We start from the raw sequence: 57,671 nt of genomic DNA on the forward strand, positions 1-57,671 counted from the left end.
ACGATGTATTGAATTCAGGAACCACATTGATCTATGCCGTACGACACTTTATAGACGTTCCTTTGAAAAAATTTAAAACCGCTGTTCTAGTAGACAGGAATCACAAAAAATACCCTGTAAAAGCAGATTTCAAAGGAATTTCTCTCTCAACCTCATTATTGGAGCACGTTCAAGTAGTTTTTGATGAAGACAATGATAATTACGCTTATTTAAGCTAAAAAGCCCATAATATCGGCCACTGTCTGATCAATTGTTTTACCATCAACCACCAGCTTATATTTTGCTTGATTGTAATAAAAACTTCGCTCAAAAAGGTGGATTGCAATAAACTCTTTCATTTCGCCCTCACTTTTATCAGCAATTAGAGGGCGTTTGCTTTTATTAACTACCAATCTTTGAAACAAAGTTTCAATGGAAGCTTTCAGATAAATAGAAACAACACCTTCCCCTTTTAGCAATTCATGATTATTGGCATAACATGGCGTTCCTCCCCCTAAACCAATAATTAACTCATCGGGAGAATGCAACAATTCCAAAAAAACTTCGTGTTCTAATTTTCTGAAATAAATTTCTCCATGCTTTTCAAAAATAGCATTTATCGATAAATTCGTTTTCTCTTCTATCTTTTTATCCAAATCTACAAAAGGGATTTTGATATTTTTTGATAGACTGTTGGCAATTGTAGACTTACCAGACCCCATGTAACCTAATAATATAATTTTTCTCATAGAATAAAACCTTATAAATTAAGGCGTTAAGATTTATTGTTTAAAAAAGACAAATTTATAATAAAATTGCTTGGAAATCTCCAAAATAAGTCCTTATATTTGCACCCGCATTCAAGGAAAGAATATGACTCGATAGCTCAGTTGGTAGAGCACATCACTTTTAATGATGGGGTCCTGGGTTCGAGCCCCAGTCGGGTCACAATTTTAGTGATCAACACATAATTTCCTTGAAAGCATTGACTCGATAGCTCAGTTGGTAGAGCACATCACTTTTAATGATGGGGTCCTGGGTTCGAGCCCCAGTCGGGTCACAAAAGGTCGAGTAATTTATTACTTGGCCTTTTATTTTTTTAGGCCACGTGGAGAAACGGTAGACTTGCCAGCTTGAGGGGCTGGTGCTCGCAAGGGCGTGTGGGTTCAAATCCCACCGTGGTCACGAATAAATAGAAATGCTCATAAAGTAATCAAGCTTGCTTGAAATTATTTTATGAGCATTTCTATTTTCAAAGCGGAGCTTTGTGGGAAAGACGTAGTCAATCCCAATTGTGTTTCTTGAATAAAGTAAACCGCAAAAAATAATCAAGCTTGCTTGAAATTATTTTATGAGCATTTTTATTTTCAAAGCGGAGCTTTGTGGGAAAGATGCATTCAATCCCAAAACACTATTCTTAAAGCCACGTAATCTACAAAATAGTTATAAACCTGAAATAAATAAAAAACCAGTTTCAAAGAAACTGGCTTTTATACTCATCCACTATTATTTCCAACCGCCTCCAAGATCACGATACACATGAACTACAGCATTAAGCTGGGCTTTTTTAGTTTCAATCAATTCGAGTTTCGACTCTAATGCGTCGCGCTGGGTCATTAAAACCTCAAAATAATCTACTCTTGCGGATTTAAACAAATCGCCTGCCACATCAATCGAACGGTTTAACGCAGCCACTTGTTGTGACTTTAGATCATAGCTCTTTTCTAAATTATTAATTTTAGAAAGTTGGCTAGAAACTTCTAAATACGCATTCAAGATGGTGCGTTCATAATTGTATAAGGCTTGGATTTGTCTAGCATTGGCTGAACTATATTCCGCCTTAAGCGCATTCCTGTTAATCAATGGCGCTACGAGATCTCCAGCTAACGAATACAACATGGATTCCGGCATTCTAAACAAATAATTAGGTTTGAACGCATTTATTCCTACTGCTGCTGTAATAGCTAACGAGGGATAAAACTCAGCGCGAGCTGTTTTTACATCAAGTTTAGCGGCCTCTAATTCTAATTCAGCTTGTTTGATGTCAGGACGATTGGCCAATAGTTGTGCGGGAACTCCAGATTGAACTATTGCTGGCAACAAAGCATCAAAAACAACACTGTCTCGCTTGATTTCTTGCGGATATTGTCCTAGCAAAAAGTTTATGGCATTCTCTGTTTCTTTAATACTTTGGAGAATCGCAAATTCCATACTTTTTGAGGCCATGACCTCGGCTTGGAACTTTTGAACTGCTAACTCTGTGCTTCGAGCTGCTTGTTTCTGAAATTTTACAATTTCTAACGCATTCGATTGTAAAGCAATCGTCTGTTTTACAATAGCCAATTGATTGTCTAACGCAACTAATTCATAATAGGAATCAGCTACCTCAGCAATTAAGCTAGTGATTACAAAATTTTTACCTTCAACAGTAGCTAAATAGCGACTTACGGCTGCTTTTCTTGAATTACGCAGTTTCTTCCAAATATCAACTTCCCAATGCGCATAACCTGCTATTTTTAAATCACCAAGCGGATCAGGCATTTCCTTTCCAGGACTAATTTCAGTAGAAGCATCGCCGGCACCTTGACTGGTGTACCTTCCTACTTTTTCAATTCCTGCTCCCACGCCCACGCCCACTTGTGGCAGCAAGGCTCCTTTGCGAACCCGAATATCATTTTTGGCAATTTCAATTTCTTGCAAGGTGATCTGCAACTCCTGATTATTTTTCAGGGCAATATCAATCAAATTGATCAAATTCGGATCTTTGAAATACGTGCGCCATGGTGTAAGAGCGATGGTATTGGTATCGCTACTTTTTTCAAATGATTCTGGAACGACTTTGGTCGCTGCTAATGGCGCCAGCTTGGGCGTACAACTTGCCACCGCCAAGCATATGCTTAGCGGGATAAGAAATTTATAAGGCTTACTTTTTAGCATGATTATCATCAATTTCTTCAGTTAATGGATTTTCTTTTTCGTTTTTTACTAGTTTGTACTTTTCGGCAATTAGACCAAAAACATAGTATAATCCTGGAATAATAAACACCCCACATATTGTTCCTAACAGCATTCCTCCTGCTGCAGCTGTTCCAATAGTTCGGTTACCAATTTTTCCTGGGCCACTTGCAAAAACAAGCGGAAGCAATCCTGCAATAAAGGCAAAAGACGTCATCAAAATAGGTCGGAATCTTGCTTTTGCACCTTCCATTGCCGATTCCAGTACTGTTTTACCAGCGGCGTGCCTTTGTATCGCAAATTCAACAATCAAAACCGCATTTTTACCCAGCAAACCAATCAGCATTACCATGGCTACTTGCGCATAAATGTTGTTCTCTAAACCCGTAAATTTGAGTAAAAGAAATGCCCCAAAAATACCTGCTGGCAATGATAAAATTACTGACAGCGGCAAAATGAAACTTTCGTATTGCGCTGCCAAGACCAAATACACAAAACCCAAACAAATTAGGAAAACCCAAATGGCTTGATTGCCCTGCGCTACCTCATCGGCAGAGATACCCGCCCAATCAATACCAAAACCGCGAGGTAATTTGGTTTCTGCCACTTCCTGAATTGCTTTAATAGCAGCACCACTACTATAGCCTGGCGCTGCTGATCCGCTAATTTCAGAAGAGTTATACATATTATGTCTTGTGATTTCGGAAAGCCCATACACCTTCTCTAATTTCATAAAAGCAGAATAGGGCACCATTTCGTCCTTATTGTTTTTGACATATAATTTCAGAATATCCTCTGGTAAAGCACGGTATTCCGGAGCGGCTTGCACAATTACTTTATAATTGAAACCGTATTTGATAAAACTGATTTCGTAATTACTTCCTACCAATGTAGATAATGTATTCATAGCATTTTCGATAGAAACTCCTTTTTGTTGCGCCAAATCATTATCGACTTTCAACATAAACTGCGGAAAACTAGCACTATAAAAACTAAACACAGAGGCTAATTCGGGACGTTTGTTCAACTCCTTTACGAAATCATTATTGACCTTTTCCATTTTTTTATAATCGCCTGAACCTGCTTTGTCTAGTAAGCGAAGTTCAAAACCGCCCGCAGCTCCATAACCAGGTACTGCCGGTGGTTGAAAAAATTCAATATTAGCTCCAGGAATGTCTTTCGTTTTTTCCTCTAATTCGGTCATGATCTCTTGCACAGAATGTTTTCGCTCACTCCAGTCCTTTAAATTTATCAAACAGGTTCCTGCATTAGCACCGGTTCCTTCGGTTAGAATTTCATATCCTGCCAAAGCAGATACGGATTGCACTCCTTCAACCGTTTCAGCAATTTTCTGAAGCTTTTCGGCAACATTATCCGTTCTTTCTAGCGATGAACCCGGAGGTGTTTGGATAATGGCATAGAACATCCCCTGATCCTCATTTGGAATAAAACCAGAAGGAACAGTGCTACTGACTAACCACGTTCCTAAACAAAAACCAATAAGTGCCATAAAAGTGATCACTCTCCTATTTACAATGCGGTTTAAAATCTTTTGATACTTCTCAGCTGTATTGTTAAACGTAGCGTTAAAGCCATCTAGAAAGCGGTTTATGGGCGTTCTCTTTTTAGCTTTTCCATGATTATTTTTTAACATAATAGCACAAAGTGCCGGTGTCAATGTTAAAGCCACAATTCCTGAAAGTATAATTGCAGTAGCCATCGTGATCGAAAACTGACGGTAAAAAATACCAACCGGTCCTGACATGAAAGCCACTGGGATAAATACCGCTGCCATCAAAAACGTGATGGCGATAATGGCTCCTGCAATCTCATGCATGGCTTTTTTGGTGGCCTTTAACGGCGAAAGATGTTCTTCTTCCATTTTGGCGTGTACGGCTTCGATGACGACAATGGCATCATCGACGACGACTCCAATAGCTAATACCAAAGCAAAAAGAGTAATTAAGTTTAAGGTAATCCCAAACAACTGCATAAACATAAAAGTCCCAATAAGCGAAACTGGCACAGCAATGGCTGGAATGATCGTAGATCTCCAATCCCCAAGAAAAAGGAATACGACCAATCCTACTAGAATAAAGGCTTCGACTAGCGTATGAATTACTTTTTCTATCGAGGCATCTAAGAATTTAGAAACGTCATAACTGATTTCGTACTCCATTCCTTTTGGAAAAGAATTTTTCTTTATCTCAGCTAATTTCAATTTCACATCTTTAATTACCTGGCTGGCGTTACTTCCGTAAGACTGTTTCAAAACGATAGCCGCAGAAGGCTTACCATTCAAATTAGAATAAATATCATACATGGAACTACCAAATTCTACAGTTGCCACATCTTTCAATCGTAAAATTTCGCCGTCAGAATTGGATCTTAAAATGACATTTCCATACTGCTCTTTGGTGGTAAATCGTCCTGAATATTTTAGTACATATTCAAAAGCTTGAGATCTTTTACCAGAGCTTTCTCCTGTTTTACCTGGTGAAGCTTCCAAACTTTGACTCGCCAAGGCTTCCATAATTTCATCTGTCGAAATTTTATACGCTAGCATTCTGTCGGGTTTCAGCCAAATTCGCATCGCATATTCACGAGTTCCTAAAACATCAGCAAATCCTACTCCATTTACCCTTTTCAACTCGGATAAAATATTAATTTCAGCGAAGTTGTATAAGAATTTTTGATCTGTATTTTTATCGGTGCTGTACAGGTTCACATACATCAACATACTAGATTCCTCACGAGTAATCTTCACTCCTTCTCGAACTACTAAGGGTGGTAATTTATTAACTACAGAGGCCACTCTATTCTGAACATTTATGGCTGCCTGATTGGGATCAGTACCTAAATTAAATACGACTTGAATACTCGCTTCCCCATCATTTCCAGCATCTGAAGTCATGTATTTCATTCCGGGAACACCATTCAAAGCTTTCTCTAATGGAATAATTACTGATTTGATCATTAGTTCCCCATTTGAACCTGGAAAATCAGCGGTAACATTTACCCTTGGTGGTGAAATAGAGGGAAATTGAGTCACGGGCAAATTAGTTAAAGCCAATACTCCCAAAAAGACAATTATGAGCGATATCACTATCGACAACACGGGTCTTTGAATAAATTTATTAAACATTATCGGTATATTTTAATGATGAAACAATATTGAAAATTGTTCTGAATCAGTTCGTATTTTAAGTTCATTATCAGCTAAGTACTGACGCAAAACTGTACTTATATTGAAACGAAACATCTGAACTTATTCTGCTTTTAAGCGCAAATGACTAATAACTTCTTTAGGCGATATATAGTCAAAATTGATCTTTTCATCGTCTTTTACCTTCTGAACACCTTCTAATAAAATTTTATCATTTTCAGTAATACCACTCGCAATCACATATAAATCTGGAATTTCTCCCGTAACTGTAATTTCTTTAGATTCTAATACATTCTTTTTATTGACCACAAAAACATATTTTTTATCTTGAATTTCATACGTTGCTTTTTGCGGAATAACGATTGCATTTTTAAGAGGAACTAGCATTTGTACGGAACCTGTTTCACCGTGTCTAAGTAATTTATTAGGATTTGGAAATCGCGCCCTGAAAGCAATATTACCCGTTTCATTGTTAAACTCACTTTCAATAAGCTCCACATTTCCTTTAGATTGGTACAACTCATTATTGGCTAAAAGCAATCTCACATTAGTATTTGCACGATCTTTTACATTCGTTTGATAGTCTAAATATTCTGGTTCAGACACGTTAAAATAGGCAAACATTTGACTGTTGTCTGAAAGGCTGGTTAACAATTCTCCTTCTTCAATCAAACTACCTAATTTTTTAGGAATACGATCAATTGTTCTGTCAAACGGCGCTCGGATTTCAGTAAATGATAAATGAAGTTGCGCCAATGCTACTTCTGCTCTGGCTTGTTCTAATTTGGCTTGCGCCAAAGCTTGTTCGTTTTTTGAAACGATATTCTTATCCGCTAACATTTTAGCGTTTTGCAGCTCAATTTCAGCGCCTTTTGCCTCGGCTTTTGCTTTGAGCAATTCCGCTTGATACATACCGGGCATAATTTTAAACAAAAGTTGCCCTTTCTTCACAAACTGCCCTTCATCTACGTAGATATTTTGTAGAAAACCTTTTTCTTGCGCTCGGATTTCAATGTTCCGCACAGATCGAATCTGAGAAACATATTGTTTGGTAAACGAAGTATCAATTTTTATTGGATTGGTAACAATAAAAGTATCGGCTTCTTCTTTTTCTTCTTTTTTAGAGATACAGCTGGTAAGGCATATAACGGCAATTAAGCCCGTAAGTACGAGTAATTTATTCATGATGTAAGTTGGTAATTGAGCGATTAAATACTTGGAATCAAAAATTCCTAGGGACGTAAAAAGTCATCCGTTTCCACAATATTTTATATAGAATACTATCAATAAAAGCTTTACGCTTTTACAAAAGTGAAATTCATCAAAAAATGGTAACGAACTATCGTATGAATCAAATTCTCAATACCTGTTGAACAATATAAATAGGATTGGACTGGCCACAAGATGGCGCGAAGATTTTAAAATTCTTAGAATAATGGTTTAATATAGATTGGCAGGAAAAAGTGAGATACCAAGCTTGTGACAAATGGTGTTTCCCTGTAGCAATGGTAGCAGTTGTCTTTTTGAAACTCTCGCTGCTTGATCCTTCTTCTTCAAGATCAAATTCAGCTGTAGTTATCGATAGGCTTCCCGGAACGCTCTGTACTAATTTAACTTGATCCCTATTTAAAACAAAAGATTTTGGTGCACTAGTAGTACCGTTGTCATGCGAAGCCGCGTGAACAACATTTCCTCCGCCAAGCAGCTGGAAAAACAGATACAGAAAAAAAATAGTTACTCTCATTTCGAGACCAAAAGTAATCAAAGTAGCTAGAGAAAAAAACAATTTAAATTTTGTTTAACAAGTATAAAGTATCGAAATCGTTTGCAAAGTTGTAACAAGGAAAATGAATTTCAAATTTTACCCGCTTTAAGACAATCCATTGCAGTGCGAATTTTTTTCTATTTAAAAATAGTTCATTGAGGAGTTATTACGTTGGATTTTTTTTAAAACAATCATAATCAATGGATTTGTAAAAATAGGAAAGCGAAAATAAAAATGCTATCAAAGCAACCAAATCACTTTTTTTAACCAATACTTTGCAGAAGTAAACAACTTATGAGATGAAATTGAGTTGAAAGAATCCTCAAAATAGTGTTTATATTATTTGAAAAGATTTTTCAAGTATATTTGAAAGTAACAAAAATATCAAAACCCCAATAGAAACCGTTATCACCACCAATACAAAAGTGCCAATATATAAAAATGTTTTGTTGGTTCTCTCTGCAAATGGTTTGAAATTTTCTCCTTCTTGCGCTATATTTTTCATCTTTGCATTTGTATTAAAATGACGAATATTAAAATCTTATTTTTAGCAAAATTACAAGTATAAATAAGCTTCCACAATACCAACTTTTAGTGATTTTTACTATTTGGACCACCTAATTTAAAATAAATTCTATTTCTGTTCGTTAACTAACTAGCTAAAAAAAAGATTGTACCTATATTTAATAGATTCTGGTAAAAAAATAAAAAAATTACCCCAATATCAAACCTTAAATTTTTATGAAGAAATTAGTCCTACTCGCATTATTATTAAGTTCCTTGGCAGGATGGAGTCAAGATCCAATTGCTTATGATCTATTTGACAAAGCAATAAAAAAAGCAGAAGGCGGCAACACCAAAGGCGCTATCGACGACTACAGCAAAGCGATTAGGATTGATCCTTTATTTGCCTCAGCTTATTTAAACAGAGCACTTTTGAAACAAAAATTAGGTGATATTAAAGGCGCTTTAAACGACGTTAACACCACAATAAAAATAGAACCTAAAAGAAGTGATGCCTACACCACAAGAGCTGATTTGAACTATAAAGCTAAGGACTACAAGAGCACTATTGAAGATTGCACCATGTCTATTAGTTTAAACGAAAAGGATTATATTGCGTATAACCTGAGAGGTCTTTCTAATTTTCATGCACAAAACAAGAAAAATGCTTGTGCCGATTTTACAAAAGCAATTCAGTTGGGAAGTCAAAGTGCAGTTAAAAACAAAAAAATGTTTTGTAAATAATTTATTTAAAAATTATCCTACAAAAAAGCGTCTTGAACTTAATCAAGACGCTTTTTTTTGAATTAATAATTTACTTACTCATTAATTTCTGCAGCGGTTTCAGTTGTTCCAAATCAATATTTGATTGCTGTAATACGCTCATCATGGTCATCACACTGGTGGGATTCATATCTTTTCCTAAAATGCGGACTACTGCAAAACCATTTTCTTTTTTATTGGCAAAAAAAACAAATTCCTCGATGTGTTCATCCGTTCCTACAAAGCTTACCGAAGCACCTTCCTTTCCAGAGCCAAATTTCATCAATTGCTGGTATTTTTTGTCCTTCAAAATCAAATCAACTTTGGCACGTTCCGTTTCAAACTCCGCTTTGTTTTTATCATTTAATTTGAAAGCTAAAACATTCATCTTGTCAAAAGATTTTAAAGCATCATTTTGAGCTACAGATAATTTTGTTTTATCCACATTCAAAATATCGGGAGAAACATCCAAAGCAATAAAATTTTTATTTTCGGTGTTTTCTACAAAATACTTTTGTAATGTGGGTTCTGAGTTGCAACTGATCAAGAATAAACTGAACAACAGCGCCATTCCATACATAGCTTTCATCTTATCTTTTTGCTTTAGTTGCTTTTTTCAAATCATCGCCTCCAGGAATTCTCATCTTATCAGTAAGAATCGAAATTTCATTTAAATCAAAGTTACCAGTCAATGACATTAAAACGGTATCCTCATTTTTAGCACCTTCAATAAACATCAACAACTCTCTGATTTGAGAATCTGAAGCACCTGATTTTACCAATATTTTAATATTTCTGCCATTTTCATTTACGCGCATCAACTCTTCTAATCCGGCTGATTTGATGTACTTCTCAGCCACTACTTTCATTTCACCTTCTACACGAGTACTTTTTGTGGTGAATACTTTTAAATTATCCAGCTTTTTAATCAACGCTAAATATTGTTGGGTTTCTTTATCGGAGGCGTCCACTTTTACTTTACTCATTAAGTCAAACATTTTTTTGTTGACAATAATAGAGGTAACATCATCTTGTCCGTCAAATTTATCAAATGCCGCTTGCGCAAAAATTGGACTCGCAATAAAAACTAACAGTACGGTGATTAAAAACTTTTTAGCAGTACTTAAACGGCTGTTTTTTTGAATCTGATTTGCTGTTGTGCAAAAACTTGGATTGGGATTGATTGATTTCATTTTTTTAAATTTATTTAGCATTATTTTAATTGATTGTAGCGTTTACGCCGTGATTATTGTTTTCTAAAAGCAATTAAATACCTCTAGATTTATTTTTGGTTTTTCGGAATACTTTATTTTTTGCTATTTGATATTCTTCAACATACTTTACACTTTCTATGCCAACATTTACATTTTTTGACAATAGTGAAAGCGCTTTTTGAGTTTCTTTAAAAGCTACTTCGGGATCATCATACGTTCCTAAATCATTACTGTTATTTACAGGTTCCGAATAATAGATAACATACGTACCTATTCCCATCAAAACAACAACCGAAGCTGCGATGGACATCCATCCTAAAAGCCGTTTTTTATTCCTGCTTTCCACCTTTTGAATTTCAAACAACGGAATTTCTTGTTCAAACTGTTGTTCTTTTGCAACAGCAAAATGGTTAAATAATGCGGTATACTTTTCTAAGTGTGGCGCAACGTGCTGCGTCGCAAAATAATCCTGTAATTCTTTCTCTTCCGCAATAGAAGTTTCACCCTCAAAGTATTTTTCAAGTACCGTTTCTACTTTATATAATTCCATAATTATGTGTTTTTGTCATGTGTTCTCGTATCGTTTTTCGTGCTCTGGAAAGGGCTACTCTAATAGCACTCTCGGTCATATCAAGCATTTTGGCCATTTCTTCAAACTCATATTCTTCAATATCACGAAGCTGAATGATGATTCGCTGTTGTTCTGGCAATAGACTGATACTCCTTTCAACCCAATTCAAACTATCGCAATCTTCGAGTTTTTTATCCAATGGGGGCGCTGAATCTGTATAATTGGTATGAGCAATTTTAAGATTCCCTGATCTTTTGGATTTCAATTGGTCTAAACAATAATTTTTTGTCATCGTCATCGCAAAAGCTTCAATGCTACTATAGCCCGCCAATGCAGCATTTTTGCTCCACAATTTAACCAAAACTTCCTGCGTGGCGTCTTCGGCTTCCTCCGTACTGACTAGCAATCGCTTTGCTAATCTAAAGACTTTGTCTTTGAATGGAGTTACCATTAACACAAACTCATTTTGGTTCATAACAACTTCGATATTAAACGGGTTATACAATTAAGACGATTCAAAATTATTTTTGCTACAATAAACTTAAAATAAAACTAAAGTTAGTATTTTTACGTTAATATAGTATTAAACCAAATTTATGAGAACCTACTTCAAACTTACGCTTTTATTGTTCATTACGGCTTTTACTTTTCAAAGTTGCCAGGACAACGATGACATTCCGCCTCCCCCTAGTTTAGAAATCCAAGATTTTATATGGAAAGGAATGAATCAATATTATTTATGGCAAGCAGACGTGCCTAATTTAGCAGATGACCGTTTTGCTGACCAAACCGCATTAAATACTTTCCTAAGTGGCTACCCAGTTCCAGAAGATTTATTTGGAGCATTAAGAGTAAGTCCCTCAATAGATAAATTCAGTTGGATTGTAGATGATTATTTAGAACTAGAAGGTAGTCTTCAAGGTACTACTAAAAACAACGGTGTCGATTTTGGTTTAAGTTACAAACCAGGAAGTTCAACTGAACTATTTGGTTATGTACGTTATATTATTGCCAATTCAGATGCATCGACTAAATACATTAAACGTGGGGATTTCTTTACAGCCGTAAATGGGACACCACTTACCCTCAGCAATTATCAATCGTTGTTATTTGGTTCCAATGAAAATTACACCCTAAATCTTGCAGATTACAACGGAACTACTATTGTTGGGAATGGCAAATCAGTAGACTTAGCAAAAACAGTCTTAACTGAAAATCCAATCTTGATTAATAAAGTAATCACCTCTGGTTCTCATAAAATTGGGTATTTAATGTACAATGGTTTTTATGCCAATTTTGACACTCAGTTAAACGAGGCTTTTGCGTCTCTAAAATCTCAGGGAGCTACCGAACTAGTTTTGGACTTACGGTATAATGGAGGAGGTTCCGTTCAAACTGCCACTCGATTGGCCAGCATGATTACTGGACAGTTTACCGGAAAAGTATTTGCTAAGCAACAATGGAATAAAAAGATTAATGATTATTTTGAAGCTGAAAGTCCAGAAGCTTTGTACAATTACTTTACGGATAAGATAGGAGCTACCGCAATTAATAGTTTAAACTTAACTAAAGTTTACATCTTGACTAGTGCCAGTTCCGCATCAGCCAGTGAACTTGTAATCAACGGGCTTGAACCACACATCAATGTAATCCAAATTGGGGATGTTACTGTTGGAAAAAATGTTGGATCTGTTACTTTATATGATTCCCCGACATTTGGATCCGAAAATAGAAATCCAAATCACCGATATGCTATGCAACCTATTGTGTTAAAAATTGTAAATTCAGTTGGTTTTGGCGATTATTTCAATGGATTGCAACCTGATTTTTTAGTAAAAGAAACATTGAGTACTTTAGGCGTTCTTGGAAACAGTTCAGAACCATTATTAAGTACCGCGATTGCAAAAATCACAGGAGCATCCCGCATGATGAGACAAAGTCCGGGTAAAGAATTTGACTTTTTAACCGATTCCAAATCCATATTAGGAATACAAAACCAAATGTATCTTGAGAAAGCTCCAGAAGGACTTTTGAGAGCTCTAGAATAATAGAATAAATATTTTTCATCTTACATACATATAACTGTAAGATTAATTACTAGAACACAGTACCAGTTTGCCACATTTTTGAAGAGCACAATCTTTGAATCTGTGGCAATCTTTTTTAATGATGGCTATTTTTTAACCTAAAATTTTACTTTTACTCGTTAAAAAATAAAAAAATTGAGACAATAAATATCTTTTTTGTAAGTTTATATGGAATAACTTCCCAAACTGAAAACCCTATGAAAAAATCAATTCCGTTATTTTTAACCTGTGCAGCTCTAGTTTCTTTCGCATTTGTAAAACCTGATACAAAAACAACCAAGCAAATCAATGTTGTTATTGATGCTGGGCATGGTGGAACTGACTTTGGAGCCACTTCCAGCTCTGGTACTGAAAAACTGATTGTAGAACAAATCACTACTAAAATAAAATTCTTAAATAAAAATGAAAATATAGTAATTCATCTTACGAGAAATGAAGATAAATATATTTCTCTATCTGATAGAACGGCGATTATTAACAACATCAAACCAGACTTAGTTTTGTCCTTGCATGTGAACCAAAGTGCAAATTTAGCTAAATCAGGAATGGAGTTTTACGTCGCCAATGAATCTGTGGCTAGCGAAAAATCCATTTTGATTGCAAATGCCCTTCGTACTAAATTCTCTCAAAACAATACGCTCAAATCATCTGAAGTAAAAAAAGCGCCTTTTTTTATATTAAAAAAATCAGTGGCACCTGCAGTATTGGTTGAATTGGGTTATATGTCGAATCTTGATGATCGAGAATATTTGATTAATGACTTGGAACAAAACAAAATTGCTGCAACAATTGTAGCATTTATTTCTGAGTTGAAATAACAACAACTCTTGTAAACAATAAAAGGCTTTCAGTAACGAAAGCCTTTTTTTATTAATAGAAATTTGAATTATAACTTGATATTCATACCCAATTTAAAATTCCTTCCCAAGGTATTATAGCCTACATTTTCAACAAAATCAGCGTTTAAAATATTGCTAACCGCTCCAAAAATAGACAACCTGTTTTTTACCAACTCATAGCGAGCCGAAGTATTTACCAATTGGTAGGAACCTAAAACAATCTTCGTTGTAGCAAAAGTATTTCCGTCAAAAAAAGCATCATTTCTACTGTCTACAAATTGATAATCAAGATTAAAAAACAATCGGTCATTGATTTGAAAATCCAAAGCTGAATTTACTTTATGCTTTGGAATCAAGCGATCCAGCGCTTTATCTACTTGTGTAAACGTATAATTGGAGTTCCAATTGATTTTTTCGCTCAAGGCAAAAGAGAATTCGGTTTCTACTCCTTTTGCTCTATTCATTCCGTCTATATTAATGTAGTTCGAATCGAAAGTTACCGGATTGAAATAAAATCCGATGAAATTAGTTTGTTCACGGTAAAAAGCGACCGCATTCAATTTTATTTTTTTATCTAAAAGTTGGGTTTCAAAACCTGCTTCTATTGTTCTATTTTTCTCCGGTGTTAAATCTGCATTTCCATATTCCGAATACAATTGGTACAAACTTGGCGTTACAAAAGCAGTGCTATATGAAGCTAAAATTTTCAAAGGAATCGATTTAAAATCAAAAGAAGGATTCACATTATAAACCAATTGATTTCCATACTGACTGTGAATATTCAATCGTGCTCCAGCGTTTAAATTCAATCCAAAATCCGTGGAAAAAACACCTGTAACATAAGGATCAATCATATTAAACTTTGTAGCTTCCTTCAAATTACCGCCAAAAGGAGTGATGCTGTTCATATCATGAAACTGATATTGTGCACCTGCCACAAGAAAGAAAGATTCTGAAAATTCATATTTATTAAAACCATCTACATTCACACTTCGGGATTCATATTGTGAAAATCCAGGTGTATTCGAATAAAAGTCGAAATCATTATACGTTCTTACTATTTTATTAAAGCTGGAATTCAGAACAAATTCCCCTTTAGAATATTTGTATTTTGGTAAAAAACCAAAACGAAATTGTTCTGAATCGGTGGAATTCAAATCAGTATCATTGGTACCGGTATTATCAAAAGAAGCATCGTAATCCATTTTGACTTTGTCATAACTACCAAAGAAATCCAAGGTCAATTTTTCTGTGGCTTTATACCCTAACTTTGCCAAATAATTAATTCTGGAAAAACGATCTTCTTCGTAATTATCATCTGGATTTACAGGAGCAATCTGTGACATTCCGATAATTTCAGTGCTATTCAAAGAAGCAAAATAATTCACTTTATCTGCATTTCCGTTAACCGAAAAACCTTGATTGTAATTTTGAGCGCTGGTTTTGTCAGTATTTGCAGTATTATTGGTTCCTGCATTTACGTAGGCATTTCCTTCAATCGCTTTCTTGCCTGATTTTTTCAAAGTAATATTTATTACTCCAGTTCCGGCACCTGATCCATACAACGTACTTGCTGCGCCTTTCATAATTTCGATACTTTCCACCTGCTCAACCGGAAGCAAACGCAAATCATACTCAAAACTAATTCCTGATGCATCATTAACCGGAATTCCATCAATAAGAATCAAAACCTGATTGTTTTTTCCACCCCGAATGTAGTACCCTAAATTTTTTCCCGCAGCACTTTGGTTCCCATTAATTTCAACACCTGCAACGGAACTTAAGACATTGGCAAGGCTTTGTCCCGCTTTGTTTTTCAAATCCTGAGCGGTAATTTTAGTGATTACTTTTCCTGATTTCTCCTTTGCCAAAGCAAATTTAGAGTCGGAGACAACTACTTCTTTCAATTCATCTTGAGAAGAAATAGTTTCCTTTTGTTGCGCAAAAGCGCAGCTAGAAATTAGCACGCACAACGCACTAATACGAACGATTTTTTTGTTCATTTACTTAAACATTTAGTAACAGCTATTTTCTGTTACATGACTAAAAATGGGGAGAAAAGCATAGAATTACCCATACCCAAACCTTTTTTCCCGAAAGTTTGATACTCGATGTAATAGGCAGGTCTCCTGGCTTGCGTCTTGTTGTTTACCTTCTCATTCTGGATTTTAGGATGCTGGATTTATTCTTTAAGGATTTTGCAATCCTAATTCGTAAATCAATACTTCTAAAATTTTCGAACAATGGTTTTGTAGATAACAACAAGCTTGATAGCTTACAGTTGCGGGTACAGCGTGAGATTTTTGAATATGGATTTGTGAAAATTGATTTTAGATTATAATTCTAAAATCAAAAATCGTTAATCAACAATCTTCAATCACTCTCTTCCCTTTTAATGCTATTTTGAAAAAATCAAAACAGCAACCTCAATACGGGTGCAAATATAGCTTTATGATTGGAATAAAAAATAAATTTTGATTTTTAAAAAGGATTAAATATACCTTTGCACTTCTTGAAAACCATTTTATGAAATCTTTTATATTCCCGTTCACACTCTTTTTATTTGTCATTTCCATAGCTGGATGCAAACAAAACAAGGATAATCCAACCTCCACTAATCCAACTTCAGCAAATGAAATTCAATACGCTAAAGGATTGGAAATCTATAAACACAACGGGTTTACAATCGTTACCATCACAAGTCCTTGGCCTAACGCCAATGAAAATTTCACTTACGTTTTACAAGAAAAAAACGGAATCATTCCAGACAGTTTAAAACAGTTTTCCATCATTCCGATTCCTATAAAATCGATTGTTGTCACCTCAACTACGCATATTCCAGCACTTGAAATGTTAGGCGTTGAAAACACTTTAGTAGGTTTCCCAAACACCGATTATATCTCTTCCGAAAAAACCAGAAAAAAGATTGATTCTGGAAAAATTAGGGAAGTTGGCACCAACGAAACTTTAAATACCGAGGTTTTAATTGATATGAATCCCAATCTAATCGTCAGCTTTGGTCTGAACAACAGCAATCCAACTTTAGATAATCTGCAAAAAAGCGGTTTGAAAGTGATGATAAACGGCGACTGGACGGAGCAATCTCCACTTGGAAAAGCCGAATGGATTAAGTTTTTCGGCGCGTTGTACGGATTAGATTCCAAAGCCAATACTATTTTTTCTACTATCGAAAAAGAATACACAACCACTTTGGCTTTAGCCAAAAAAGCAACATCAAAACCCACCGTCCTAAGCGGTGCAATGTTTCAGAATCAATGGTACGTTCCACAAGGCGAGAGTTGGGCATCGTTATTTCTTAAAGATGCGCAATCTAATTATTTATGGGCTGACACGAAGGGAACCGGCAGTTTGCCATTGCCTTTTGAAAAAATTTTAGAAAGAGCACAAAATGCCGAATATTGGATTGCTCCAGGCGATTTTTCTTCGTTGAAACAAATGAGCGACAGTAATCCGCATTATAGTGAATTTGCCTCGTTTAAAAATAAAAAAGTATATTCGTACAGTATTAATAAAGGTGCTAAAGGAGGGATTTTATATTTCGAATGGTCTCCCACTCGCCCCGACTGGGTATTGAAAGATTTGATTAAAATTTTTCATCCGGAATTGCTACCCAACCATAAACTTTTTTTCTTTCAGAAATTAGAATAAATTGACTAAAACCAACCGAAATACAGTACTTTTTATATTCCTAGCTATCGGAATGTTTTTTTTGTTCCTAATCAACATCAGTTTAGGATCCGTTTCTATTCCTCTAAAAGAAGTTTTTAATAGCTTAACTGGGCAAAGTGCCAGCAAAGAAACCTGGGAATATATCATTATCAATTATCGTTTACCCAAAGCTATTACTGCCATTCTTGTTGGGATGGGATTATCCATTAGCGGTTTATTAATGCAAACTTTGTTTAGAAATCCACTTGCTGGACCTTACGTTCTGGGATTAAGTTCCGGTGCCAGTTTAGGTGTTGCTACAGTTATTTTGGGTGCCACCCTTTTACCTCCATTTGTAGCTACACTTTTAGTTTCATCGTATGGAATTGTTTTGGCTTCTAGCCTTGGTAGTTTCACTGTTTTACTAGCAGTATTGGCTGTTTCTCATCGATTACGTGATACGATGGCCATCTTAATTGTAGGACTGATGTTTGGGAGTTTAACCAGTGCAATTGTTGGAACTTTAACCTATTTTAGTACTGCTGAACAATTACAAAAATTTACTTTTTGGTCATTGGGAAATCTAGGCAATTTATCTTGGACTTCCATTTCTCTTTTATCACTTTGTGTTGTAATTGGTCTAGTTTTAAGTTTATGCAGCATTAAACCACTAAATTCATTACTTCTAGGAGAAAATTATGCCCGAAGCTTGGGTTTAAATTATAAAAAATCACGTCTGATTATCATTTTTGCCACCAGTATTTTAGCAGGAAGCATCACTGCTTTTGCTGGTCCAATAGCCTTTATTGGATTAGCAGTACCACATATAGCAAAGCTGGTTTTTCAAACGAGTAATCACACGATTTTATTCTGGAGTACTATACTTTTTGGGGCAGTTATCATGCTCATTTGCGACAGTATTTCGCAACTGCCAGGTAGCGATTTCACGTTACCAATCAATGCTGTAACTTCTATTTTCGGTGCTCCAATTGTGATTTGGTTACTAATTAGGAAACGAAAAATGATGGGGTAATGGACAATAAAATCATCTTACAGGCGACACAAATCAGCATTGGTTATTCTGATAAAAAAAGAAATATTATTATTTCATCAGGTATTGATTTGTCTTTAGAAAAAGGAAAACTAATTGCTTTGATTGGCGCCAATGGTATTGGGAAATCGACGCTTTTACGAACAATAACAGGGATTCAAAAAACAATTTCAGGAACTGTTTTATTAAACGGTCACAACATTCGTGAAATAGACGCTTTGACATTGGCACAAAATCTAAGTGTGGTTCTGACCGAAAAATTGCCTCCAAGCAATTTGACAGTTTTTGAACTCATTGCGTTGGGAAGGCAACCCTACACAAATTGGATAGGAAAATTAACTGCTGATGATATCGTAAAAGTAAATGAAGCGATGGAATTGACACAAATCAGTCATTTAGCAGCAAAAAAGCATTACGAAATCAGCGACGGACAATTACAAAAAGTATTAGTTGCACGAGCTTTAGCTCAAGACACACCGCTTATTATTCTTGATGAACCCACAACCCATTTAGATTTACTGCACAAAGTTTCTCTCTTTAAATTGTTAAAAAAACTCACCGCCGAAACGGACAAATGCATACTTTTTTCTACTCACGACATCGATATGGCGATACAACTAAGTGACGAAATGATCATTATGACTCCTGAAACTGTTCAACAAGATCAACCCTGTAATTTTATTTCTAAAGGGAGTTTCAATACGCTTTTCAAAGATGAAAATATCATTTTTGATGCGTCCAAAGGTAAATTTGTAATTTCTTAAAGCTTTAATCCTATTTGTCGTTTTGCTTCCCCAATGACAAACGCTACCGAATTTGCAATATTAAAACTCCTAATTAGCGATGACATAGGAATTGTCAGATGATTGGGGAATTCGTTTAAAACTTCTTCGCTCAAACCTTTACTTTCTTTTCCAAAAACCAACCAGTCTCCATCCTGAAAATCAGTCTCTAAATACGAATTTTTGGCATGGGAACTCATCAGGAAAACTCGCGATAAATCGGGAATTTGAGCTTTCCATTCGGTTACATTTTGATATTCAGTCACCTCTAGATGCACCCAATAATCAAGACCGGAACGTTTTAGATTTTTATCATTAATAACAAATCCAAAAGGATGAATTAAGTGCAAACGGCTTTCGGTACCCACGCACAATCGACCAATATTTCCGGTGTTGTTTGGGATTTCAGGTTCTACTAAAACAATGTTTAACATAGTATACTTTATTAAAAGATTGAAAAATTAAAAGATTGAAAAAATCAGATCAAATCCTTTAAATCTCTATTTGAAAATTTTCGACTTCAATCACCTCTCCTGCCTTCAAATCATTGAGATGCACGTTTCCTATTCGAACACGAACCAACCGCAAGGTTGGGAACCCAACCGCTGCTGTCATTTTACGAACTTGGCGAAACTTCCCTTCATTGACCGTTATCGAAGCCCAAGAAGTTGGACCGTGACGTTCATCACGAATTTTTTTTCCTCTTGTTCCAAAAGCAGGAATTTCATTTATCAAAAAAGCAATACACGGTTTGGTGATGTATTTAGTTCCATTAAAACCTATTTCAACCCCTTTTTGTAATTGCTCGATGGCTTCTTGATGAATAATGCCATCAACTTGGACATAATATTCTTTGTCGACTTTTTTACTACGAATGATTTCGCTCATCATGCCATCCGTTGTCAGCAATAATAATCCTTCGGAATCCTCATCAAGGCGCCCGATAGCCATCGTTCCTATTGGAAAATTATATAATTCTCCCAGCAGTTTCTTTTTTCTTTTTAATTCATAAATAAACTGACTCAAATAGCCGTAAGGCTTATGAATAATAAAATGAGAATGAGACATTGTGTTGATTTATTAGTGCATGCAAAGATAGTTTTGTTTTTGTTGGATTTAAAAGTGACTGGCTACATTTATTGCGGTAAACCCAAAGCAATGTTAAATAGTTCAAACATCTAGAATTAATGACGTAATATTATAAAAAGTAAGACTAATAATTAAACAGCAAGATCATGGAAAATAATGATTTAGATTCAAAAAAGACCAATAATAAGCAGCAAATAAACGACCAAATGGTTAGCGAAAAGACGCTGAACGAAACCAATACAGTCGCGCCTAAACTGAAAGAAGAAATAGAAATCGATGGTAATGGTAATGAAAAAGTTGTTCTAAGGGCGCGCAATGTTGATGGGTCTATTGCGGCTATTCCCGAAACCGAAGATAGAACATGGAACGAAAACGAAAGTTTAAGCCGAGGCGTTTCTACAGAAAAAGAAGCAATGAAAACAGTTGAAAATGAAGACCTCAACTCGGACATTACTGCCCACAGATACCCTGCTTCAAACCCTGACAATAAGGAAGACCGAGGGAATATTAAACTGGACGAATAAGTATTTGTTTCGTATTTTAAAAGCCAATAAGGACACCTTCCTTATTGGCTTTTTTTGTTGTAATTAATAGCCAATCGACCAAAAAAATCGATTTAAAAACCAATTAAAAGATTTTATTTACAATCTAAAATAGCTCAATTTATAATATTCTCTTAACGTTGTAAATATTAGTTTTACTGCTTAATTCAATTGTAAACCTATGAAACACAATTACCATTTACGCAATATAATGGCTATTTTAAGTTTTTTTTATTGCCTTTCAACAACCGTTTTTGCCCAAGGAACAGCGCCCATAGCGCAAGAGTTGCCATTCGTTCAAAATTTCACCACTCTTGATGCAGCATCAGCTATATATCCTGCGGGGTTTCAGGGTTGGACCGCAAGCACAGCTCCGGGAAGTTCATTCAATACAACAGCAACATTAGTTGCGGATAGAGCCTTAGTTGCCAGTAGTACAGCTGCAACCAGTAGTGGAAATTTCCATAATTACAATGGAAAAATTGGATTTTTAAACACCGGTTCCTTAGATCTATCGATTGGATTTGCATTCAAAACAGTGGGCAAATCAGGAATTGCAGTAGAATATGATGCGATGGTAATTCGGAATCCTTATAATGGGACATCGAATTCTCGTATAAACGAATTAGTACTGCAATATCGAGTTGGTACAGCTGATGCATTTATTACTTTATTACCAACGGTCTATGCCAGCGGAACAATAGCACAAACGTCTGGAACAGCAGAAGTGAATAGCCAAAAAATAAAAGTAGTTTTACCATCGGAATGTGATAATAAAGAAGTAATTCAAGTCCGTTGGATTTCAAGACAAATATCTGGAGGCGGTTCTCGTCCCTCTTTTGCCATTGACAACATAAGTGTATTTAATGATGTAGCTCCGCCTGTAAATGCAGACGGATTCCCAAAAATCACTAACATCCTATCTGATGGATTTGATTTTTCGTCCAAATTAAATGAGACTGGAAAAACATATTTCGTGATCTTGCCGTCAGGAAGTGCTGCTCCAAGCGCTGCTCAGATAAAAGCAGGAACAAACGCCTCAGATGCAGCGGCATTAAAAGCAGCGGTTCTTGAAATTTCGGATGATAACGTTGTCTATTCAAAAAACAGTACAGGATTAGCTCTAGGAACTGATTATGTTGTCTATTCAATCTCCGAAGATGCCATTGGCAACATTCAAGGGGAAAGCAACAAACTAGACGTCACTACTTCTAGCGTTGTCGTTCCTTCTCTGTCAACTACTAAAACTGCCTTAGATTTTAGTTTTGTAGAGCAAAACTTCAGCTCAATTGCATTAAGTTACCAACTTCAAGCGCTTAATCTTAGTGGAGCAGTTACGCTTTCCGCGTCCCAAAACTTTACCATTTCTAAAAATGAGACTTCTGGCTTTCAATCAACATTGGTTTTTGCTGCAGAAGATTTCAATACGGGAACAACACCTTTAGTTTATGTCAAATTTACACCTACTGCAACCGGCCTTTTTTCAGGACAAATCACTCATGAATCAAACGGAGCTTCTACTAAAGCAGTCGCGGTGTCAGGAACAGGAATTAATCCTTACATCCAAGATTTTAATAATGCAAATGTTCTAACAAACAGTGGTTGGACGGAATATAGCGTAGCCGGCGACAAGATTAAGTGGGTGAGCACCACGACACGTTTTAACAGTTCACCTGCTGCGGTACAAATAAATGGATATTCCGAAACAGGAGCCAGCAAAGATTGGTTAATTTCTCCTAATTTACGTTTAGTTACATTTGACAAATTCCCATTGTTATCTTTCTATTCTCGCAAATTTTTCTCTGGTACACCGCTAAAACTAATGATTTCTTTAGATTATGATGGTAAAAGCAACCCAGAAACAGCAACTTGGACTCCCTTAGAAGGCGATTTTCCTATCACTACAGGAACCTTTAAACAGTCGCAATACATCAATTTAGAAGCTTATAAATCTGATCATACTTTTATAGCTTGGGTTTACGAAACTACAAATTCTGGTGGAACGGATACTGCTGAGTGGACCGTTGATGATGTAAAAATCACGAACGAAACAACATTTCTAGCCTCAGATCCTACTTTGAATTTTGGAGAAGTAGCGCCAAATACAGCTTCAGCAAGCCAGTCTTTTATTTTCATGGCAGGCGGTTACGGCGATATCACGGTAACGGCTCCTGCTGACTACCAATTATCTGTTGACAACAGTAATTTTCAATCCAATTTAGTGATTTCAGCTACTGATGGAGTTGCAGGAAAAATAATTTATGCTCGTTTTTTCCCTTCTTCCAAAGCATTGAGTATTTCGGGCCATTTGACAGTTGTTGGAACAGGATTGAACCAAGAAATAGGTCTTTTAAATGGATCTTCATTACCGAAAACAGAAACCTTTGATATTGTTACGTACAATTTAGAATTTTTTGGAAGCAATGTAATTGGCTCAACAGGAACTGAGTTTGGTCCAACAGACGACGCATTGCAGATTGAAAATGCAGCGAAAGTCATGAATACTTTAAATGCTGACGTTTATGCCGTTCAAGAGGTTTCGGACGATGCCGCACTGGATCTTTTAATCCAAAAAATAAGTATCAACGGAAAAACTTTTGACAAAGTAATTTCTCCAGCTTGGTCCTACTCCTTTAATGCTCCTGAAGCTGACTTCCCCGCTCAAAAATTAGTTGTAATTTATAACACGCAAACAACAACAGTAAAAAAGTCACGAGTGATGTTCAGTAAACTTTTTGATGAAATTCGTGCCGGAAGCAAAACTTTACCCAATTATCCTGGAGGTGTGAGCGCGAGTTTCTTCTCTTCAGGCCGTTTACCTTATATGGTCGAAATGGAAACAAATATAGGCGGAGTAAAGAAAGATCTAAAAATTATTAACATCCATGCTAGAGCCAACAGCGGTAGTGATATAGCAAGGTACAACATGAGAAAATATGATGTTGAACTATTGAAAGACAGTTTAGATGTTAATTACCCAGATGCAAATTTGATAATTTTAGGAGATTTTAATGATGATGTTGATGCATCCGTTATTGCAGGAAACCCTTCATCGTACCAGAAAATGGTGGAAGACAATTTACGCTACAATCCTCTAACTTTAGAAATTAGCAAAGCAGGAGCCTTTACTTACTTGTCCTCTGGAGGTTTCTTAGATCATATTATCATATCAAACGAGTTAACTAAGGATTATGTACTCAATTCAACTTTAGTTTATGACCCTCGTTTAGACGTAGCAAACTATGTCAATACTACTTCTGATCATGGTCCAGTTATCGCGCGATTTGAGTTAAAAGCAGATATAACTTTAGCTATCAATGACTTGATTACAGCAAAAGGATTGTCTGTAATGACCTATCCAAATCCAGCTTCAGAATCATTCAATATTGTGATTAATTCAGAAAACGGACAAGACTTAAGTCTAAACATTTATGATATTCTTGGAAGAGCAATGGGAGCTTCAAAACAATTAAAAGGCTCAATTGGTGAAAACACTACAAAAATAAATAGTGCTAAATTACCTGCAGGGATTTATATATACACCCTTTCCAGTGGAAACAAGGTTGTCTTTAAAGGAAAAATAGTAAAAAAATAAAATCCCTTTTTCTACATTCCAAAAGCCAGATTTTTTCATTGAAATCTGGCTTTTTTTTCTAAAATAGTTTAAGATAACTCCCTGCTCAAATAAAAACAACTACTAGATAGCTATCAAAAAAGGAGACTCTTAGGTATAAAACTACCCTAAAGAATCCTATTTTTTCAAAATACAAACACTTCAAAAACTTATACTAGAATTTTGATTTCTCAAAAGAAACTAGAAATCTTTTGTTTATTTTTACATTGTTACAAAAAAAAAATTATGTCAAATACGCTTCCCTTTTTACTGATTTTCATCGTTGCTCTTGGTATTGGAGTTTATATTGGAAAACTTCTATTTGTTACCAGATTCCAGTTGGAAAAAAGTAGCTTGGAAGAAAAATTAATTACTTTAAATGCTCAATTCAACCAACAGAGAGAGCACTTAATGATTGATAAAATGGGTTTTGAAAAACAATTAGAAGCCCAAATCGTTTCTAAAGAACTTATCCGAACTGAAAAAGACAGTTTAGCAATTCAACTTAGTAAAAAAGAAGTAGATTTCGAAAATCTCTGGGAGCGCAACAAAGAACAAAAAGAAGAAGTTGAAAAACTACAGGAAAAATTTACCATTGAATTTGAGAACTTAGCCAACAAAATATTGGAGGAAAAATCGAATAAATTTACCGAACAGAACAAAGAAAACATGAAAAATATCTTGACTCCATTGCAAGATAAAATTCAATTGTTTGAAAAAAAGGTAGAAGACACACATAAAGAAAGCATTGATTATCATGCCGCCTTACGCCAACAAATTCTGGGATTACGAGAAATGAATATCCAAATGAGTAAGGAAACCATCAACTTGACTAAAGCCCTCAAAGGCGACAGCAAGATGCAGGGAAATTGGGGCGAACTGATACTAGAACGCGTTTTAGAGAAATCAGGATTGGAAAAAGGCCGCGAATACGAAGTGCAACAAGCCTTCACCGCTCAAGACGGAAATCGCGTTTTTCCTGATGTTGTCATTAACTTGCCGGATGGAAAAAAGATGATTGTCGATTCAAAAGTTTCGCTAACCGCTTATGAAAAATACATCAATGAAGAAGATGATACTTTGAAAATTGGCTATCTAAAAGAACATGTCCTTTCCATTAAGCGCCATGTTGAGCAGCTGGGCGCAAAAAATTATCAAGATTTGTACCAAATAGAAAGTCCTGATTTTGTATTGTTATTCATCCCCATTGAGCCCGCATTTGCTATGGCCCTAAATGAAGATACCAGTTTGTACAATAAAGCATTCGAAAAAAATATTGTTATTGTAACTCCCGCCACATTATTAGCTACCTTACGAACGATTGATAGCATGTGGACGAATCAAAAACAACAGGAAAATGCTCTAGAAATAGCGCTTCAAGCAGGAGCATTGTATGATAAATTTGAAGGTTTTGTAGGCGACTTGATCAAAATTGGCAAAAAAATAGACGAGAGTAAAACAGAATACAGCAGCGCCATGAACAAACTTGTGGAAGGAAAAGGAAACCTAATTGTAAGTGTCGAAAAATTAAAAAAAATGGGAGCAAAAGCAAAAAAAGCACTTCCCGAAAACATAGTAAACTTAGCCGATAAAGACGAAAATCAATTTCTAAATTAAATAAAAAATGAGAAAATTTTTAATGATTACCACCGCAATACTAGTACTATTTAGCTTAGGTTATTTTACTTTTTTATACAACGCAACTTACAGTGAAGGTGTTCGTTCAGGGGAATTAATCAAGGTAAGTAACAAAGGAGTTGCTTTCAAAACATGGGAAGGAGAAATTAGTCAAGGAATTTCTGGCGCACAAATATTTTCTTTTTCAGTAATGGATAGCGAAGAAAAAGTAATCTCAGATTTAAAAGAAATGGAGGGTCAATATGTTCAGGTAAAATATGTAGAACGGTACCGAACATTTCCATGGTGGGGCGACACGCGCTATTTTATTACAGACGTCAAAAAAGTAAATTCTCCTTTTAAAATAAAATAGATGAATCGGACCTTTAAAACTGTGGCCTCCTCAGACATTAGTATTTCAGAATTGATGTTGCCCAATTACACCAACTTTAGTGGTAAGATTCATGGAGGATATATTTTATCTTTAATGGATCAAATTGCATTTGCCTGCGCTTCAAAATTCTCAGGTAATTATTGTGTTACCGCCTCGGTAGACACTGTAAATTTTCTAAAACCGATTGAAGTGGGCGAACTCGTGAAGATGAAAGCCAGCGTAAACTATGTGGGTAAAAGCTCGATGATTATAGGAATTCGTGTAGAGGCCGAAAACATCCAAACCGGAATAATCAAACATTGTAATTCCTCTTATTTTACAATGGTTGCCAAAGACAGCGCGGGCAAGAGCGCATTAGTACCCGGTTTAATCCTTTCCAACAACAATGATGTACGCCGTTTTTATAACTGCATTAAACAAATATCCCTAAAAAAAGAAAAAGACCTTCATGAGGAAGAATTCGATTATACATCTAAAGAATCACTAGAAAATTTAAAAAATTACAACATAAAGTTGGAATTCTTATAATACAATAGGTTAGACATCATTGATAAACCTGTAAAACAGGAGTGTTTTTAAGTTCCTCAAGTGGTTACAACTTTTCAATATGCAACAGTTTTTGTGCTTACTCGAGCCAATAATTTTTTTGTGATGCCAATTCATCTAGGGTTATTACGGTCCAATAACAGGACACTTCACTAGTTTCTGGTAGTGACTGCTTGAACAAATTCAGGCGCCGAAACACCAAATAGATCATGCACAGAGCATTCTCTAATTACTCGCTACTCGAAAACAACTATTAAAGTCTTTTTAAAAGTATATTCTACCGCAATTTCTGATTAAAAAGCTGATAAAAAATTAACTGATACTCCTGTTTTTCAAGGATTAAAAACTTTTATATATTCTATTTTTTTCATAACTTTAAGTAATTCTATTAATAATAAGATTATGTCTAAAATTGTATAGTATCAAGCCGATATGGTAAAAAATAGTATCTCCCGCATGCATTAGGAAGAATGTATTCAAAAAAGAGTCGGTATAATTTAATTCATAAAGTATTATGGAAAAAATTACCTCAATAGCGCTACTCTTTATTGCTCTCGCAATTAACGCCCAGGAAAAATTAGTTTCATATGAAGGTATCACAAATTTTGAAGCATCAATACCTTTGTTTGAGGAAGTGAGAGCAACAAATGAAAAAACCACCTGTATTTTGATTACTAAAACAGGTGATATTGCATGTTGGATTAACATCAAAGATTTTAAATTTAAAAGAAATTTGATGGAAGAGCATTTTAATAAAAATTACATGGAAAGCAACCGGTATCCAAGAGCCGTCTTTAAAGGTACTATTGAAAAATTTGATTTAAACAACCTTACCTCAGAATTTCGACCCTATCAAATCAGCGGCAAAATAACCATACGGGGTCGTACTAAAAAAATGACAATCAAAGGCACACTAAAAAGAGTCGATAATGTAGTCGAAATCCAATCTGAATTCCCCTTAAACACGGATGATTTTAGGATCGAAATTCCTTTTATAGTGCGCAGTAAAATATCGAAAAACGTAAATACTCAAATTGTTTGTGTCCTAAAATAATTCTATTTTGTTAAACAGTCTCGTAATGCTTCTTCTAAATTTTTAAACTTAAATTTAAAACCAGTTTGTTCTATTTTATCAGAGGAAATTCTTCTTCCTGTTAATACAATTACGGCCATTTCCCCCATCACAAACTTCAGAACAAACGCAGGCACATTGGGCAACCAGATCGAATAGCCAAAAATACGAGCCAATGTTTTAGAAAATACGGCATTTGTAGTATTGTCGTTAATGGCAGCGTTAAAAGGTCCAACCATTTCAGTATTTTCAATCGCTTCTAAATACATGGTACACAAATCATCAACATGAATCCATGGCATATATTGGTTACCTGAACCCAATGCTGAACCTAATCTGTATTTGAAAAGTGGAATAAGTTTCTTCAAAAAGCCGTCGTTTTTGCCTAAGACTAATCCCGTTCGGATTTTTACGGTCCGAATATTTAAATTTTCTATAAAATCAATAGACTCTTCCCATTTTTGGCAAGTGTATCCTAAAAAATCATTGGCTGGAACAGTATCTTCCGTACAGATTTTTTTCCCGTTTACTGCTCCATAAATCCCAACGGCTGAGGCTGAAACAAATGCGTCAAGTTTTTTGTAATGCTTTTTTAAAACCGAATACAACAGTTGGGATGATTTTTCTCTACTATCAATGATGGCCGCTTTTCGTTTCGCACTCCATCTTTTCTCTGCTATATTTTCGCCTGCCAGATGAATGATGTAATCTGCTTTTAAAACTGCTTCCTCCTCAATTGTGCCGTTTGCAACATCCCACTTATAGTAGAAAACATCTCCCTTATTTTTCTTTTCAGTTCTACTCAAGATAGAAACTGAATATCCTTTGGTAAGCAACAGCGCCGTTAAATGTCTACCGATAAATCCCGAACCGCCGCTTATTAAAACATTTTTTTTCATAATAGTGTAAAGCTAATGATTTATAACGATATAAAATTATATTAAATTTTGTTTAACTTTATTAATATATCGTTAAACATTCACTACCTTTATACTCTAATTTGAAACACAGAAAAAATGGCTACTAAAAAAACAGTAATAACTAAAGACAAAATAGTTTCAATGTACATGAACTATGTCCTTGAATACAGTGAGAAACCAAAATCAGTATATCATTTTACAAAAATAAATGATTTTTCGGAAACAGAATTTTATGCCTTTTTTGGTACTACAGAAAGTATTGAGAAAGAAATCTTTAAAATGTTCTTAGAAAAAACAGTTGAATTGCTGAATAAAAACAAAGATTACGAAACGTATGACATGAAAAGTAAATTGCTTAGTTTTTACTTCACTTTCTTTGAAATACTTACAGCCAACAGAAGTTATGTCGTGATGACCTTAAAAGAACACAACAATCAATTGAAAAAATTGATGCAACTTTCTGGACTTAGAAACAGTTTTAAAAACTATTTGGCTGAAATTGTTTCTGATGACTTTAGAACACAGCAAGAAAAACTTCAAAATTTCCAAGAAAAAACTTTTCAAGAAACCTCTTGGATACAGCTTTTATTAGCATTGAAATTCTGGATAGATGATTCTTCTCCTGCTTTTGAGAAAACAGATATTTATATCGAAAAATCAGTAAAAGCATCTTTCGAACTAATGAACATTGTGCCTTTAGACAGCTTAATCGACTTTGGAAAATTTATTTTCAAAGAAAAAATATACAACAAATAATGAAAACTATAGACTATATTCCTACTTCAAAAATTGAAAGAGCAACAAAACTCGTGCAAACAGGTGCCAAAGTTGGTGTTAACTATTTAAAATATTATGGAGAAAAAATGGTCAATTCAGATTTGACTCGTGATAAATTAAATGAAGACAATGCAGAGGATATCTACGATGGGCTAAAAAGTCTGAAAGGAAGTGCTTTGAAAGTTGCCCAAATGCTAAGTATGGACAAAAGTTTTCTACCACAAGCCTATGTCGAAAAATTTTCGCTTTCCCAATTTTCTGTTCCGCCACTTTCAGCTCCTTTAGTATTAAAAACATTTAAGGCAAATTTTGGAAAAACACCATTTGAAATATTTGATGAATTCAACTCCACCTCTCTCAATGCAGCTAGTATTGGACAAGTCCACGTTGCCTTTAAAGACGGTAAAAAATTAGCAGTGAAAATTCAATATCCGGGCGTTGCCAACAGTATTTCGTCTGATTTAGCGATGGTAAAACCCATTGCCATCAGAATGTTTAACCTTCAAGGCAAGGATTCCGATAAATATTTCAAAGAAGTAGAAGATAAATTGATTGAGGAAACCAATTATCTCTTGGAATTAAAACAAAGCCAAGAAGTAGTTGCTGCTTGTAAAAAAATTGAAAACTTAGTCTTTCCAGAGTATTATCCAAAATTTTCATCAGAGAAAATTATCACCATGGACTGGATGACAGGGATTCACCTTTCTGAGTTTACTAAGAAAAACACGGACCAAAAAGTTGCTGACAAAGTGGGTCAGGCCTTATGGAATTTCTATATGTACCAAATTCATATACTCAGAAAAGTACACGCTGATCCGCATCCTGGAAATTTCTTAGTGAACGATGAAAACGAATTAGTGGCATTGGATTTTGGGTGTATGAAACAAATTCCAATGGACTTTTACACTCCGTATTTTGAGTTGATTGATAAAAAAGTGATCAACGACCCTAAAATATTTAATGCTAAATTATTTGATTTAGAAATTTTACGAGCAGACGATTCCAAAGAAGAGGTAACCTATTTCACCGAATTGTTCCATGATTTATTATCCTTATTTACGAAGCCATTTCAAGCAAAAACATTCGACTTCTCGGATGAAACTTTTTTTGAAAGTATCGCGCAATTGGGGGAACGATTTTCAAAAGACACGAATCTTAGAAAAATGAATGGAAACAGAGGCTCTAAGCACTTTATTTACATGAATAGAACCTTTTTTGGCTTATATAATTTGATGTTTGATTTGAAAGCCAAAATTGTTGTCAATGAATATGAAAAATACAATTAGTGAAAAAGGAAAATCTGCCTTCCAAGATGTGCTTGGTATGCAACCGACCTTTTAACTGGCGGAAAAAATGGGAGAAAGTATGGGACGAAGTTAAATATTGTAGTGAAAAATGCAAAAAAAACAAAAAGGGTTAGTGTGGTTTAGAAACGATTTAAGAGTTACTGATAACGAATCGTTGACAAATGCTATTGATGAAAATGAAACCGTAATCGCGGTGTATTGTTTTGATCCAAGACATTATGAAGAAACAAGATTTGGATTTAAGAAAACAGAAAAGTTTCGAGCTAAGTTTCTGATTGAATCGGTAACGGCGTTGAAGCAAAATCTAGAAAAATTGAATATTCCCCTTTTGGTTTATCACCAAAAACCAGAAGATTTAGTTCCAGATATTTGTAGTAAAAATGAGATTACATCTTTATATTTCCAAGAAGAATGGACGAGTGAGGAAATGGAAATTTTAGAGAATGTTAAAGTGAAAATTTTAGATTCGATCAATTTTAAAAGTACTTACAATCAGTTCTTATATCATCCTGAAGACATTCCGTTTGACACTGAATCGATTCCAAATGTTTTTACACAATTCAGAATTCAGTGTGAAAAAGCAACTAAAATTCGTGCTGAATTTGCGGTTCAACCCATGCCAGAAGACAATTTGATTGCAAACGAAACTGTAATCCCTAGCATGGAAACATTAGGTTTTACTGATTTTCAAATGGATTCCAGAACGGCTTTTCCTTTTCTTGGCGGCGAAGACGAAGCACTGAAACGATTGCAAAATTATTTTTGGGAAACCAAAAAATTAAGTGTTTATAAACTGACTCGCAACGGATTAATTGGAACTGATTTTAGTTCAAAATTCTCTCCTTGGTTAGCCAACGGTTCTGTTTCGGCAAGGACTATTTATTGGGAAATCATTAAATACGAACAACAAATCACTAAAAACGAATCTACGTATTGGTTGATTTTCGAACTGATTTGGAGGGATTACTTTAAATATATTTCACTAAAAAATGGGAATTCTATTTTTAAAATTGGAGGGATTTTAAACAAAAATTACGATTGGAAAAAAAACACGGCAGACATTAAAAATTGGATAAACGGGACTACTGCAGCTCCTTTTGTAAATGCAAATATGATAGAATTACAGCAAACAGGCTGGATGAGTAATCGTGGAAGACAAAATGTAGCTTCCTATTTTGCAAAAGACCTTCTGATCGACTGGCGTATCGGTGCTGCGTATTTTGAAGCGATGCTGATAGATTACGATGTGCACAGCAACTATGGCAATTGGATGTATGTATCAGGAGTGGGCAACGATCCTAGAAACCGAAAATTCAATATTGAATTACAAGCTAGCAATTACGATGGACAATCAAAATTCCAGAATTTATGGTTGCAACAACAATTATTTTAGAAAAATAAAATGAACACAAGTAAAAAAATAATCAATGTGGTTTGGTTTAAAAGAGACCTTCGTTTACAAGATAACGAGGCAATCTTTAATGCAACAAACACGGGCAAGCCAACTTTGTTACTTTATGTATTCGAAAAATCTTTAGAAAATGATTCGCATTATAGTTCGCGACACTGGAATTTTATAAAGCAATCCATAGTAGATTTAAATAAACAACTGAAACCTTCAAACACACATATTCTAGCAGTCTCATCGGAGGTGCTTCAAGTTTTTAATATATTAGAAGAACTTTACAAGATAGATACTGTGTTTTCACATCAGGAAACAGGATTGAAAATCACCTATGAAAGAGACAAAACATTTAAAAGATTTTGTAAAAACAACCAAATAAACTGGGTTGAAAACACGAATAACGGAATTTTCAGAGCTTTAAGAAACAGAACAAATTGGGTATCTCAGTGGGAAGAATATATGAATCAACCCCAATATGTTTTTGATGCTAACCCTACAAATTACCTATCGTCTGAAGCAATCGAAGAACTTGAAAAAACATTAGAAAAAACAAATCTAGAGACTATTCCAGATAGCATCTTCCAAAAAGGAGGTGCTAACATGGCTGGTAAATATTTACAAACTTTCTTTGATGAACGCTACCATAATTACAGCTCACATATTTCAAAACCTTTACTAGCTAGAAAAAGTTGCAGCAGATTATCACCATACATTGCCTGGGGGAATTTATCCTCAAGACAAGTGTTGCAAAAAGCGGCTGCTTTTAGACTAGTTTGCAAGGACAAAAAACAAATTGATTCCTTTGTATCCCGACTAACATGGCAAGCACATTTCATTCAAAAATTTGAAATGGAAGAAATCATGGAATTTGAAAGCGTGAATAAAGGATTTCATTCTTTGAAAAAGAAAATCAATGAGAATTATATTGAAGCATGGAAAACAGGACAGACTGGATTCCCATTAGTTGACGCTTGCATGCGTTGCTTGAATGAAACAGGCTATCTAAATTTTAGGATGCGCGCTATGCTCGTTTCCTTTTTTACCCATAATTTGTGGCAGCCATGGCAGGAAGCTACACAACACTTATCTCAAATGTTTTTGGATTTTGAACCTGGCATCCACTTTCCGCAGTTGCAAATGCAGGCTGGTGAAACCGGTATCAACATGTTGCGCATATACAATCCAATCAAGAACAGCTACGAGCACGATGCTGATGGTGAGTTTATAAAAAAGTGGGTTCCAGAATTGCGAGATTTACCTCGTGCTTTTATACACGAACCCTATAAAATGACTTATTTAGACCAGAAATTTAACGATTTTGAAGTGGGTGTCAATTACCCAAAACCAATTGTGAACATGGAAAGAACCAGAAAATTTGCTAGTGATTTTTTATGGCAAATGAAGAAAAATCCTCTGGTAAAAGAGGAAAGTTCAAGAATTTTAAAACTTCATACCATGGCTGACATTGGCGACAGCGAATAACAATAACAGAATCTAGCAATTAAACACAACATTAAAAATAAAATACCGTGACTATTAAAAAAGACCTCACTGATTTAGAAAAGGATAGAATAATCGAAATGGCTTGGGAGGATCGAACTACGTTTGATGCTATTTTACTCCAATTTGGATTAAAAGAACAAGAAGTAATTGAGTTAATGCGCACCGAGATGAAACCTTCCAGTTTTAGAATGTGGCGCGAAAGAGTACAAGGTCGTAAAACAAAACATGAAAAGCGAAGAGACTTTAGGGAAGGACGTTTTAAGTGTACAATGCAGCGACAGATTAACAACAACAAAATTTCTAAAAGATAACTTCGGAAAGCATTAAGAAAATACCGAATAAAATTAAGTAACTAATTGAACAATATATGAAAAACATAGTAATCATTGGTGGTAGTAAAGGAATTGGCAATGCCATTTTATTACAACAATTGGAGAACAACATGGTCTACAACATCAGCAGAAATGCGCCAGAAATTACGCATGCCAATCTAAAACATTTTTCCGTTGATGTTTTACAAGATGCGCTACCAGAAATAGAAGCTATAGATACGCTGATTTATTGTCCGGGTTCTATAAATTTAAAACCTATTGGAAGTCTGACTATCGAGGACTTTAGAAATGATTTTGAAATAAATGTCATTGGAGCTGTAAAATCCATTCAGAAATACTTACCAGTTTTAAAGAAAGGAACAAACCCATCTATTATTCTATTCAGCACCGTAGCCGCTAAATTAGGAATGCCTTTTCATGCTAGTATTGCTACTGCAAAAGCGGGAGTCGAAGGATTAGTAAAATCATTAGGTGCTGAGTTAGCTTCAGTAGTGCGGATCAATGCCATCGCTCCAACCATTACTGAAACTTCACTTTCGGCTAACATCTTGAGAAATGATCGTATGAAAGAGAACATGATCGAGCGCCACCCCATGAAAGGGTATTTGAAACCGGAAGAAGTAGCCAATTTGGCGAACTTCTTGATTTCGGAAAATGCAAAATCAATTTCAGGTCAAGTGTTCGAGATGGATTACGGAATAGTGACTTTTAAAATATAAGAAAACAGAATTTTTCTACCATTAAGAAATTAAGACTAGTAGGTTAACGCGCTTACTTATTGTTAATCATCGAATGGTTTAAATAAAAAATGCTACAGAACGCATTTAAAAAATAAAATAATTAGCCCAATATATAATTGAAATATAGAATACGATGATAAAAGAACTAAAAAGTTACGAGAAAATTGAACAGTACGACGCGGAAATAACAGCATCACTAGCAGATAATTACAAAACTATAATTTATAATTTAGGTGAAGATGTCACTCGTGAAGGTCTAGAAAAAACTCCTGAAAGAGTAGCAAAAGCCATGCAATATTTAACACATGGTTACGGATTAGATCCTCTAGAAATACTTCAATCGGCTATGTTTACTGAAGACCACAAACAAATGATTGTTGTGAAAGATATTGAAGTGTATTCGATGTGCGAACACCACATGCTTCCTTTTTTTGGTAAGGCACATGTAGCCTATATCCCAAATGGAAAGATTGTAGGTTTAAGCAAAATCCCAAGAATTGTGGATGCTTTTGCCAGAAGAATGCAAGTACAAGAACGCTTGACAGACCAAATTAAAGATTGTATTCAAGAGGCGTTAAATCCACTTGGAGTTGCCGTTGTAATAGAAGCACAACACATGTGTATGCAAATGCGTGGTATTCAAAAACAAAACTCAGTTACAACCACTTCTTCTTTTACAGGAGCATTTGAAAAAGACAAAACTAGAAAAGAATTTATCAGTTTAATTTCTAATAAATTCAGTTAATTGAAACTAAAAAAAAAGTGGTACACTAGCAGGCAGTACTAAAAAAGATTGAAAAAATGCCCTAAAATAGTTCGTCATTTGTGACTAAATAATTGCTAAGTTTACAATCTATCGATAAAAACAAAATCATGAAAATTCTCTTAACAGGCGCAACAGGTTATATTGGGAAGCGACTTCTACCCTTATTGATAGGTGGAGGACACGACGTAATTTGTTGCGTAAGAGACAAAAACAGGTTTACTTGCCCAATTGAATTTCAAGACAAAGTGTCGGTCATTGAAGTTGATTTTCTACAGCAAGATACATTAGCTGCCATTCCAGAACAAATCGATGCTGCTTATTATCTTATTCATTCCATGTCAGGATCTGCTACAAATTTTGATGAATTAGAAAGTATTTCAGCTCGGAATTTTGTCCAACGACTGAATCAAACCCAAGCCAAACAAGTTATTTATTTGAGTGGAATTGTCAACGATAAATCATTATCCAAACATTTATCTTCCAGAAAAAAAGTAGAAGAAATTTTGAACACGGGTAGTTATGCTACTACAACATTAAGAGCTGGAATTATTGTAGGATCAGGAAGTGCGTCGTTTGAAATCATTCGGGATTTAGTAAATAAACTGCCCATCATGATTACCCCAAAATGGCTCAATACCAAATGTCAACCGATTGCTATTCCAGATGTTCTTGATTTTTTATCTAAATCATTACTTAATCCAGTAACATACAATCAAAGTTTTGACATTGGAGGACCTGATATTTTAACGTACAAAGAAATGCTTTTAGGATTTGCAGAAGCAAAAAAATTAAAGCGATGGATTTTTACAGTTCCAATAATGACGCCAAAATTATCCTCCTACTGGTTGTATTTTGTAACCTCAACTTCCTATAGACTGGCCTCAGCATTAGTCAGCAGCATGAAAGTAGAAGTGGTTTGCAGTGATAACCGAATCAATGAGTTATTGCATGTAACACCAATGACATACAAACAGGCGCTTTCCCGTGCTCTGATAAAAGTAGATGAAGACAAAGTAGCTTCGAGTTGGAAAGATTCCTTAATTAGCGGGCGTTTTAGTAGCAATATGTCGGAATATTTAAAGGTTCCCAAAAAGGATTGCTTTATTGACCGTCGCAAAATGGAAATTATAGATCGCGATTTTACTATACAAAGAATTTGGTCCATTGGTGGCGACACTGGTTGGTATTATGGCGATTGGTTGTGGGATTTACGTGGTTTTATTGACAAATTATACGGTGGTGTAGGATCTCGAAGAGGAAGAACAAATAGACATGATATTCATTCTGGGGATGCTTTAGACTTTTGGCGCGTTTTGTATGCCAATAAAGAAGAAGGAAAACTAATCCTATTTGCCGAAATGAAACTGCCTGGTGAAGCTTGGCTAGAATTCAAAATTATCGGAAACACGTTGTATCAAGCAGCGACTTTTAGACCCAGAGGGATTTGGGGCAAATTATACTGGTATTCAGTTTTGCCGTTCCATGGATTTATTTTCGAAGGAATGCTGAAGAAACTAATTAAATAATATTTATAAACATATAAGTCATATACGTTTTTCTTTAAATTATCTAAAACTTACATGACTTATCTGTTAAATAAATTACTTCAGAATTCCGGCTTTATAAGTAGCAATCGCTCTATCTCTGGCCATAGCGTGCTCTACCATAGGTTTCCCATATCCTAAATCAAATTCTTTGATCCATTTCCGAATATAGATTCCTTTTTCATCAAACTTTTTCTGTTGGATTTCTGGATTAAAAACACGAAAATACGGCGCTGCATCACAACCGGTTCCTGCTGCCCATTGCCAGTTTCCAACATTAGCAGACATATCATAATCCAATAATTTTTCGGCAAAATAAGCTTCACCCCATTGCCATTGAATCATTAAATGCTTGCAGAGAAAACTCGCAACCACCATGCGAACCCTATTGTGCATGTATCCGGTTTTATTGAGTTGACGCATTCCGGCATCAACCATTGGATAGCCAGTTGTTCCTGAACACCAACGCTTAAAATCTTCCTCATTGTTGCGCCATTGAATCCCATCATACGCTGCTTTGAAGTTTTGGGTAACGACTTTTGGAAAACTGAACAAGATTTGCATAAAGAATTCTCTCCAAATCAATTCACTCAAAAAGACATCGTTTTTATGAAATGCCCAATTAACTAATTTCCGAACGCTTACGGTTCCGAAACGCAAATGAGGCGACAGATAAGAAGTTTTGTCCATGGCTGGAAAATCTCTTATATCCTGATAATTTGCAATGAATTTTAAGTTGTGCGGCTTTACTTTTATAGGACTTTCTTCGAAACCTATTTGTTCTAAAGTAGGAAAATCGAATCTGTATTTATGGAAATTAGAAAAATGTGATTCGGTATCGTACTCCTGAACCGCCGCCAATGACTTGTATTTTTCTAACCATTTATTTTTAAAAGGAGTATAAACCGTATATGGCAATCCATCCGCTTTTGTAATTTCCTTTTCTTCGAAAATTACTTGATCTTTAAAAGAATAAGCAATGGTTTTATTGGTTTCTAAAAGTTCACAAATTACCGTGTCACGTTGTATCGCATACGGTTCGTAATCTTTGTTGAAGAAAACTTCCTTGACATCAAACTCTTCAATAAGCGCTTTCCAAACACCAATAGTTTTTCCTTTTTTTACTAAAAGTGAACTGTCAATTTCTTGTAATTGTGCATTTATTTTCGAAAGTGAATCGTGGATGAAACCTACACGAGCATCATTTTTTGGTAAACTTTCTAAAATGGCATCATCAAAAATAAACACTGGAATCACTGGAAATTTAGACTGTAGCGCTTGATATAAACCTACGTTATCTTCTAGACGCAAGTCGCGTCTAAACCAAAAAACAGAAACTTCTTGCTTGCTCATTACTTAGAATTAAACATTTCATCCACTTTAGTAACACGGTATTCGAAAATGGATTTCAATTTATTTTTAACGACCAATGCATTCATGATTCGACCTAAAAAACCAAGTGGCAATCCGTAATGTACCACATCTGTCATTTTGGTTCCGGTGGGTGTAGCTTCAAAAAAATGCTTGTGGTGCCAAAAACTGTATGGACCAAATTTTTGCTCATCTATAAAATAACTATTTTCCTTTACTTGTGTAATTAGTGTCATCCAAGATAAAGTTATTCCAAAAAGTGGTGTTACTTTATACTGAATGATTTGTCCAGGATACATCGATTTTTGATCAAAATCCGTGATTTGAAAACCCATTCCTTCTGGTGTAATTTTTTGAAGATTTTTTGGATTTGAAAAAAAAGCCCAGCATTCTTCAACAGTTGCATTAACGTGTTGCACTGTTTCTTGTTTGTATATTTTCATGATTGGTGTTTTAGAGATAATTAGTGTCGTACGGACAGGCTTGCGTGAGGGACAGCAGTGGAGCTCTTTTTTTGACTATCCTGTCCGGGTTTTGAACCCGGACAGGATAGTCAAAAAAAAGCGGGAACGGATTGCCCGACCCCGCTGTAACGCTAGTGAAAGTGGGGACACGCCCCAATTAAACTTAAATTTTATAATATTTAAACGGTACAAATAACATTCCGAAACACTCGCCGTGGGCTTTACCCAAATGCTTGTGGTGTACTTTATGTGCTTTGCGCAAGCCGATTAAATACTTATTATTAGTGTGTTTGAACCATTTGAAACGTTGGTGAATTAATACATCGTGAATCATGAAATAACAGAAGCCATAAAACATAATTCCTAACCCGATGAAGAATTTATAATTCAATCCCCCTTCGACTCCATAATAAAAAAGCGCAATGCTAGGAGCCGCAAAAATCACAAAAAAGATATCATTGCGCTCGAAAATATTTGCGTATTTAGGTTGGTGGTGATCTGCATGAAAATACCACATAGAGCCGTGCATTACGTATTTATGAGTGAACCAAGTAATACATTCCATTATTAAAAAAGTTCCTAAAAAAATCAAAAAAAATATCATTTTATTCTATATTTAAGTATAACAATCCTTTAAAATAAGTTGTAAATTAAACTAACTTTAATTTATAAGAAACAAAAGACTTAGCTAATAAGCCCGCTTTTGTGTAGTTAGAAACTCGGATTCTGGCATTTCCTATTTCGTGACAAGGAGTGTTTTCTAACTTTTTCAAAAGCTTTTTATAATACACGAATGCCGTATATACTCCAAATTTAGCTTCTATTGGAAGCTTTACAATTCCTTCATAAGCCACTCTGAAATCTTCTTGAATTTCATTAATGATCGCCGTTTTGGCATCTTCATCGAACGAATTCAAATCGACACCAGGAAAGTAATTACGGTTCAATACTAAATTATCGTCCTTCAAATCACGTAAAAAATTTACTTTTTGAAAAGCAGATCCTAATCTCATGGCTTCATCTTTAAGTTGCTCATATCTTTTAGTATCTCCTGCTACAAAAACTTTGAGACACATCAACCCAACCACATCAGCGGAACCGTAGATGTATGCATCATACTCGGCTTTACTATGATAATCTGATTTTATTAAATCCAATTTCATACTTCTTAAAAAGGCTTGAATCAAATCATCAGTGATATTGTATTCCCTCACTGTTTGTTGAAAAGAATTCAAGATTGGATTCAAACTAATTCCTCTCTCAAAAGCTCGATAATAATCCTCTTCAAACTCTGTAATTAAACTCTCTTTATCGAAACCATGGAAGCTATCCACAATTTCATCCGCAAAACGAACAAAACCATAGATGCTATAAATAGCATCTCTTATGCTGGGTGACAACATATACACCGCCAAAGAAAAAGAAGTACTATAGCTTTTTGTAACTAACTTGCTACACTTAAAAGACACATCATCAAATAATTCCTTCATACTATTGTTATGAAAATTGCTTATTAATTAATTCCGACACTAATTTTCCAGAAATTAATGCTGGAGGAACTCCGGGTCCAGGAACGGTCAATTGACCAGTAAAATATAAATTCTTAACCTTTTTGCTCTTTAGCTTTGGTCTTAAAAATGCAGTTTGTAATAAAGTGTTTGCCATGCCATAAGCATTACCTTTGTACGAATTATATTCAGACACAAAATCATTTTTACAAAACGATTGCTTAAATATAATATTATTTTTTACGCTTTGCTGTGTTAAGGTTTCAAAACGATCTATTATTTTATCAAAATATTCTTCTCGTAATGCTTCTGTATCATTGATTCCAGGAGCTAAAGGCACTAGAAAAAAACCAGATTCCATGCCTTTAGGCGCGGCAGTTTCATCTGTCAATGAAGGGAAGTTCGCATAAAACAAAGGCTCTTTTGGCCATTGCGGTTCATCGTAAATATCTTTGGCATGTTGATAAAAATCAACATCAAAAAACAAAGCATGATGAGAGATGTTTTCTATTTTCTTGTTGAAACCTACGTAAAATAATAACGATGAAGGAGCAAAAACTCGGCTATCCCAATATTTTTCAGAATACGCACGATATTCTTGATCCAATAAAGTTTCCGTGTGATGGTAATCAGCACCACTTAAAATCAGATCTGAAGTTATGATTGTGCCATTGACTTGAATGGCTACAGCGGTTTTATTTTCAACAATTATCTTTTCAATATTGGCATTGGTTTCAAATGTAACACCCAATTCTAGCGCCAAACTTTCCATTCCCCGAACTACATCAAACATTCCTGTTTTTGGGTGCCACGTTCCAAGACCAAAGTCGGCATAATTCATAAAACTATAAAACGACGGGGTGTCAGAAGGTTTAGCTCCAAGAAACAATACGGGAAATTCTAGAATTTGAATCAGTCTTTCGTTTTTGAATTTTTTTCGAACATCTCTACTGATGTTACTAAAAAACTCCCCTACTTTCAAAGCTGTTTTTGGAGTAATTAATTCTAGTGGCGAAACGCCTGGACGGTACACTAAATCTTTGATAGCAATATCATAATTACTTTTGGCCCGAGCCATAAAATCTTGTAATAAATCACCGCTCCCTTTTTCGATGGCTTCAAAGGCGGCGATAATCTCCGTTAAATTGTCTGCTATGGTTATAAAATCATCTATTCCATAATACACACGGTATGCAGGAGATAATTTTATGAGTTCATAATAATCTGTTGTTTTCTTTTCAAAATCAGCAAAAAAACGATCAAATACATCGGGCATCCAGTACCAACTAGGCCCCATATCAAACGTAAAACCCTCTTTTTTTAGTTGTCGTGCTCTGCCTCCTATTGTTACATTCTTCTCATAGACAGTAACATTATGACCACTCTTAGCTAAATAGCAAGATGCTGCCAAAGCTGAGAATCCAGAACCTATTATTGTAATCTTTTTTATTTTTTTCATTTGTTTAGCAAATATACGAATTGTTCAAACAAAACAATTAAATCCTATCAACTAATTCCGTGATTGAATTGAAAGTTGTGATCCGTTCCGGCAGTTCTTCTTTTTTTATAAACTCAACCATACGTCCAATGTACCATAATTCAGTGGTTTCATCTAACAATTCCTCGGACATTTTTTGAAGATATCCATCCAGCATATCGCGCTCTGGCTGCACGGTTAGATACGAGACAAAAATTATAGAATCAAAATGATTTTTTAAATCCTTTAGATTTTCAATTGGCATACTTTCTCCTAAATAAATAGTTTTATAACCATGTAATAAAATCTCATAATTCAGGTACATAAGACCCAGCTCGTGAATTTCATTCATAGGAAGAGACAATACGAAGACTTTATCAAGTTTTGTTTGTTTTAAAATTTGAAGCTTTTCAGTATTAATTAATAGCTTTTGCTTAATTAAGTAGCTGATAAAATGTTCGTGCGCTGGTGTTATTGTATCTGATTGCCACAGTAGCCCTAATTCATTCATTAACGGTATAAAAACTTGATGAAAAATTTCCTTAAATGACTTTTCAGCAATTAACCAATTGTAGGTATTGAAGAAAAGTTCTTGATCAAAGTTCATCATTGCCATTTTAAACTCACTAATAGCGTGACTTTTGGCTGTTTTACTCGAAATAATTTCACGTACTAAAGACGGTATTTTATCTTGAGGATAGGTTGCTATTTTTGATATTTTGTATCCATAATCATGTAATAGCGTAATATTTAAAAGTTTTTGTAAGCTAGCCAAATCGTACAAACGAATGTTAGTATCCGTTCGCATGGGCTGCAGAATATCATATCGTTTCTCCCATATTCGTATTGTATGCGCTTTTATACCTGAAAGGTTTTCAAGATCTTTAATACTGAATACATTTTTTACATTGTTCATCGTTTATTGGAATTTAATAAACAAATGTAAAATAAATTTAATTATAAACTCGTATCATCCTACTTAAACTTTTGTCCTACATGAAATATTTTTACAAATGCTTGTCAACGATGACTTTTAAACATAATGACTTCACGACCTTTAAATGGTGCTTAATTAGAAAATATCAACTAATTTTCTCTTTTATTATCAGCAAGCAGGCACGTTATTTTGGCCTCCAATTTAACCAAAACAAATTTTTTATTTTATAAATTATTAATTAACAACTGTTTAACTTCAATTCAAAAGCAATTCACAATTAAATCATGCCATCCTAAAAAAATATTTTATTATAAAACTCATTTTAGGAAATCCACCAAAAAAAAGTGCCTAAAAAAAGCGGCAATCAAATTTTCGAAACTTTTAATAAAAAAAACAGATAAGTAAAAGCTTATACTTTTATTTATCCGTTCTCAAAAATGTTTAATACTAGTTTTTATTTTATTTTTTTATAATTTTTTTACTGGTAAAACCGTCTTCATTGTACACCGTTATAAAATAAACACCTTGAGAGTAGGCACTCAAATCCAGATTGAGATTTTCTGAACTTGTTTTAATTTCTTCCATTAAAGCACCTAAAATACTGTATATTTTAACTCCAGTCATAGGTTTACCAGCCTCAATGGTTACCATATTTGCAACAGGATTAGGGTAGATCATGAATGCTGATGAAGCTAAAAATGATTGATTAGACAAAGCATCGCTACTTGAAGCAACCCAGCTTGAAGCTAAATTATTGTCTAATGTTGTGCTTATTAAGTCAAGATAGTTACCGCCACCATCAGGTGTGGTTGGCCAAGGTGCTGAATCAAAATATTCTACGGAATCAATTACATTACCATCTGCATCAGCCAGAACAATTTTTTGCGATTTATTTGATAGATTTCTCGTGAACTGACCAAAAGGAACTGTACCATATTTACTTTGAAAAGTAGCCGTATTGCTCGTTAAAAAAATGGTTTCATTTGCTCCTATAGTTGAATTATAAGGAAACTGAAAGGTGAGTCCTAACTGTCTAAAATATACACCGGAAAGATTGACAGATCGATCACTTATATTCTTTAAGGCTACAAATTCTAAATCATTACTGACTGGAAAGTCTGTTGACGTTTTCGGATTGTAGTTAATTTTAGTAATTACTAGCGGTGGCAAGGTAACATTAGCACAATTTGAAAATGAGCCTATATTATTTGTGATCCAAGTTGTTCTATCGTTAATAAAGGTTTTAATTCTATTTACGTCCGTAACATGATCGTTTATAGCTCCCCATCTTTGACTCTCGCGTGGAATAGCTTCACTTATATAGCTTAAAGCAGTATCAACATAAGCAATCAGAACGTCTTTATTCAAAGGCTGACCGGCTGCCTTTACTTCGTTCCAGCGTTTAGCAAGCTGACAACTGAATTCTCCGTTGTCAAATAAGTAACTCCAAAAAGGTGGACCAATTCTATTTCCGTTATTAAATTGCCATTTATCGACATGGCTACTGTTTGTAAAAGTACTTCCAAAACTTTGATTGAAATCCCATACTGGTCCCGCCCGTAGTTTTCCTTGACGGTCTTTATGAAAAAACGTACTGGACTGATACACATCAGCATTAGAAGCCAACTCATTAACCAACATAAAATCAACGAAAGAAGGGACATCAATAATAGTTCGATATCCGTCTATTAAATCATCATCATAAGCATGGTCTTGAAGTCTATTGAATTCTGCTTCAATATATTGTGTTTGCTCTGGTGTTGCATTTTCAGGCTTAGGTAAATCATGAACAAATTTAGTTTCGTCCATCCAGAAAGCTACAGGATCTCCGCCAGATGTTTTATCAGCTTTTGTGATATATCCTCCTGTTATATTTGGCAAAGTATTGTCCGTAACTTCAATTTTCAGAACGTTAACCCTATTCTCATTTGATTTGATTTTTTCCTGAAAAACATAAAGCCCTTTGTAGTCCCCGTTGATAACGACTTCACAAAATTCTGTCTTAGAGGCATAATTCCCCATTTGTCTTGACATATAGTAGCATAAATAGTCCCTAACTAAGGAAGGATCAAAACCTAACCCATTCAATATCCAATCATTCTCACTTGGCATTCCAAAAATACTCACGTTATTGTTAGACGTATTATCCGACTTCAAAGTAGTTAAACTATATTGTTTTTTGGGTAGCGTTTGCGTAGATGAACCTCTTATTTCGATACCAATTCGACCGCTATAATTTAAAAATGAAGTCGTATTTTGATCCGTAAGGAAATTTCTAGTACCATCTGGTCTTTTGATAATTTTCATAGTTGCCAAAATTTTTGGATCATCCAGAATTTCAAGAGGCAAATTAGTATTGGGGTCATTATCTGTCGTAATAATGACAATAGGTAGATTACTATCAGTAAAAGTTTGAGCCATTACGGAATTAGAAGTAATCAATACAATCAACAAAATGATTGTTGAAATTGCATGCAGCCGAGTAATGTACAATTTTTTCATAATTTTATTTTTTGTTAAATTAAAGTATAAATTTAATAAAAAAATAAACATAAAATACTGATAATCAATTATTTATAAAATAAATTAATTACTAATATATCATTAAAATTTTTGATTTTTAGGTATGACTCGCAGTGACTTACGATTTGCACTTTTTCAATGAAAAGAATTGAAATGCGAATTTCCTTTTTTCGAGTTCAGGAAAATAAATAGTACGGAACGAGTAAAGAAGTAACGCGTATTCTGCCACAATATTAAAAAACGAAATAGTCCCTATATACCAAACTACTAGTGACTTTCTAATATTACAACTAAAATTTTCGAATTGTAAAATAGTATAAATTTAGTCTATATTATTGAAAATCAGTATATTTACATAAATTATTTTTTAATGTTTTATAAAAACAACCGTTATGTACAAGCAGCTATTAAAAGATAGAACGGAAGCGGGCTTTTTACTGTCCGAGAAATTAAAAAAATACCAAAATACAAATAGCGTAATTCTTGCCGTTCCCCGAGGCGGAGTTCCTGTGGGATTTGTAATCTCGAAAACCTTACACCTACCTTTAGATATTGTACTCTCTAAAAAGATTGGACATCCTAATAACAAGGAATTTGCAATAGGCGCTGTTTCCATGGATTCCATGATTCTTGATAAGCATCCTGAAGTCCCAAAAAAGTACATAGACCATGAAATTAACAAACTCCGGCAACTCCTCAAAGAGAAATACGAACTCTACAGTGGCAACCGAAAACCAATTGATATTGAGAATAAAAATGTGATTCTGGTAGATGACGGCATTGCGACAGGAAATACCTTGCTTGCCAGTATTGCCATGCTCCGAAAAAAAAATCCTGCAAAAATAATTGTTGCCGTTCCTGTACTTCCTTCTGATACCGTGCCGCTATTTGAGAAAAATGCCGATGAATTTATTTATTTGATTGCGTCTTCTTATTTCCGAGGAGTGGGAAGTTTATATGAAGAATTCAATCAGGTGGAAGACGAGGAAGTAATTAAGATGCTGAGTATTATCAATACAACTGAATAATCAATTATAAAGCTTTAAAATACCTAAAATTAGAAATCATGGAAAAATTAGATTTAGATATTCCGTTAGCATCAGTTACGTTGAAAGGAGATTTGATTGTACCCGAAAATGCTACTGGAATAGTTATTTTTTCGCACGGAAGCGGCAGCAGCAGATTCAGTTCTAGAAATAAAATGGTAGCAGAACTCATTCAGCAACAACACATAGGCACGCTTCTTTTTGACTTGCTTACGGAGGAAGAAGATGAAATAAACGAAAACCGATTCAATATTGATTTGCTCAGTGACCGATTGATAGCTACAACAAAATGGTTGATGGAACAGGAAAGCACCAAAGCACTGCCAATAGGATATTTTGGGGCGAGTACCGGCGCTGCATCAGCATTGCAAGCCGCTGCGTATTTTAAGGAAAAAATAAAAGCAGTGGTTTCCCGTGGCGGTCGCCCAGATTTAGCAATATCTAATTTGCCACACGTAACCGCTCCTACGCTGCTGATTGTAGGCAGTCTAGACACTCCAGTCATCAGCATGAATAAAATGGCTTATGACACATTAGAAGCACCAAAAGAAATGAAAATCGTCCAAGCGGCAACCCATCTCTTTGAAGAACCCGGAAAATTGCAGGAAGTCGCGGATTTAGCCATCGATTGGTATAAAAAGTATCTGACGAAATAGTAATCTGGCATTCGCTAACTAAATTAGGTCTTAGATTTCAGGTCTGATTTATTTCCTTTGAATTAAAAAAGTTAAAGATTAATCACATTAAAACCAGAATCATGGCAACAGTAAACACCTACATCACCTTTAATGGTTTTTGCGAAGAAGCTTTTCTTTTTTACAAATCTGTTTTTGGTGGTGAATTCTCTTATTTTGGAAGATTTAAAGACATGCCAATAACCTGTCCTCCGGGAGAAGCTGAAAAAATCATGCACGTTTCGCTTCCTATAAGTAAAGAAACGGCGATTATGGGAAGCGATAGTTTCGAATTCTTTGGAAATGAAACTATTTACGGAAATAATTTTTCGCTTTCCCTCAATACCGAAAGCACGTAAGAAGCAGATAAGTTCTTCAATGCACTTTCGGTTGGTGGAAAAATTATCATGCCGATGGAAAACACTTTTTGGAATGCCTATTTTGGAACCTTGGTTGATAAATTTGGCGTCAATTGGATGGTGAATTTTGATTTGGTGGAAGGAAAATAGAATAGCACCAACAAATAAATATTTTATTAAATAGTGCAACACGAATTCCACAAATTTCTAAAAAATTAATTGATGAAAATACGTGAAATTCGTGGCTGTATTTTTTAAAATTATTTCTAGGATCTATAACGGTATTTTTATTTGAAGATAGATAGTAACTTGGATTATTTTATATCAAAAACACTTTTTACTTTTTAAATATTTATCAAAAACATAAGTATTAATTTTAAAATTTTAAACAATAATTAATATTACAAATCAACATTTTTAAACACATTCAATTTATCCAAATTCAAGATTGTCTTAGAATTATCAGTACTTCGCGTATACATGGGTTCAAATTTTGCTCCGTAAACTACCTCATCAAAAGTATAAGAGGTCCTAGCGGCAACCGTGTTACTAAACATATCATCAAAGGTTTTAATAAAAACGAGAATCTCCCCATTTGTATTTTTAAAATCCGTGTTTGTAAATTTATACAGCGGACTATTTTCTGTAATAGGATGAACTAGGGTCCAACTCAAAGTCAATGCATTTATTCGATCCAATTCCAGTTCTAAAGCGTAGAATTTATTAGTCATTCTTCCATTTTCCTCGATGCTCATTCCTAGTGTCATTTTAGCTTCAGCATCTGTAAAATTCGTATTTTTAAAAGGCGTAATCCTAATCATTAAGGCGGTATTTTCACCATATGAGGCGATTATAGCATTATGAGAAAACTTTAAAAAAGCTGTCGGTTTACTAAATCTACCAAAAAATAAACCTGTGGCAATAGCAAAACTCAGTAAACCTATTAATGCTTCGCCTGCAGAAAGCGCACTCGTAAGAAACCCTGAGGGACTTATATGACCATAACCAACCGTTGTGAACGTTTGGGCACTGAAAAAATAAGCCTGTCCGAATTTGACCCATTCACTATCTACATTGGAAATTCCATTGAGATGTTCAATTCCAATACCATAATAAATTGAGGCAAAAATAAAATTGATTGCTACATAGAAAGTGAGAATGACCAAGATAAATCTCCATCCTGGCATATCAATCATAGTGTGATACCAGCTAATCCGATGCAAAACATGCATTCCACGTTTCTCTACATTAGCTTTTCCATCCTTATTTACGAAACGACCGCCATAACTGCTGGCGTTAGTTCCAAAACCGGTATTCTTGTCGGCTTTCGCTTTAGCATTAATAGTATTCAAGAGAAGAATTTTTTATTAATTATTTAACGGTAAAATTAGTTAAAATCAACTCAAAAAAAAAGATACTTTTTCTAATAAGTTGAGTTTTAAAATTACAATGCCTATCAAAAATACCTTTTAGAAATCCTCTTTTCGAACTTTTGCCGATAAATATGGAGTGAATCGGCTAGTAAATTACAATTTGGTGAAAGAAAATTAATTTCAATTACATTTTGTCATAGTGACAAAACGTACAATAAAAAATGAAATTTCCCTCCTGCAAAACAATCGCTTTTTTTCTTAAATTAGTTGAATCAAATAAATGCTATGAAAAAACTAACCAAAGAAGATATCAGTCAGGAAGTATTTGACTTGTACGATGACTATGCACACAATAAACTTGATAGAAGACAATTCGTCGAGAAATTATCCTTGTTTGCGGTAGGAACGCTGACACTTCCTTCGCTCCTAAGTTTTATGACACCCAATTACGTGGATTCTATATTAATAAAACCAGAAGATCCAAGGCTAAAATCAGCATTCATCACCTATGATTCTCCCAAAAGCGGAGGAAAAATCAAAGGACTTTTATCCCAACCCATAGGAACCAAAAAGAAACTACCCGGAATCATTGTTGTACATGAAAACCGCGGACTGAATCCGTATATTGAAGATGTAGGACGAAGAGCCGCTGTGGAAGGATTTATAACTTTGGCACCTGATGCCTTATCTCCATTGGGCGGTTATCCCGGAAATGATGATGCGGGACGTGAATTACAAAAAAAACGTACCCGTGAAGAAATGCTCGAAGACTTCATTGCAGCCTACGAATACCTAAAATCCCACAAAGATTGCAATGGTCATATTGGTGTGGTTGGATTTTGTTTTGGCGGTTGGATTGCCAATATGATGACGGTCAAAATCCCGGATTTGTTTGCCGCGGTTCCCTATTACGGTGGTCAACCCACAGCAGCTGAAGCCGAAAAAATAAAGACACCCATCCTAGCGCAGTATGCCAGTTTAGACACTCGCGTAAATGAAGGTTGGCCCGCTTTTGAAGCCATCCTTAAAAAGAACAAAGTAGAGCATACCGCTTATTTCTACGAAGGGGTGAATCATGGTTTTCATAACAATACCACACCGAGATACGATGAAAAAGCCGCCACTTTATCTTGGACACGAACGATTGATTTTTTTAAGGAGAAATTAAAGAAGTGATTTATATTTAAAAAGTCCCTTGAGTGGGACTTTATTTATTTTTTAAGAAAACACTTAAAAATAGATAAGGATTTTACTATATTTGAGAATACAAATTAGGTACAAAAATATATGTATAAGCTAGTTACAATTACCTCCATTAAATCTTAAGTAAATGAAATTAAGCAAAATATTTCTTTTTTTATTATTTTCAAAACTATGTATTTATTCTCAAAAAATACCAATCGAAAACAATAGTAAGCAAATACTTCCTATAGATTTTGATGGTTGCGTAAAAAACATTACTATAAAAAGTTTATACTTTAATGAAAAGAATAAAACTATTGATACAACTGCAATGATTTATAAAGTATTATTTGCACAAAATGGCAATATTACAAAACAAATGTATTTTGATAAATCAGATGATAATGAATGGAAGACAATCGAATATGATGAATTAGAAAGAATTAAAACTATCAAAACTAAAAAAGATGGGAAAATTTGGGTAATTTCAGAACAATTTTTCAATACTTTTTCCACTCACCCAGATTCTACTACTATTAATCACGTGGGAGATAAGTATAAGGAAAAATACATTAATCTGTTCAATAAAAAAAATTTGATAAGGCAAGAATATTATGCCCAAGATACACTAAGACATTATAATACCTATATTTATGACAACAAAAAAAGGTTAATAAAAGATAATTTTTACAATACAAAAAACGGTTTTGGAATAACTCTAGGCAAAAGTATAACAGGATATAAGGATGAAAAAACACTACATTCAAACGATTCCATAATTTATGAATACAAAAAAATAAAAGATACTCTAATAACAATCAAACATCAACCAAAAATTTGGAATGAAATAAAAAAAGAAATAAAATCCAATAATTTCTCATCAGTGATAGTAGAAAAATATAATCGAGATTTTTTAGATAACGCCAGTCATACCTATAAATCTAAAGATTCCATATTCAATTTCACGTATTATTACAATGGAAAAAAAGAGATTCGCAGTTTTTACAAAACCATAACAACTCCAACAAGCGTAGTTTCCAATTGGAAATCGGATGGCTATTATAATAGTGAAGAAAAAACTGCAACGGTCTATATTGAATTTGAATTTGATGTTTATAATAATTGGATTAAGAAAAAATATTCTAAAGACAAAATTATTATTTCTCAAATTTCAAGAAAAATAGAATATTATTGTAAATGAAGCAACAGTAATCATTAACTTCAATTTATTCACAAACAAAAACCCGCTCTACAAAGAGTTAGTCGGTTTATGTTACGCAAATGTCTCCGACTTTGGGCCCACAACAATAGACCACTAATACAAAACATAATCCCACAAAAAAAACCCCAATCGGGGCTTTTTACATATAACAAATTCAAGTTTTATTTACTCAAATACATTTTCCTTCTGGAGTACAATTCATAGAACTGATCGTCTTTCAAGTCATCAATAAACAAGATGCTTTCGCCTGTTGATTTCATTTCTGGCCCCAATGCTTTATTGACATTGTGGAACTTACTGAAGGAGAAAACTGGTTGTTTGATGGCATATCCTTTCAATTGTGGGTTAAAAGTAAAATCGGTTACTTTATTGTGACCTAGCATTACTTTAGTCGCATAGTTTACATACGGTTCGCCATAGGCTTTGGCAATAAACGGCACCGTACGAGACGCTCTAGGATTCGCTTCAATGATATAAACGATATCATCTTTTATCGCAAACTGAATGTTGATTAAACCAACGGTTCTCAAAGCCAAAGCAATATTTTTGGTATGATCTTTTATTTGTTGCATCACAAATTCACCTAAGTTAAACGGCGGTAAAGTTGCGTTACTATCACCAGAGTGCACACCGCAAGGTTCGATGTGCTCCATAATTCCTATGATGTATACATTTTCGCCATCGCAAATCGCATCGGCTTCGGCTTCTATCGCACCATCAAGATAATGATCTAAAAGCAATTTATTTCCTGGAATCGTTTTCAACAAATTGATCACGTGTTCTTCCAGTTCTTGCTTGTTGATTACAATTTTCATTCCCTGACCTCCCAACACATACGAAGGACGAATCAGTAAAGGAAAGTCTAACGTGTCAGCCAAAGCGGAAGCTTCATCAGCTGTTTCAGCAATTCCAAATTGTGGGAAAGGAATCTTCAATTCGGTTAACAATTCTGAGAAACGTCCTCTGTCTTCAGCTAAATCCAAAGCGTCAAAGCTCGTTCCTATAATTTTAATCCCGTATTTAGATAATTTCTCCGCCAATTTTAGAGCCGTTTGACCTCCTAATTGCACGACTACACCTTCTGGTTTTTCATGTTGGATAATATCGTAAATATGTTCCCAGAAAACCGGTTCGAAATACAATTTATCCGCTGTATCAAAATCAGTCGAAACCGTTTCTGGATTACAGTTGATCATGATGGTTTCGTAGCCACATTCTTTGGCGGCAAGCACCCCATGAACGCAAGAGTAATCAAATTCTATTCCTTGTCCAATTCTATTTGGGCCTGACCCAAGAACAATTATTTTCTTTTTATCCGTTACTACGCTTTCGTTATCCACGTAACGCGTACCATCCGCTTTTTCTATTTCGGCTTCAAAAGTAGAGTAGTAATACGGCGTTTTTGCTTTAAATTCAGCCGCACAAGTATCAACCAGTTTGAACACACGATTGATGTTCATTGTAGTTCGTAACGTATGCACTTGACTTTCTAGACAACCCATCATGTGTGCAATTTGTCTGTCGGCAAAACCTTTTTGTTTCGCTTCGAGCAAAAGTTCTCTTGGGACAGTATCTACTTTATAGTTTGAAATCTCTTTCTCTAATGTATACAGTTCTTCGTATTGTTTCAAGAACCACATATCGATTTTAGTAATTTCATGAATGCGACTCAATGGAATTCCAAGGGCGATGGCATCATAAATCACAAAAACACGATCCCAACTAGCAAAAGTCAGTTTCTCAATAATTTGTTCGTAGTTGGTATATCCTTTTCCGTCCGCTCCTAAACCATTTCTTTTGATTTCTAGGGATTGAGTTGCTTTGTGCAAGGCTTCTTGGAACGAGCGTCCAATCCCCATTACTTCACCAACTGATTTCATTTGAAGTCCTAACGTTCTGTCAGCACCTTCGAATTTATCAAAGTTCCAACGGGGTATTTTCACAATCACATAATCCAAAGTTGGTTCGAATAAAGCCGAAGTTGATTTGGTGATTTGGTTTTGCAATTCATCTAAATTGTAACCCAAAGCTAATTTTGACGCAATTTTTGCAATAGGATAACCCGTTGCTTTTGATGCCAAAGCGGAGGAACGTGACACACGAGGATTGATTTCGATAGCAACAATATCTTCTTTATCATCTGGCGAAACGGCAAACTGTACATTGCAACCTCCTGCAAAATTTCCGATGCTTCGCATCATCAAGATAGCATAATCGCGCATTCTTTGAAAAGTGCGATCCGATAATGTCATTGCTGGCGCAACCGTAATGGAATCTCCCGTATGAATTCCCATTGGATCCATATTTTCGATCGAACAGATAATCACAACGTTGTCGTTTTTATCTCTCAAAAGTTCCAACTCATATTCTTTCCAACCCATTAAAGCTTTATCAATCAACACCTCATGAATAGGCGATGCTTCTAAACCTCTAGTCAAAAGTTCATCAAAATCTTCCTTTTTATAAACAATTGCTGCTCCGGTTCCTCCTAAAGTAAACGAAGGACGAATTACTAACGGGAAACCAAATTCCTGTGCTATTTCTTTTCCTCTAAGGTAAGAAGTACATATTTCAGCTGGCGCGGAGGGAACACCTATTTTTTTAAGCAATTGTTTGAACTGCTCTCTGTCTTCGGTAATATTAATGGCGTTTACATCTACCCCGATTAATTTCACTCCAAAATCAGCCCAAATTCCTTTTTCGTCTGCTTCCAAACACAAGTTCAAAGCCGTTTGTCCGCCCATTGTAGGCAAAACGGCATCGATTTGAGGATGTGCTTTAAGGATTTCGATAATCGATTTAGTAGTTAAGGGCTTCAAATAAATATGATCGGCCATGGATGGGTCGGTCATAATGGTTGCTGGATTGGAATTGATTAGGATAACTTCAATTCCTTCCTCACGGATAGAACGAGCAGATTGTGATCCCGCATAATCAAATTCACATGCTTGACCAATAACAATAGGACCTGAACCTATTATTAAAACTGATTTTATGGATGTATCTTTTGGCATTGTATAAGTAGTATTGTGTTGTGTAGTTATTATTTCAAGAGACTAAAGTTATGGAAATCAAATCTTTTACTTGTAAATCTCCCTCTTTTTTTAACGAATAGGTATAAAAAAAGGCGATACTAAAAAAAGTAACGCCTTATTTATGTTTATACAAACATTATTTTTTGTGTCTTGGTTCGCAAGAAACAGTCAATTTATGTCTTCCTTTAGCTCTTCTTCTAGCAAGAACTTTTCTTCCATTCGCAGAAGCCATTCTGTCCATAAATCCGTGCTTATTTCTTCTTTTTCTTTTCGATGGTTGAAACGTTCTTTTGCTCATTGCTTTGTATCTTTAAAATCTTATTTATATGTCTTCTTATTTCGAATAACCGTTATTCTAAAACCGAGTGCAAATATACAAAGACTTTTTTTTCTCACAAGCAGTTTTGTAAAAATATTTTCAATTCATTTTACTATCTTTGTGATCTTAAAATAAACACACTATGTTTCACAGAAATATTAAACTTATTATCGCCGGACTTATTATCCTTACTAGCATTTGGCAATTTACAGAAAGTAATATTGGTAACGGAATATTCCTCGTACTATTAAGTGCAATTCCTATTTTCCTTTACTTCAAAAATGAATTCATCTTATTGGCGTTCTTAAAACTTAGAAAACAAGATTTTGAAGGCGCTAAAAAATGGTTGGCTTACATCAAAAACCCAGAAACGGCTTTAATTCAAAAACAACAAGGCTATTTTAATTACTTACACGGAATCATGTTATCTCAAACGAATATCAATCAAGCAGAGAAATATTTCAAGAAAGCGATTGAACTTGGGCTGTCCATGGACATGGACTTGGCTGTAGCCAAATTAAACCTAGCCGGTGTTGCCATGACGCGTCGTCGCAAACTGGAAGCAACCTCCCTACTGAATGAAGCAAAAAAATTAGACAAGCAAAATATGTTGAAAGATCAAATTACAATGATGAAAGATCAAATGAAAAAGATATAATTTTTTACACTTCTAGAAAAGGGCCAAATGATACTCATTTGGCCCTTTTCTAGTTTTCATCATTAATATCCTTTTAAAGGAATTTCTATTTGATACGTTTTACCCGTGGCATTGATTAGCTTGGTTTCCCTAAGCCAAGGATTATGTATTTTTAAAATTTTATAATTAATCCCCTGTCTTTTTGCAAAAGCGACTAGATTAGTAATGGGATAATCTATTGTAACTTTTTTCGTCGGAATCATTTCATACTTATCCTCTTTATTGACTTCGAAACCAAATTTAGATGGGTTCTTCATAATTTCTTTAAGCGCCATTATTCGGAACAAGTAACGACCTGTTTCCTCATTCATATACAAATCATAATAATTTGCTTGTTTTTGGAAATCTAATAATTTTTTAATTCCAACCAATCCTCTATTATAGGAAGCGGCAGCTAATGTCCAAGAACCAAATTTTGCTTTAGCATTCAAAAGAAAATTGCAGGCTGCCTGTGTTGATTTTTCAAGATGATAGCGCTCATCTACATTCGTATTTACTTCCAAACCTATTTCCCTAGCGGTTTCCGGCATAAATTGCCATACGCCTCTTGCCCCAGCCTTTGATACAACATTTACTAATCCACTTTCTATAACTGCTAGATATTTAAAATCATCTGGAATTCCATTTTTCCTAAGAATGGGCTCTATTACTGGGAAAGCTCGATTGGCTCTTTTCAAGGCCAGAATCGTGTACGAATGGTAATTGGTATTCACTATTAATTCTCTATCAAATCGCTCTTTTACATCTGCAATTTTCAAAGGAGCCTCTTCACCAGCAAAGTCAATTTTTTCTGGAAAATAATGCATTGTTGCTACTTTCTTAACAATCTCTTTTTGAACTAATTCTGTATTAGGTTTCTTGCATGAAGCACTAAAGATCAACACCCCCCCTACCAAACACCGAACTGCGATAGTACTTACTATTTTAATTTTTCTCATTTTATTAGTTTAGCTGTTATTAATAAAAAAAAAACAGCTTGTTTAAATTTTTCTTCTAACTTTCAATAATGCCTGGTAAATTCGTATTAAACCATCTGTATTTATTTAAAACCATAATATGCGTTCCTCCTTTTACAACGATGCAATTCTTAATATTTTTTATAGGAAAAACATCATCCATATCACCATGAATATGAATTACGGTTTCATCGACAACAGTTCTGTCCCATAAAACTACTTGTTCTACTGCCCAGTTTAAGTAGCGAATATCGCGAACGGAAAGAAATTTTTGATATAGTTTTAATCTTTGATTCACTTTCTCCCCAAAAGAAAATTTAGCAAGAGATTCAATATTGGCGATTAAGCGCAAAGGAATTAACTTATAGGCTTTAGTAGTTTTAGCAATTTTCAGTCTGCGTGGAAATTCTGCATTACTTCTTACACTTGAAACAATAATAACCTTGCGAGCGGCACTATATTTAGCCATTTCTTGAACCAAAATTCCTCCAAATGAAACTCCAATTAAAACCGGATTTTCATGTTTGATTTTAGTGGCAATCCGCTTTGCATACTTCGTCAAAGATTCATTGTCTAGTGGAATTTCCCACTCTAATAAGTGTGTTTCAAATGTTTCTTTTGGCAGGACGATCCGCTCAAAAATAGTTGCACTTGCCGCCAAACCTGGCATTAAATAAACATGGATTTTACTCATAATTGTTTTAACGATTTTATAACAATATTCCACTTTTTTATAGCGAATTTTGTATAAAATTAATTTTTTTATCGGTAACCCTCCCATTATTTACTTTATATTATCAATAATTTATGACAACACAACTCTTCACATCAAATACCAGAGGCACGGCTGATTTTGGTTGGCTTAAAGCCAATTTCTCCTTTTCATTTGGAAATTATTTTAATCCTGAGCGACAACAATTTGGTATGTTACGTGTTTTAAATGACGATACTATTGCGGGCGGAACAGGTTTTGGTACCCATGCACACGCCAATATGGAAATTATTACAATCCCACTT

Annotated in this window: 54 protein-coding genes, 3 tRNA genes, 1 pseudogene and 1 riboswitch (2 of these 59 cut by a window edge); of the genes and pseudogenes, 32 read left to right on the plus strand and 26 right to left on the minus strand. The window is 34.8% G+C overall.

Annotated features, from left to right (window positions below; translation table 11 throughout):
- Nucleotides 1-218, plus strand: the final stretch of a protein-coding gene (locus BLS90_RS02770; RefSeq protein ID WP_091254989.1) for a phosphoribosyltransferase domain-containing protein. The gene continues 283 nt to the left of window position 1, outside the view; the window shows 218 of its 501 coding nt (coding positions 284-501); the start codon falls outside the window, past its left edge; it ends in the stop codon at nucleotides 216-218.
- On the opposite strand, the gene BLS90_RS02775 is transcribed toward BLS90_RS02770, so the two are convergent.
- Nucleotides 210-728, minus strand: a complete 519-nt coding sequence (locus tag BLS90_RS02775) for a shikimate kinase (protein WP_091254991.1) — start codon at nucleotides 726-728, stop codon at nucleotides 210-212. The genes BLS90_RS02770 and BLS90_RS02775 overlap by 9 nt on opposite strands.
- A gap of 126 nt (nucleotides 729-854) precedes the next feature.
- Between BLS90_RS02775 and BLS90_RS02780 the strand changes: the two genes are divergently transcribed.
- The 3 genes from BLS90_RS02780 (at nucleotide 855) to BLS90_RS02790 (ending at nucleotide 1,164) form a co-directional block, all read left to right on the plus strand.
- Nucleotides 855-927: transfer RNA gene (locus BLS90_RS02780), tRNA-Lys, on the plus strand.
- Between the two features lie 39 nt (nucleotides 928-966).
- Nucleotides 967-1,039, plus strand: a tRNA-Lys gene (locus tag BLS90_RS02785).
- A gap of 42 nt (nucleotides 1,040-1,081) precedes the next feature.
- Nucleotides 1,082-1,164, plus strand: a tRNA-Leu gene (locus BLS90_RS02790).
- A 321-nt stretch (nucleotides 1,165-1,485) separates the two neighbouring features.
- On the opposite strand, the gene BLS90_RS02795 is transcribed toward BLS90_RS02790, so the two are convergent.
- The 5 genes from BLS90_RS02795 to BLS90_RS16765 form a co-directional block, all read right to left on the minus strand.
- The gene (locus BLS90_RS02795) at nucleotides 1,486-2,916 is read right to left on the minus strand and encodes a TolC family protein (RefSeq protein WP_091254993.1); all 1,431 of its coding nucleotides are present in this window, start codon (nucleotides 2,914-2,916) and stop codon (nucleotides 1,486-1,488) included.
- A complete protein-coding gene (locus BLS90_RS02800) occupies nucleotides 2,903-6,079 on the minus strand; it encodes an efflux RND transporter permease subunit (protein WP_091254996.1) in 3,177 nt (1,058 codons plus the stop codon). The genes BLS90_RS02795 and BLS90_RS02800 overlap by 14 nt, the downstream gene beginning before the upstream one ends.
- Nucleotides 6,080-6,202: 123 nt before the next feature.
- Nucleotides 6,203-7,285, minus strand: coding sequence for an efflux RND transporter periplasmic adaptor subunit (locus BLS90_RS02805; RefSeq protein ID WP_091254999.1), 1,083 nt, complete (start codon nucleotides 7,283-7,285; stop codon nucleotides 6,203-6,205).
- Nucleotides 7,286-7,451: 166 nt separating this feature from the next.
- Entirely contained in the window at nucleotides 7,452-7,886 is a 435-nt protein-coding gene (locus BLS90_RS02810; RefSeq protein ID WP_139171382.1) for a hypothetical protein, read from the minus strand.
- 313 nt (nucleotides 7,887-8,199) lie between these two features.
- Complete coding sequence (locus tag BLS90_RS16765) at nucleotides 8,200-8,370, minus strand: hypothetical protein (protein ID WP_175455425.1); 171 nt, start codon at nucleotides 8,368-8,370, stop codon at nucleotides 8,200-8,202.
- A gap of 236 nt (nucleotides 8,371-8,606) precedes the next feature.
- On the opposite strand from BLS90_RS16765, the gene BLS90_RS02815 reads away from it, so the two are divergent.
- Nucleotides 8,607-9,113, plus strand: coding sequence for a tetratricopeptide repeat protein (locus tag BLS90_RS02815; protein ID WP_091255004.1), 507 nt, complete (start codon nucleotides 8,607-8,609; stop codon nucleotides 9,111-9,113).
- 70 nt (nucleotides 9,114-9,183) lie between these two features.
- Here the strand turns inward: BLS90_RS02815 and BLS90_RS02820 are convergent, their stop codons facing one another.
- From BLS90_RS02820 to BLS90_RS02835, 4 genes are all read right to left on the minus strand, one after another.
- Entirely contained in the window at nucleotides 9,184-9,720 is a 537-nt protein-coding gene (locus tag BLS90_RS02820; RefSeq protein WP_091255005.1) for a DUF4252 domain-containing protein, read from the minus strand.
- Between the two features lies 1 nt (nucleotide 9,721).
- Nucleotides 9,722-10,324, minus strand: coding sequence for a DUF4252 domain-containing protein (locus BLS90_RS02825; protein WP_091255006.1), 603 nt, complete (start codon nucleotides 10,322-10,324; stop codon nucleotides 9,722-9,724).
- A gap of 73 nt (nucleotides 10,325-10,397) precedes the next feature.
- The gene (locus tag BLS90_RS02830; protein WP_091255007.1) at nucleotides 10,398-10,895 is read right to left on the minus strand and encodes a hypothetical protein; all 498 of its coding nucleotides are present in this window, start codon (nucleotides 10,893-10,895) and stop codon (nucleotides 10,398-10,400) included.
- Nucleotides 10,882-11,391 carry an RNA polymerase sigma factor gene (locus BLS90_RS02835; RefSeq protein WP_091255009.1) on the minus strand — a complete coding sequence of 170 codons (510 nt, stop codon included), beginning with the start codon at nucleotides 11,389-11,391 and terminating at the stop codon, nucleotides 10,882-10,884. Before BLS90_RS02835 ends, BLS90_RS02830 begins: the two co-directional genes overlap by 14 nt.
- Before the next feature lie 121 nt (nucleotides 11,392-11,512).
- Here BLS90_RS02835 and BLS90_RS02840 point away from each other — a divergent pair, with 121 nt between their 5' ends.
- Nucleotides 11,513-12,964, plus strand: coding sequence for a S41 family peptidase (locus BLS90_RS02840; RefSeq protein WP_091255011.1), 1,452 nt, complete (start codon nucleotides 11,513-11,515; stop codon nucleotides 12,962-12,964).
- Between the two features lie 236 nt (nucleotides 12,965-13,200).
- Nucleotides 13,201-13,821, plus strand: coding sequence for an N-acetylmuramoyl-L-alanine amidase family protein (locus tag BLS90_RS02845; RefSeq protein WP_091255013.1), 621 nt, complete (start codon nucleotides 13,201-13,203; stop codon nucleotides 13,819-13,821).
- Between the two features lie 68 nt (nucleotides 13,822-13,889).
- Here BLS90_RS02845 and BLS90_RS02850 read toward each other — a convergent pair whose 3' ends face one another.
- Nucleotides 13,890-15,845: a TonB-dependent receptor plug domain-containing protein gene (locus BLS90_RS02850; RefSeq protein WP_175455426.1), complete on the minus strand. Its 1,956-nt coding sequence runs from the start codon at nucleotides 15,843-15,845 to the stop codon at nucleotides 13,890-13,892.
- A 99-nt stretch (nucleotides 15,846-15,944) separates the two neighbouring features.
- A riboswitch (cobalamin riboswitch) is annotated at nucleotides 15,945-16,286 on the minus strand.
- Between the two features lie 82 nt (nucleotides 16,287-16,368).
- Here BLS90_RS02850 and BLS90_RS02855 point away from each other — a divergent pair.
- Genes BLS90_RS02855 through BLS90_RS02865 form a run of 3 tightly spaced genes read left to right on the plus strand, consistent with a single transcriptional unit; the run spans nucleotide 16,369 to nucleotide 19,326 of the window.
- Nucleotides 16,369-17,511 carry an ABC transporter substrate-binding protein gene (locus tag BLS90_RS02855; protein ID WP_091255015.1) on the plus strand — a complete coding sequence of 381 codons (1,143 nt, stop codon included), beginning with the start codon at nucleotides 16,369-16,371 and terminating at the stop codon, nucleotides 17,509-17,511.
- A 1-nt stretch (nucleotide 17,512) separates the two neighbouring features.
- Nucleotides 17,513-18,544, plus strand: coding sequence for a FecCD family ABC transporter permease (locus BLS90_RS02860; RefSeq protein WP_245705035.1), 1,032 nt, complete (start codon nucleotides 17,513-17,515; stop codon nucleotides 18,542-18,544).
- Entirely contained in the window at nucleotides 18,544-19,326 is a 783-nt protein-coding gene (locus BLS90_RS02865; protein ID WP_091255020.1) for an ABC transporter ATP-binding protein, read from the plus strand. The genes BLS90_RS02860 and BLS90_RS02865 overlap by 1 nt, the downstream gene beginning before the upstream one ends.
- On the opposite strand, the gene BLS90_RS02870 is transcribed toward BLS90_RS02865, so the two are convergent.
- Nucleotides 19,323-19,778, minus strand: a complete 456-nt coding sequence (locus tag BLS90_RS02870; RefSeq protein ID WP_091255022.1) for a tRNA (cytidine(34)-2'-O)-methyltransferase — start codon at nucleotides 19,776-19,778, stop codon at nucleotides 19,323-19,325. The two genes, BLS90_RS02865 and BLS90_RS02870, sit on opposite strands and share 4 nt — an antisense overlap.
- 58 nt (nucleotides 19,779-19,836) lie before the next feature.
- Nucleotides 19,837-20,412 carry a pseudouridine synthase gene (locus BLS90_RS02875; protein WP_091255024.1) on the minus strand — a complete coding sequence of 192 codons (576 nt, stop codon included), beginning with the start codon at nucleotides 20,410-20,412 and terminating at the stop codon, nucleotides 19,837-19,839.
- 167 nt (nucleotides 20,413-20,579) lie between these two features.
- On the opposite strand from BLS90_RS02875, the gene BLS90_RS02880 reads away from it, so the two are divergent.
- The 6 genes from BLS90_RS02880 to BLS90_RS02905 all read left to right on the plus strand — a co-directional run bounded on the left by BLS90_RS02880 (nucleotide 20,580) and on the right by BLS90_RS02905 (nucleotide 28,199).
- A complete protein-coding gene (locus tag BLS90_RS02880) occupies nucleotides 20,580-20,957 on the plus strand; it encodes a hypothetical protein (RefSeq protein WP_091255026.1) in 378 nt (125 codons plus the stop codon).
- Between the two features lie 199 nt (nucleotides 20,958-21,156).
- Nucleotides 21,157-24,570, plus strand: coding sequence for a T9SS-dependent choice-of-anchor J family protein (locus tag BLS90_RS02885; RefSeq protein ID WP_091255029.1), 3,414 nt, complete (start codon nucleotides 21,157-21,159; stop codon nucleotides 24,568-24,570).
- Nucleotides 24,571-24,834: 264 nt separating this feature from the next.
- Entirely contained in the window at nucleotides 24,835-26,205 is a 1,371-nt protein-coding gene (locus tag BLS90_RS02890) for a DNA recombination protein RmuC (protein ID WP_091255031.1), read from the plus strand.
- Nucleotides 26,206-26,212: 7 nt separating this feature from the next.
- Nucleotides 26,213-26,578, plus strand: coding sequence for a 6-phosphogluconate dehydrogenase (locus BLS90_RS02895; RefSeq protein ID WP_091255032.1), 366 nt, complete (start codon nucleotides 26,213-26,215; stop codon nucleotides 26,576-26,578).
- Nucleotides 26,579-27,127 (plus strand): acyl-CoA thioesterase, encoded by a 549-nt coding sequence (locus tag BLS90_RS02900; protein ID WP_091255034.1) that lies wholly within the window; start codon nucleotides 26,579-26,581, stop codon nucleotides 27,125-27,127.
- A gap of 532 nt (nucleotides 27,128-27,659) precedes the next feature.
- The gene (locus BLS90_RS02905) at nucleotides 27,660-28,199 is read left to right on the plus strand and encodes a YceI family protein (protein ID WP_091255036.1); all 540 of its coding nucleotides are present in this window, start codon (nucleotides 27,660-27,662) and stop codon (nucleotides 28,197-28,199) included.
- A 2-nt stretch (nucleotides 28,200-28,201) separates the two neighbouring features.
- On the opposite strand, the gene BLS90_RS02910 is transcribed toward BLS90_RS02905, so the two are convergent.
- Nucleotides 28,202-29,116 carry a TIGR01777 family oxidoreductase gene (locus BLS90_RS02910; protein WP_091255038.1) on the minus strand — a complete coding sequence of 305 codons (915 nt, stop codon included), beginning with the start codon at nucleotides 29,114-29,116 and terminating at the stop codon, nucleotides 28,202-28,204.
- 117 nt (nucleotides 29,117-29,233) lie between these two features.
- On the opposite strand from BLS90_RS02910, the gene BLS90_RS02915 reads away from it, so the two are divergent.
- From BLS90_RS02915 to BLS90_RS02955, 9 genes are all read left to right on the plus strand, one after another.
- The gene (locus BLS90_RS02915; RefSeq protein WP_091255046.1) at nucleotides 29,234-29,893 is read left to right on the plus strand and encodes a TetR family transcriptional regulator C-terminal domain-containing protein; all 660 of its coding nucleotides are present in this window, start codon (nucleotides 29,234-29,236) and stop codon (nucleotides 29,891-29,893) included.
- A complete protein-coding gene (locus tag BLS90_RS02920) occupies nucleotides 29,893-31,200 on the plus strand; it encodes an ABC1 kinase family protein (RefSeq protein WP_091255052.1) in 1,308 nt (435 codons plus the stop codon). The genes BLS90_RS02915 and BLS90_RS02920 overlap by 1 nt, the downstream gene beginning before the upstream one ends.
- Nucleotides 31,200-31,334, plus strand: a complete 135-nt coding sequence (locus BLS90_RS02925) for a DUF2256 domain-containing protein (RefSeq protein ID WP_165930074.1) — start codon at nucleotides 31,200-31,202, stop codon at nucleotides 31,332-31,334. Before BLS90_RS02920 ends, BLS90_RS02925 begins: the two co-directional genes overlap by 1 nt.
- Nucleotides 31,310-32,614 carry a DASH family cryptochrome gene (locus tag BLS90_RS02930; RefSeq protein WP_091255054.1) on the plus strand — a complete coding sequence of 435 codons (1,305 nt, stop codon included), beginning with the start codon at nucleotides 31,310-31,312 and terminating at the stop codon, nucleotides 32,612-32,614. The genes BLS90_RS02925 and BLS90_RS02930 overlap by 25 nt, the downstream gene beginning before the upstream one ends.
- A 9-nt stretch (nucleotides 32,615-32,623) precedes the next feature.
- On the plus strand, nucleotides 32,624-34,108 hold the full coding sequence (locus tag BLS90_RS02935; protein ID WP_091255059.1) for a cryptochrome/deoxyribodipyrimidine photo-lyase family protein: 1,485 nt from the start codon (nucleotides 32,624-32,626) through the stop codon (nucleotides 34,106-34,108).
- Between the two features lie 47 nt (nucleotides 34,109-34,155).
- On the plus strand, nucleotides 34,156-34,440 hold the full coding sequence (locus tag BLS90_RS02940; protein WP_394331019.1) for a TIGR03643 family protein: 285 nt from the start codon (nucleotides 34,156-34,158) through the stop codon (nucleotides 34,438-34,440).
- A 56-nt stretch (nucleotides 34,441-34,496) separates the two neighbouring features.
- Nucleotides 34,497-35,180, plus strand: coding sequence for an SDR family NAD(P)-dependent oxidoreductase (locus BLS90_RS02945; protein ID WP_091255061.1), 684 nt, complete (start codon nucleotides 34,497-34,499; stop codon nucleotides 35,178-35,180).
- A 154-nt stretch (nucleotides 35,181-35,334) separates the two neighbouring features.
- Entirely contained in the window at nucleotides 35,335-35,946 is a 612-nt protein-coding gene (gene folE / locus BLS90_RS02950) for a GTP cyclohydrolase I FolE (RefSeq protein WP_091255063.1), read from the plus strand.
- Between the two features lie 128 nt (nucleotides 35,947-36,074).
- On the plus strand, nucleotides 36,075-37,493 hold the full coding sequence (locus BLS90_RS02955) for an SDR family oxidoreductase (RefSeq protein ID WP_091255066.1): 1,419 nt from the start codon (nucleotides 36,075-36,077) through the stop codon (nucleotides 37,491-37,493).
- A gap of 75 nt (nucleotides 37,494-37,568) precedes the next feature.
- Here the strand turns inward: BLS90_RS02955 and BLS90_RS02960 are convergent, their stop codons facing one another.
- The 7 genes from BLS90_RS02960 to BLS90_RS02995 all read right to left on the minus strand — a co-directional run bounded on the left by BLS90_RS02960 (nucleotide 37,569) and on the right by BLS90_RS02995 (nucleotide 45,770).
- Nucleotides 37,569-38,864 (minus strand): cryptochrome/photolyase family protein, encoded by a 1,296-nt coding sequence (locus BLS90_RS02960; RefSeq protein WP_091255068.1) that lies wholly within the window; start codon nucleotides 38,862-38,864, stop codon nucleotides 37,569-37,571.
- Nucleotides 38,864-39,325, minus strand: a complete 462-nt coding sequence (locus BLS90_RS02965) for an SRPBCC family protein (protein WP_091255070.1) — start codon at nucleotides 39,323-39,325, stop codon at nucleotides 38,864-38,866. The genes BLS90_RS02960 and BLS90_RS02965 overlap by 1 nt, the downstream gene beginning before the upstream one ends.
- A 184-nt stretch (nucleotides 39,326-39,509) precedes the next feature.
- Nucleotides 39,510-39,950 carry a sterol desaturase family protein gene (locus tag BLS90_RS02975; RefSeq protein ID WP_091255082.1) on the minus strand — a complete coding sequence of 147 codons (441 nt, stop codon included), beginning with the start codon at nucleotides 39,948-39,950 and terminating at the stop codon, nucleotides 39,510-39,512.
- A 46-nt stretch (nucleotides 39,951-39,996) separates the two neighbouring features.
- Nucleotides 39,997-40,836, minus strand: coding sequence for a phytoene/squalene synthase family protein (locus BLS90_RS02980; protein WP_091255084.1), 840 nt, complete (start codon nucleotides 40,834-40,836; stop codon nucleotides 39,997-39,999).
- A 7-nt stretch (nucleotides 40,837-40,843) separates the two neighbouring features.
- Nucleotides 40,844-42,313 carry a phytoene desaturase family protein gene (locus BLS90_RS02985; protein WP_091255085.1) on the minus strand — a complete coding sequence of 490 codons (1,470 nt, stop codon included), beginning with the start codon at nucleotides 42,311-42,313 and terminating at the stop codon, nucleotides 40,844-40,846.
- Between the two features lie 37 nt (nucleotides 42,314-42,350).
- Nucleotides 42,351-43,247, minus strand: coding sequence for a MerR family transcriptional regulator (locus BLS90_RS02990; RefSeq protein ID WP_091255086.1), 897 nt, complete (start codon nucleotides 43,245-43,247; stop codon nucleotides 42,351-42,353).
- A gap of 480 nt (nucleotides 43,248-43,727) precedes the next feature.
- Entirely contained in the window at nucleotides 43,728-45,770 is a 2,043-nt protein-coding gene (locus BLS90_RS02995; protein WP_175455427.1) for a CotH kinase family protein, read from the minus strand.
- A 413-nt stretch (nucleotides 45,771-46,183) separates the two neighbouring features.
- Here BLS90_RS02995 and BLS90_RS03000 point away from each other — a divergent pair, with 413 nt between their 5' ends.
- The 3 genes and pseudogenes from BLS90_RS03000 to BLS90_RS03010 all read left to right on the plus strand — a co-directional run bounded on the left by BLS90_RS03000 (nucleotide 46,184) and on the right by BLS90_RS03010 (nucleotide 48,020).
- Entirely contained in the window at nucleotides 46,184-46,819 is a 636-nt protein-coding gene (locus BLS90_RS03000; RefSeq protein WP_091255102.1) for a phosphoribosyltransferase, read from the plus strand.
- Nucleotides 46,820-46,857: 38 nt separating this feature from the next.
- Nucleotides 46,858-47,493, plus strand: coding sequence for a dienelactone hydrolase family protein (locus tag BLS90_RS03005; protein WP_091255103.1), 636 nt, complete (start codon nucleotides 46,858-46,860; stop codon nucleotides 47,491-47,493).
- 101 nt (nucleotides 47,494-47,594) lie between these two features.
- Nucleotides 47,595-48,020: pseudogene (locus BLS90_RS03010) on the plus strand (VOC family protein).
- Between the two features lie 251 nt (nucleotides 48,021-48,271).
- Here BLS90_RS03010 and BLS90_RS03015 read toward each other — a convergent pair.
- A complete protein-coding gene (locus BLS90_RS03015; RefSeq protein ID WP_091255104.1) occupies nucleotides 48,272-49,231 on the minus strand; it encodes an ion channel in 960 nt (319 codons plus the stop codon).
- Nucleotides 49,232-49,528: 297 nt separating this feature from the next.
- Here BLS90_RS03015 and BLS90_RS03020 point away from each other — a divergent pair, with 297 nt between their 5' ends.
- Together BLS90_RS03020 and BLS90_RS03025 are read left to right on the plus strand one after the other, a co-directional pair.
- Nucleotides 49,529-50,419, plus strand: coding sequence for a dienelactone hydrolase family protein (locus BLS90_RS03020; protein WP_091255105.1), 891 nt, complete (start codon nucleotides 49,529-49,531; stop codon nucleotides 50,417-50,419).
- Between the two features lie 154 nt (nucleotides 50,420-50,573).
- Complete coding sequence (locus BLS90_RS03025; RefSeq protein ID WP_091255106.1) at nucleotides 50,574-51,626, plus strand: hypothetical protein; 1,053 nt, start codon at nucleotides 50,574-50,576, stop codon at nucleotides 51,624-51,626.
- Nucleotides 51,627-51,808: 182 nt separating this feature from the next.
- Here BLS90_RS03025 and carB read toward each other — a convergent pair whose 3' ends face one another.
- Nucleotides 51,809-54,661 (minus strand): carbamoyl-phosphate synthase large subunit, encoded by a 2,853-nt coding sequence (gene carB, locus BLS90_RS03030; RefSeq protein WP_091255107.1) that lies wholly within the window; start codon nucleotides 54,659-54,661, stop codon nucleotides 51,809-51,811.
- Between the two features lie 157 nt (nucleotides 54,662-54,818).
- Entirely contained in the window at nucleotides 54,819-54,980 is a 162-nt protein-coding gene (gene rpmH / locus BLS90_RS03035) for a 50S ribosomal protein L34 (RefSeq protein WP_007136275.1), read from the minus strand.
- Nucleotides 54,981-55,143: 163 nt separating this feature from the next.
- On the opposite strand from rpmH, the gene BLS90_RS03040 reads away from it, so the two are divergent.
- Nucleotides 55,144-55,659 carry a hypothetical protein gene (locus BLS90_RS03040; protein ID WP_091255108.1) on the plus strand — a complete coding sequence of 172 codons (516 nt, stop codon included), beginning with the start codon at nucleotides 55,144-55,146 and terminating at the stop codon, nucleotides 55,657-55,659.
- A 62-nt stretch (nucleotides 55,660-55,721) separates the two neighbouring features.
- Here the strand turns inward: BLS90_RS03040 and BLS90_RS03045 are convergent, their stop codons facing one another.
- Together BLS90_RS03045 and BLS90_RS03050 are read right to left on the minus strand one after the other, a co-directional pair.
- On the minus strand, nucleotides 55,722-56,636 hold the full coding sequence (locus BLS90_RS03045) for a lytic transglycosylase domain-containing protein (RefSeq protein ID WP_091255109.1): 915 nt from the start codon (nucleotides 56,634-56,636) through the stop codon (nucleotides 55,722-55,724).
- Nucleotides 56,637-56,691: 55 nt separating this feature from the next.
- Nucleotides 56,692-57,348 (minus strand): alpha/beta hydrolase, encoded by a 657-nt coding sequence (locus BLS90_RS03050; RefSeq protein WP_091255419.1) that lies wholly within the window; start codon nucleotides 57,346-57,348, stop codon nucleotides 56,692-56,694.
- Between the two features lie 113 nt (nucleotides 57,349-57,461).
- Between BLS90_RS03050 and BLS90_RS03055 the strand changes: the two genes are divergently transcribed.
- Nucleotides 57,462-57,671 carry the start of a pirin family protein gene (locus BLS90_RS03055; protein ID WP_091255111.1) on the plus strand. The gene runs 507 nt beyond the window's last position, so only the first 210 of its 717 coding nucleotides appear in the window; its start codon is at nucleotides 57,462-57,464; the stop codon falls past the right edge of the window.

It is taken from the genome of Flavobacterium omnivorum (genome assembly GCF_900099915.1).
In the GTDB taxonomy this organism is placed as follows: Bacteria; Bacteroidota; Bacteroidia; order Flavobacteriales; family Flavobacteriaceae; genus Flavobacterium; species Flavobacterium omnivorum.

What these genes read in the sequence shown, in the direction of transcription:
- BLS90_RS02775 (WP_091254991.1), bottom strand. Translation starts at nt 728, where the DNA reads ATGAGAAAAATTATATTATTAGGTTACATGGGGTCTGGTAAGTCTACA.
- BLS90_RS02795 (WP_091254993.1), bottom strand. Translation starts at nt 2,916, where the DNA reads ATGCTAAAAAGTAAGCCTTATAAATTTCTTATCCCGCTAAGCATATGC.
- BLS90_RS02800 (WP_091254996.1), bottom strand. Translation starts at nt 6,079, where the DNA reads ATGTTTAATAAATTTATTCAAAGACCCGTGTTGTCGATAGTGATATCG.
- BLS90_RS02805 (WP_091254999.1), bottom strand. Translation starts at nt 7,285, where the DNA reads ATGAATAAATTACTCGTACTTACGGGCTTAATTGCCGTTATATGCCTT.
- BLS90_RS16765 (WP_175455425.1), bottom strand. Translation starts at nt 8,370, where the DNA reads ATGAAAAATATAGCGCAAGAAGGAGAAAATTTCAAACCATTTGCAGAG.
- BLS90_RS02815 (WP_091255004.1), top strand. Translation starts at nt 8,607, where the DNA reads ATGAAGAAATTAGTCCTACTCGCATTATTATTAAGTTCCTTGGCAGGA.
- BLS90_RS02820 (WP_091255005.1), bottom strand. Translation starts at nt 9,720, where the DNA reads ATGAAAGCTATGTATGGAATGGCGCTGTTGTTCAGTTTATTCTTGATC.
- BLS90_RS02825 (WP_091255006.1), bottom strand. Translation starts at nt 10,324, where the DNA reads ATGAAATCAATCAATCCCAATCCAAGTTTTTGCACAACAGCAAATCAG.
- BLS90_RS02830 (WP_091255007.1), bottom strand. Translation starts at nt 10,895, where the DNA reads ATGGAATTATATAAAGTAGAAACGGTACTTGAAAAATACTTTGAGGGT.
- BLS90_RS02835 (WP_091255009.1), bottom strand. Translation starts at nt 11,391, where the DNA reads ATGAACCAAAATGAGTTTGTGTTAATGGTAACTCCATTCAAAGACAAA.
- BLS90_RS02840 (WP_091255011.1), top strand. Translation starts at nt 11,513, where the DNA reads ATGAGAACCTACTTCAAACTTACGCTTTTATTGTTCATTACGGCTTTT.
- BLS90_RS02845 (WP_091255013.1), top strand. Translation starts at nt 13,201, where the DNA reads ATGAAAAAATCAATTCCGTTATTTTTAACCTGTGCAGCTCTAGTTTCT.
- BLS90_RS02850 (WP_175455426.1), bottom strand. Translation starts at nt 15,845, where the DNA reads ATGAACAAAAAAATCGTTCGTATTAGTGCGTTGTGCGTGCTAATTTCT.
- BLS90_RS02855 (WP_091255015.1), top strand. Translation starts at nt 16,369, where the DNA reads ATGAAATCTTTTATATTCCCGTTCACACTCTTTTTATTTGTCATTTCC.
- BLS90_RS02865 (WP_091255020.1), top strand. Translation starts at nt 18,544, where the DNA reads ATGGACAATAAAATCATCTTACAGGCGACACAAATCAGCATTGGTTAT.
- BLS90_RS02870 (WP_091255022.1), bottom strand. Translation starts at nt 19,778, where the DNA reads ATGTTAAACATTGTTTTAGTAGAACCTGAAATCCCAAACAACACCGGA.
- BLS90_RS02875 (WP_091255024.1), bottom strand. Translation starts at nt 20,412, where the DNA reads ATGTCTCATTCTCATTTTATTATTCATAAGCCTTACGGCTATTTGAGT.
- BLS90_RS02880 (WP_091255026.1), top strand. Translation starts at nt 20,580, where the DNA reads ATGGAAAATAATGATTTAGATTCAAAAAAGACCAATAATAAGCAGCAA.
- BLS90_RS02885 (WP_091255029.1), top strand. Translation starts at nt 21,157, where the DNA reads ATGAAACACAATTACCATTTACGCAATATAATGGCTATTTTAAGTTTT.
- BLS90_RS02890 (WP_091255031.1), top strand. Translation starts at nt 24,835, where the DNA reads ATGTCAAATACGCTTCCCTTTTTACTGATTTTCATCGTTGCTCTTGGT.
- BLS90_RS02895 (WP_091255032.1), top strand. Translation starts at nt 26,213, where the DNA reads ATGAGAAAATTTTTAATGATTACCACCGCAATACTAGTACTATTTAGC.
- BLS90_RS02900 (WP_091255034.1), top strand. Translation starts at nt 26,579, where the DNA reads ATGAATCGGACCTTTAAAACTGTGGCCTCCTCAGACATTAGTATTTCA.
- BLS90_RS02905 (WP_091255036.1), top strand. Translation starts at nt 27,660, where the DNA reads ATGGAAAAAATTACCTCAATAGCGCTACTCTTTATTGCTCTCGCAATT.
- BLS90_RS02910 (WP_091255038.1), bottom strand. Translation starts at nt 29,116, where the DNA reads ATGAAAAAAAATGTTTTAATAAGCGGCGGTTCGGGATTTATCGGTAGA.
- BLS90_RS02915 (WP_091255046.1), top strand. Translation starts at nt 29,234, where the DNA reads ATGGCTACTAAAAAAACAGTAATAACTAAAGACAAAATAGTTTCAATG.
- BLS90_RS02920 (WP_091255052.1), top strand. Translation starts at nt 29,893, where the DNA reads ATGAAAACTATAGACTATATTCCTACTTCAAAAATTGAAAGAGCAACA.
- BLS90_RS02930 (WP_091255054.1), top strand. Translation starts at nt 31,310, where the DNA reads ATGCAAAAAAAACAAAAAGGGTTAGTGTGGTTTAGAAACGATTTAAGA.
- BLS90_RS02935 (WP_091255059.1), top strand. Translation starts at nt 32,624, where the DNA reads ATGAACACAAGTAAAAAAATAATCAATGTGGTTTGGTTTAAAAGAGAC.
- BLS90_RS02945 (WP_091255061.1), top strand. Translation starts at nt 34,497, where the DNA reads ATGAAAAACATAGTAATCATTGGTGGTAGTAAAGGAATTGGCAATGCC.
- folE (WP_091255063.1), top strand. Translation starts at nt 35,335, where the DNA reads ATGATAAAAGAACTAAAAAGTTACGAGAAAATTGAACAGTACGACGCG.
- BLS90_RS02955 (WP_091255066.1), top strand. Translation starts at nt 36,075, where the DNA reads ATGAAAATTCTCTTAACAGGCGCAACAGGTTATATTGGGAAGCGACTT.
- BLS90_RS02960 (WP_091255068.1), bottom strand. Translation starts at nt 38,864, where the DNA reads ATGAGCAAGCAAGAAGTTTCTGTTTTTTGGTTTAGACGCGACTTGCGT.
- BLS90_RS02965 (WP_091255070.1), bottom strand. Translation starts at nt 39,325, where the DNA reads ATGAAAATATACAAACAAGAAACAGTGCAACACGTTAATGCAACTGTT.
- BLS90_RS02975 (WP_091255082.1), bottom strand. Translation starts at nt 39,950, where the DNA reads ATGATATTTTTTTTGATTTTTTTAGGAACTTTTTTAATAATGGAATGT.
- BLS90_RS02980 (WP_091255084.1), bottom strand. Translation starts at nt 40,836, where the DNA reads ATGAAGGAATTATTTGATGATGTGTCTTTTAAGTGTAGCAAGTTAGTT.
- BLS90_RS02985 (WP_091255085.1), bottom strand. Translation starts at nt 42,313, where the DNA reads ATGAAAAAAATAAAAAAGATTACAATAATAGGTTCTGGATTCTCAGCT.
- BLS90_RS02990 (WP_091255086.1), bottom strand. Translation starts at nt 43,247, where the DNA reads ATGAACAATGTAAAAAATGTATTCAGTATTAAAGATCTTGAAAACCTT.
- BLS90_RS02995 (WP_175455427.1), bottom strand. Translation starts at nt 45,770, where the DNA reads ATGAAAAAATTGTACATTACTCGGCTGCATGCAATTTCAACAATCATT.
- BLS90_RS03000 (WP_091255102.1), top strand. Translation starts at nt 46,184, where the DNA reads ATGTACAAGCAGCTATTAAAAGATAGAACGGAAGCGGGCTTTTTACTG.
- BLS90_RS03005 (WP_091255103.1), top strand. Translation starts at nt 46,858, where the DNA reads ATGGAAAAATTAGATTTAGATATTCCGTTAGCATCAGTTACGTTGAAA.
- BLS90_RS03020 (WP_091255105.1), top strand. Translation starts at nt 49,529, where the DNA reads ATGAAAAAACTAACCAAAGAAGATATCAGTCAGGAAGTATTTGACTTG.
- BLS90_RS03025 (WP_091255106.1), top strand. Translation starts at nt 50,574, where the DNA reads ATGAAATTAAGCAAAATATTTCTTTTTTTATTATTTTCAAAACTATGT.
- carB (WP_091255107.1), bottom strand. Translation starts at nt 54,661, where the DNA reads ATGCCAAAAGATACATCCATAAAATCAGTTTTAATAATAGGTTCAGGT.
- rpmH (WP_007136275.1), bottom strand. Translation starts at nt 54,980, where the DNA reads ATGAGCAAAAGAACGTTTCAACCATCGAAAAGAAAAAGAAGAAATAAG.
- BLS90_RS03040 (WP_091255108.1), top strand. Translation starts at nt 55,144, where the DNA reads ATGTTTCACAGAAATATTAAACTTATTATCGCCGGACTTATTATCCTT.
- BLS90_RS03045 (WP_091255109.1), bottom strand. Translation starts at nt 56,636, where the DNA reads ATGAGAAAAATTAAAATAGTAAGTACTATCGCAGTTCGGTGTTTGGTA.
- BLS90_RS03050 (WP_091255419.1), bottom strand. Translation starts at nt 57,348, where the DNA reads ATGAGTAAAATCCATGTTTATTTAATGCCAGGTTTGGCGGCAAGTGCA.